Genomic DNA, 57,329 nt, shown 5'->3' on the forward strand with positions numbered 1-57,329 from the left:
AAAATCAATAGTTTTCTTTTTGGCAATAAAGGTTTAGTGGCAAGCCAGAGCCTATACAGAAGGAAATTATTATGTCAAAATTTACACACCAAAACCAAAAAGTCGTCAAAAAACAGGTACATATAGTACGGGCGTTGTTGATCAAATCATTGCGCGGATAGCAACTGCCCCAAGGTCTTGCTTGGTTTAACGACCAGCGCCCCTTGAAGGCATTCCCAAGCTCAGCATTTTGTTCATGGCCTTAACTCCAGCTAAGGCTTCGCCAACCTGGGCGTTGTAGTCTCGCAGCGTCAGGGTCGGGCTTATCAGCTGTTTGTATCGGTACATTGCGGTTTCCGCCAGCGACCTTTTACCGTAGTGATGTTGCTGCTTCCAGTCAGATAAGCTACCTGCTTTAAGTGCATCCACGGCCTCATTGCGAATATGGTCTTTGGACCAGTAGCCCGCATTCGACCTCGGCGGTATCACTGCTTTTATCCCTTTATTTTTAAGTAGCTTGTGGCAGGCTTTGGTGTCATATGCGCCATCGGCAGAGACTTGCTCTATGCGACGACGCAGCGGCTTGAGTAAGGTGCCCAGCACTTCATTGTCGCCGACGCTATCAAGACTGACTTCCGCCGCAATAATGGCATGTGTTTGGGCATCGACGGCCAAATGCAGCTTGCGCCAAACGCGGCGCTTTTCTTTGCCATGCTTACGGATTTTCCATTCGCCTTCGCCAAAGATTTTCAAGCCTGTGGCATCGATAACGACATGGGCAATCGCGCCATGACTCGGCGATCGGTAGGCAATTTTCACGGTTTTAGCTCGCTTGCTGAGGCAGCTATAGTCCGGTGAGGTCAAGGGAACATCCATCAGCTTAAACAAGGAATTAATGAACCCCTCTGTGGCGCGCAACGACAAGCCAAAAACGCTTTTCAGCATCAGAGCGACTTCAATCGCATGGTCAGTAAACTGAAAACCGCGCCCCCGACCACCATGATGCTGATGGCATAACCAGCCCTTAATGGCTGCGTCATCCATCCAAAAGGTCAATGAACCGCGATTGCGCAAACTCTGGTTGTACTCAGGCCAGTTAATGATTTTGTGCTTGGCTTTACCCATGATGATGACTCTGTCAGTCTGTGCTGAAAGATCTGATCACCGGCGCCTGAAATGGTTCAAAAAGATTTAATCAACAACGCCTATAGTACGCTTTAATCTTAAATCCTTTCCAGAAAACGAAGTTCCAACATCTACCGAAATGTTGAATCACTGGGTTAAATGTTTTGAATATGAAGATTGGCAACATTTTATACGACAAATAAATGGTCACCATCCTGAAAAAATTGATTGTGCAATTGTCTGTAATAATAACTTTGAGATATTTGCTAGCAAGCTGAGCGTTGTACTTAAAAAATATCATATAACTCAAATAAAATGGGCCTTGACGGCTTCATTACTAGATGATTTTCAAGTTAATAGCGAGTTGATAAAGAAAGTATTAATGAGATCTGCCCATGAGCTCACAGAAACTGAGTTATCCGAAATGCTCAACAAAAAACTAATTTATGTTGAAAAGCAAAATTCAGATGAACTTAATAATTCTTCGATTGTAAAATATTTTCCAACCGAATTGGGTCTATATAGTGCTGCACTACAGCGTGAAAAAGATATCGGTCGAAAATTAACAGAAATAGAACTGGTCGAATTTGGACTATCAGGCAGCCTATGCAAGTTAAAAAGCATAATAAATAACACAGTGATCATGTGGTAAATTTATGCAAGTAAAATGTAAGTTATTAAATTAAAATAGATTTGACTAAATAGATTTGGCTTAAAAAGCTTGAGTGTATAAACTACATCAAGCTTTTTATTTCACGTTTATTTGATAAGACAAGGCTCTAAATCACCATAACATACTAGCCGATCAAATAGATTGCTAACGACAATAGGTTCGAATTGATAGTTTGAGTCTTTATGCCAACTAATTAATACATCGGGATCATCTTGAGTCTTGCCTTGATCATATAGAGAGTAGTTTAATGTGAGATCAATCACGGTTAAGTCATGTAAGGTTAACCAAGCGTGCAACTTTAACTTCGACAAATCTGGGCCAATATTAACCAAACGCTTAATATCATTCCGAGTAACTTTGAATGAGTCGACATATTCCCCTTTATATCGAACATTGCCAATTGTAAGAAATACTGGTACATCGGGAAAAATATTCCTGTCTTGAGCGTCTTCCAGCAATTGTAAAGCTCTAGATGAATATTCTAAGCATTTGTGAGATGGATTTGTGAATCCATTAATTAAGAAGTAATGCAAAATAAAATTCTTAACGTCTTTATAGTAAATTTCATTTGGAATTTTTTGCATGGACTTATTTAGAAGCTTTCTTAATTCCAAAACAGATAAGCCCTGTGAACTATCAAAGGAATTTCCAAAAGATAAAGCCTTCAAAAATTGACTTTTATAATTGTCTACATATGAGTTTGTAATCATAGTTTAACTTAGTAAGTGAATCCGAATTCTATTTAAAACACAGTGTAAAGTAGTGGATCGAACTGTATTTATCTCATCAATTTAGTAGTAACGGCCTCATAAAAGCAAGTCCAATTTATGGACAATGAAAAGTAAAAAAATAATTATCAACCGAATCCATGCTGCTCCACTAATCGAGCTTAAGCACAGAGTTACTTTTTACTAAGTTCATCAAGTCTATGATTAATTATGTTTAGTTGTAATTCAATTTCTTTATTATTTATATGTCTTGAGAACATTAAACTTTCCAATGAGAAAATAACATAACCTAAAACAAAAAACAACCCAAACTCAAATTTCATAATTATAATTACAGCTGCAAATATCTTTATTGCTGACCATAACACTATGGAAAATTTTTTTCCATTTAATAACCTTTTGATTTTCTGTTCCTGTTCTAAAAACATAGCAATTAAATATCCATATTATCTGTTAGGAGGAAATTACATAGAAAAATTCATAAAGTAGTTCCATTGGCAGAATTAATAGCATCATAAAGTAGCTCGGTTACTCTATCGCTGTAATTCGATCTTTATCCCCAATCCCTGCTCGTTGTAAAGCAATGGCTGCAACTGCTCTGGGGTTGAACCAAACCAGAAATCGACGTTGGGAACATCGACAAACAGCGGCATGCGGTTGTGGTAAGGGGCGCAGCTGGATATAGGGGCTGTGGTTAGGGTTACCAGCTTGGCTCCGGTGGGTTCGTTGATTATCAGTCCGGCCATTAGCAGCGGTTTGTTGTCGGCAGCGCTGAAGAGGTACCTCACCTTTCTGGTTTTTTCATTAGTGCCTTCCTGGCGCCACTCATACCAACCGGAGCAAGGCACCAGGCATCTGTGCTCGGCAAAGGCAAGTTTGAAAGTGGGCTTTTGCATTACCGTTTCGGCTTGTGCGTTGATAAGGATGTTCTTGGCCCAGGCAGGCTTGATGCCCCAAGTAGTATCTAACTGTTTGAGTGAGCCCTGCTGGTGAACGACCGTAGCGACAGCCTGTGTCGGGCGTAAATCCACATTATCGCTGGTATGGAAATCCAACCCCAGGGTCTCACCAACCCACTGGCACAAGGGATCAGCAATTACATTCATCCGGCCACACATTAGTCACGCCCCCGATGTTGTTTCACAGATGAAGCATACGCATACTTTCGAGCCCGCATATACAGGTTTCTATGTGTTGAACTAAGTGCAAGGCAATCTTCTAAGAGTCATGCTACTCACCACTTTTGTCCATTCATACTCAACTCATAACGCATAGCACACTGGAGGTAAAACACGTTAGCGTTTGACGTCCCAGCAGCCGTAGGCTGCGAGTGACACGTAAGGTTATGCTTGATTACTAAAAGAACCTTTAATATCTAAAAATAATACTCTTAAACGTCTTTTGCTTTCCCGTAGACCAATAAGGCTTGTCGCTGCGAGGCCATAGAATGGACCGAAAATTAGCATTATCATATACAGAGGGAGCATTAATACCTGTAGTCTTTCCGGCACTTTTTTGACAAGATAATATAAAAAATCGTGCACAATAATCCACCAACCCAATAGTATTAAAATCACAATCTGATAAACCGAAAGCAAAGCTATGAGAAACATTTCCAAAATGGCATCAAAAAATTGCGAAACTTTCAATTTTTCACCTCAAGCATAACGCTTTGATAATTGGTTGCGCAGCGAAGCGTAGGCAGTCCAGTGGAGGCTAGTTTTTTGTGGCCGGAACGAAATTAAGCAACTTGTTACCAAGTTGAGATTTAACTAAGCAACAAGTCACTTTTAACATGGTCTATATTTGATTTAGAACCGATAATTTTGAAGATAGCTTCAACGAATTCAAATGAAGTCTTGCAAGCCCACTGCGCATATTCTTTTTGATCCCACTTGTGTGGCTTGCCATTATGGTCTTTACCAAAAACTAGTCTGTTAAGGTTAACCCAATAGTCGCCTTGATAAGAACTACCTTTACGCATAAGATCTTTCGATCCGGAGTCCAACCAAGACGCTTTGTAGTGAGTAATATTGTTTCTTAGAGAAATCAGAGCTTTTGCATTTTGACTTTCTGCACTTCCTCTTGAGATGGGCTCAAAACCAGCAGAAACTAAAAATATATCATATTTATCAAGTATGCTTGACCGATCAACAGCTTCTATTTCAGACAGTGTTTTTATCAGCCTTTTACTTTTTTCGCTGATATTTCCCAGCCAATTGTTAGCGTCCTTTTCTGCTTCAGCGAACAGCTCGTTAATTGTTGCCTCTAGAAAAGCTACGGCAGACAATATTGAAGCCCCAACATGAGTACCGATTTCGCTTCTAGATGTCAAGCAATCGCTATTATCGATCCGAGCAGCAAGTCTAGAAAAATGAGCTGCCGACTTCGCATGATGAATAGATAAATATGTGCAAATAAGGATTCCCATACTAATTTCCTCTTATTACCGACGCCCGCATAAATCACCGGACAGCCAAACACCTGACGCATTACCCAGTCAATGCCACTCACGCCAACGTCTACATCTCAGGCCAGCACAACTACGTTTATACCATCGGCTTGCGCATGGAAATCTTCAAATTCGATATGTAAGTTGCTGTAGAGTCGGATATTCATATAAAGTTATTAAGAAAGCAGATCCGATGAGGCTTAACCGAATCCAATCACAATTTATGATCTGAGTGCCACAGTCACTTGTTATATTCATTTTTTAGACACCAAAGTACTTACAACGTCTTTTAGTTCTTTGGCTGTTTCGGCTAAACCTTTACTGTCAGAATCTTTAGCCACTTTCGTCGGCAAGGGGGTTTTATAAATTGCATTAACAGAATCCATTATCAACTGATCTTTATTTTCTTCTTTTTGTAATTGATCGGCATATGAATTTACCGTCAATGCAACCGCAGACTTAAAAGCGTATTCCTCTTGGAAGTTTCGCTCTTTTGTATATTGAGAAATAGTGAATAATAATAAACCTATCGCGGGTAATGCCTTAAGTGAATTAACAAATACGACTTGCCAGCCCAATGCATTTAGATCACCGTTTCCGAACAAGAAAAATATCCATGCAATTGTAGCTAAAGCTGTTACAGGAATGACCCAAGTCCAAAAAGTGATAGAAGATGAAAGCTCGACCTTTCGTTGTTTAAAGGTTTCAAATAATGAAGCGCCAACTTCACGACCAATTAAGTCATCTAAATATTTGTTTCTTTCTTCAAAATGTGAGGTCTTAGAATTAACTAGTTCTAATTTTTCATCAAAAGAACTTTTCAATGAATCAAATGAGGTATTTTGTTTTTCAATCGTTTTTACTTGTTCTTCAAGAGTGTTGTAAATTTTTCTTAATTCATTTTTTGCTTCTTTATAAATCTCTTCGATTTCTTCCTTTCTGGTACCTGAGCTATCTAATAGTGATTGGATTCTTTCTGATAGAGATGTAGCCGTAGAATGTAATTCTGATATTTCTGCATTATGATGTCTAGAGGCGCTCAATAGTGATTCAATTTCACTAAGCTCTTTTTGTTTTACTTTAGTAAATTGAGATAAATCTTCTTTTGTAGACTCCAAACTTTTCAGTTGTTCGTTATATGTACTCAAGGAGCTTTCTAACTGTTTACTAACCAGTTCAATTCTTTCACGTTCAGAATTCAAGCTTTCTTCCGAATGCCTAAAGTATTTTCTTTTTGTTTTTTCCCAAAAACCATTAACTGCTTGATAATGAACCAATCTTGATAAGTGAGTTACAGCATTTAGAAACCTACCAGTTTCACTGTAAGCAATGAAATTAGCTAAGTCTGAGTTTAACTCTCCACCACCAAACTCGTTGTGAAATTGATACTGAAATGGTAGCGACTTTAAGAATGAAGTCTTTAGTTCTTCCCTGAACTGATTGAAGACTTTATTGCTTAGCGATAGGAATTCCTTAAGGGTATATTGTCCAATGCAAACTTCATTTTCATTTGAGTCTGGAAAAGATGCATTCAGCAAACTTGTCATATCAAGTTGAAAATACCGTTCAACATGTCCTTGTACTTGATTTATTTGATTCTGGTTCATATTTCCCTACTACGATGAATGAATATAGAAGAGTCAGGACAGGCATCACACTCTATTTGATGCTGTACCAGCCATCTCTCCTTCGAAGCCGCTTTGGCCTTTGGGCCGAGCCAAACCGTAATACATCTACAAGGCAAGCTACCGCCCCTAGTTTTAGCTACCAGACAGCAGTCGACACCTGATTTCGCACTAAAAATCTCACAACAATCTAAAAACTAACAATGGGTTAGAAAGATTAAGCTATCGCAGGAAGGGATGTGGAACTGTGATGAAAATCGAAAGACGGGTGCATCCCTGCTGCGATTGCTGCCAGTTGCCAAAGGCCGAAGATGTTCGACATTGGAGCCAACCGCCAGCGCTACCAATACGCCTGCTTGAGCGTATTGAATCCAATCCATTGTTTGTTATTGCTTATGCCAATCTATCCCAATCCCACAGCTAAGACAAGGGTACTAATTAGCCACAGTTTGCTTAGCTAAAAGAGTGATTATCTGAGCGATTTTTCATTCCAATTGGGAGCTACAACTTACGGTTTATGCTGCGTTTTTGAAGAATCCAATTTTCTTGGTTTGAGCAGTTGGATTGTTTGTGGGGATTTTTATCGCGAAACAGCTTTGGATCGGACTAGATCCTGATTGTTTGCATGTCAGGGGCCTAACTAATCAGTGAGAACCCAACGGGAATGTAGATGAGTTTAGGGTATGAACCACCTGGCCAAAAAGGCTTGTTTGCGTTAATGCCAGCATCAGCTCATCGGCAAGGACAAGGTGGCAGCTCTCAGGCTTCTTGCGACAAAGCAGCCTGGTGTTCTCTGGCACTTTTTTGAAGTGGCCCGTGACCCAATTCCACCGAGCTAACCATACGAGTACGTGATGTTTGAGGGAATTCAAACCCACGTGACCTTGCGGTCTGCCACCTGAATGCGATTGGCTGCAGCGAAAATGCCGCAGATTAATCCGCTCGGTATGTCACGGAGCAGCGGCGCTTATGCGCCGTTGTTCCGTTTTTGTGTGTGTGAAACTGCTTAAGGGTAAAACAGCGCCGTGAGCTCCTGGCAGTAGACGGTGCGATAGATGATGGCCTTTTGTAGCCGCTCAACCTCGGCTTGGGTAAGTGTATCTACCTTACTGCTACGCCTGACGGCGTTTGAGTTCATCGCTTCGGTGAGCAGCTGCTGATGCAGCCGTTTGATGTCACTCAGGATGTCCATATTGTGGGAAAACAGCATCACCTTTTGGTAAAGCCCTGATTCGAGGCCATTGGCCCACTTTTTAAGGATAGTTTGGCGCTGTTTTTTGGTTTTAAAGGCGTGTTCCATTTCGATAGCGGCCAGGGTGCCAGAGGGCTCCTGCACCAACCCATCAATGTTGCGGGTACTGTTTTCGGGATGCAGGCGGCGAAACTCGGTTTCGCTGATAAAGCGTTGCCACTGGGGACTGAAATCCGTCTCGTGGCGGGTATTCAGCAGCCCTCGCATGATGACAAAGGCGCACATCAAATCGTGCATTACGGTATTTTGGTTAATCCGCTGAGATGGCTCGGACACCGAGCGGTAATGGATAGCAACACCCATCAGCTCCTCTGCCATTCTGGCACCGGAGAAACTTAATACGTATACACGGCCATCCACCGACCGCGGTGTACGTACATCCACCAGTAAGCCTTCGGTAACCAGCTTATTAAGGTGTTCCAGCGCGAGACGCCTGCTGGTGCCATAGAAGACTTCAATCAGGCAGGGACTGATAAGGCCAAAGCGAGCCACCATCTTGATGGTGAGGCTGCGCCTGAATTTACCCGTTTGGCAACGATTACTGCCAACCTGATACGCCATATCGATGTTTAAGAAGGGCCGATATTCGGTCCTGAGCGCTTGATGCTGTGGCTGGTGATTGACCTGGTGATGGCTCTGGTAATTGTTCTGAGGGGCAGCGCTGCTGCCGGAAAGGGGTTGCGCTGGCTTAGCGCCTGAACTGTTTTTCATACATCCTCCCTGATGCGTGCCTTTGACAAGTTCTGCATTAGGTAGGGCGTTGAATGGCAAATTCCGGAGATTTGCTACGGTGACAAAATCGGTATGGGGCAGCGATCGCCATATCGACAACAGCAGCGGGATGCTTCGCACCCCGCGCCGCTATCACGCCCGCTTTGATTGTCGGTATAAAGTACCGCCTTCGGCGGTTTCGGCCTTGGCCTTGCCAATACCTCATATGCTCTGGAGCGCCCGCCACTGCTGATGTCTTGCCATCATCAGCGGCTTACGAACTTCGTTCTGGCGCCCCACAGCATGAAGCGCGCATGTACCGAGCTACGCTCTGTACTACCCGCATTTTTGCCGCGTTTGGTCCGGGGCGATGTAGCCATCGCATTTCCCGTCCCTGCCGCGCCCCTGTTCTGGCGAACGGGGCAAGGTTTAGCTTGTCGTTGTTGCCAACGCCGCCGCTAAATTTTGCTTACGCAAAACCAAAATACGGGTAGTACAGACCAGCTGTACATGCGCGCTGCTACAGCAAGCGGATTCGATGAATCCACTCGCTTACGCGGCGGTTTGCCAGCCTTGCTGGCGCTTTTATCGCACAAAAACGTGCCGTTTTTTGCTGCAAGCACACATGCTGTGCACAGCAAAAGCCATGCTCTCATCCTGGTGGCGGGGGGGAAATAAAGTCAGTTGCTTCTGTGAGACTCTCCCCTGAAAGTCGAAGCGAGTTAAACACCACAGAATTCCCGTATGTAACGTCTTTGGTGGGTGCAAAATTATAGGGTATAGGGGAAAGCGTTGAAGGCCTGTTGCTTTGGGAGATGGGTGATGTGGAGTCTTCATTGGTCGCTGATGGCGGCGGGCTTTTGCATGCGGCCATTTTGTTGGTAGTGGACACTGGCGCTGGCGATGTTATGGTTGCTGGTTCCGCGGTAGATTTGACCTGTGTTTCTACTTCTTCAGCCACTTCAGCATCGGTAACTGTCAATTTCACAAGAGCTGACGCAATTCCCAGCTTCTCACACAACTTGGTTTGCGCTTCAAGGCGGTCTTGTAGGTAATCACTACGGTTATAGGTCCCCTTAACGCCTGGCACAACATGGTTTAATACCTTTTCAATAACGTCACTGGTGGTACCTAAGTCGGCGAGGCGACTGGCACAGGTTCGTCTGAAATCGTGCACTGTGAAGTGCTCAATGCCTGCTGCTTCGAACAAATTAGGCAGTGGTTTGCTTTTTTTCCCCTTGTTTTCTTTGCCAAAGACTTTTGACAAAGCTGCATTTAAGGTGTCTCTGCCTATATGAGCTGTTTTTGAGCCTGATCTGCGGGCTGGGAATAAATAATCACTATTACCACTGCGCTCTTTCACTTCCAGCAGTATTGGCATGAGTGGTTCAGGGATGGCAATTCTGATCGATGTATTGGTTTTGCCGCGACTTTTTGGGAGAGCCCATATTTGCTTTTCCAGATCAAACTCAGTCCACTTGGCTTGTAGCAGCTCATTTTTACGCACCCCCAGAATGAGCAGAAGGATAAACGCCAGATAGTTATCCCATGATACGTGGTCACGTAATATTTCGAGTACCATGGGAATTTCCTCAAAAGACAAATTTCGTTCTCGAGATTCTTCTTTGACACCAATGCTTTTGAGGTTGATACCTGTAGCTACGTTGGTTTCAAGCATGCCCAGTTCTATAGCGTGATCCAGTATTTTTCTTATCAACCGAAGCGCATTGCCGTTTGCAGTCCGCTTATCACCAGCATCAATGCTATTGACCACGTTACGAATCATTTGGCGGGTTATGCAAGAAACTGGCATGTCGCCCAGTGCCTTAACTATATGATTTTTGTATAGGGCTCTTGGTCTATCTGGATGCTTGATGGTCCTGCAGTACCCCTCAAAATGGTCCTGAGCAACACTGTCAAACGTGTCTTTCAGTGCTGCCGCTAGCTTCTTGATCTCAAGCTTGGGGTTTTTACCTTCCTTTACCTGTCTTTGAAGCTCCGCGGCTTGGTTTTTGGCTTCTAACAGAGACATTTGCCCTGGGCCATTGCCGAATTGGCCAAGCACTATTTCGATTCTTTTCCCTGCGACGGTGCCTCGGTAGATGAAGGAGGCATCACCAGACTTTAATGGCTTTATATACAAATTGTCGGCAACACGGTCTTTTTTTTCAGAGCCGCTTTTGGCGATTTTTTTTAACTGCGCGTGGTTCATTGTTGACTCACCTTACCTAGGAATTGGCTTAGCATAAGTCACCAATAAGTCACCGCAAAATTTGGAATAAGCTACGGCTCCTGACACAAACTTTCTGAGATTAAAATAAAAAAAGCCCTTTAATCAAGGGCTTGGTTGGTTGTGAATGCATGTGAAACGTCACTCGACGTTCTGGATCTGTTCGCGCATCTGCTCGATAAGTACTTTCAGCTCCACCGCGGCAGCAGTGATTTCTGTGCTGATGGACTTGGAGGCGAGGGTGTTCGACTCGCGGTTGAATTCCTGCATCATAAAGTCGAGCCGACGGCCTTCGCTGCCACCCTTCTTGAGGATGCGGCGGGCCTCGGTGATGTGCGCCTCGAGGCGGTCCATTTCTTCGGCCACGTCGAGTTTTTGTGCCAGCAGCACCATTTCCTGCTCGATACGGGTGCTGTCGAGCTCACCCTGAATCTCCGCAAGGCGTGACGTGAGCTTTTCACGTTGCCATTCAATCACCTTTGGCATGTGCTCGCGCACAATGGCGATTTGACCTTCCACGGCGCCGAGGCGGCTTTCCAGCATCTCCTTGATGGCATTGCCTTCGCGGCCACGGGCTTCCACAAACTGATCCAGTGCCTTATCGAATGCGCCCAGCAGCTCGGCGCTGATGGCGTCCATGTCCTGCTCGGCGGTGGCAATGACTCCCGGCCAGCGCAAAATGTCGGTCAGGGCGATGTCGCCTTGTCCGGCTTCGGCTTTAAGCCAATTGGCCGCGCCCAAGAGCTGACGGGCGAGGTCTTGGTTGATGTTCAGTTCGGCGCCGGTATCGCTGGCAACGTCATAGCGCAGATTGACTTCGACCTTTCCTCGGCTGAGGCGCTTTCTCAAGCGTTCGCGCAGGGCTGGCTCGAGGCTGCGCAGTTGCTCTGGCAGACGCAGGTAGGTTTCCAGATAGCGCTGATTCACTGAGCGGATTTCAAAAGAGGCGTTGCCCCAGGAGGCTTTATGCTCGATACGGGCATAGGCGGTCATGCTGTGGATCATAGGGATTCCGGCTGATTTTCGGCTAAGTCTGGACGTCATTATAACCACAAGCCAGGCCAGCGTCATGGTCCTGAACGTGAGCAAAATCTGCTAATGGCCGTTTAAAACCCGCAGAGCGTGTCTGAAATCCACCATGGCAACTCGCTCTGCATACCCCTATAATAGGCAGCCAAATTATTGCGAAATTCATACGTCACAGGAATCGCCATGCGTCCAGGTAATCGTACCCCGGCTCAGACCCGCCCCATCAGCATCACCCGTAACTTTACCGCCCACGCCGAAGGCTCTGTGCTGGTAGAGTTTGGCGAAACCAAGGTGCTGTGTACCGCCAGTTTCACCGAGGGTGTACCACGTTTCCTTAAAGGCAGTGGTCAGGGTTGGTTGACTGCCGAATATGGCATGCTGCCACGTTCTACCCATAGCCGTATGGACCGCGAAGCCGCACGTGGCAAACAGTCTGGTCGTACCCAGGAAATCCAGCGCCTGATTGGCCGTGCACTGCGCGCTGCCGTGGATTTGAAGCAACTGGGCGAAAACACCATAGTGGTGGACTGTGACGTTATTCAGGCCGATGGTGGCACCCGCACAGCGGCTATCACAGGTGCCTGTGTGGCACTGGTAGACGCGCTGAACTGGGCCCGCGGTAAGGGCCTGGTGAAAGCCAATCCACTGAAGTTTTTGATTGCCGCCGTGAGTGTGGGCATACACAACGGCGAAGCCATCTGCGATCTCGAATACGTGGAAGACAGTGCCGCCGAGACCGACATGAACGTGGTGATGACCGAAACCGGTAAGATCATCGAAGTTCAGGGTACGGCTGAGGGTGAGCCCTTCACCCACGAAGAGCTGCTCGCCATGCTGGAGCTGGCCAAGCACGGTATCCGTGAAATCATCGATACCCAGAAAGCGGCTCTGAACTGATTATTGCATTGATTTTTTAAAGGCTCCGAGAGGGGCCTTTTTACCACCCTACACCTTGTAAATTGGCGGCTTTGGCTGCCAGACACATGATAGAGGAAAGACAGTGAAAACCTATCAGCGCGAGTTTATTGAGTTTGCTCTCGAGCGTAATGTACTGAGATTCGGTGAGTTTACTCTCAAGTCCGGCCGTAAGAGCCCTTACTTCTTCAACGCCGGTTTGTTCAATACCGGTCGCGATCTGGCCCGTCTGGGTCGTTTTTATGCCGCCGCGCTGGTGGATGCGGGTATCGACTACGATTTGCTGTTTGGCCCGGCTTACAAGGGTATTCCCATTGCCACTACTACGGCGGTAGCGCTGGCCGAACACCACGATATCGACATGCCTTACTGTTTTAACCGTAAAGAGAAAAAAGACCACGGCGAAGGCGGTAACCTGGTGGGCAGCGAGCTCAAGGGTAAGGTGATGCTGGTGGATGACGTGATCACCGCAGGCACTGCCATTCGTGAATCGATGGAAATCATTCAGGCCAATGGTGCCGAACTGGCCGGGGTGTTGATTGCACTGGACCGTCAGGAGAAGGGCAAGGGCGAACTCTCTGCCATTCAGGAAGTGGAGCGTGACTTTGGCTGCGGCATCGTAGCCATCATCAAGCTGGAAGACCTGATTGCCTTCCTCGCCGAGAAGCCAGGCATGGAAGAGGTGCTGAGCTCAGTGCGTACTTACCGCGAGCAATACGGCATCTGAGCCGCTATCATCAGGTAATAAAAAACGCCGCTGATTGCGGCGTTTTTTATTGGGAATACGATCAGGTTTCAGCGAGGCTGATGCAAAAATTCCGCGCGGGTGGCCGGGTTGGACTTAAAGATACCGCCCAGCGCCGTGGTGGTAGTGGAGCTGGTGGCATCCATCACACCGCGGGACTTTACGCAGTAGTGTACGGCATCGATTTTCACTGCCACGTCTTTGGTTTCCAGAAGGGCCTGCAAGGCCACCAGAATTTGCTGGGTCAGGCGTTCCTGTACCTGTGGACGCTGGGCAAAGAAGCGCACAATACGATTGATTTTGGATAGGCCGATGATTTTCTTGCGCGGCAGATAGGCCACGGTGGCGGTGCCATCTATGGTGACCAAATGATGCTCGCAAGTACTGGTCAGGCTGATGTCCTGTACCCGTACCATTTCATCCACGCCCATCTTGTTGTCGATGACGGTGATTTTGGGAAAGTTTTCGTAGTCGAGGCCGGAAAAGATCTCGTCCACATACATTTTTGCGATGCGGCGGGGGGTATCGGCGAGGCTGTCATCGGTCAAATCCAGTGACATTAGGCCAAGAATGGCCCGCATATGCTCTTCGATTCGCTCTTTGCGCTCCTCTCTGGAGAGTCCGCAGGGAACCATGGGTGTTTCCAGTCCCCGCTCCAAGAGCGCGGCCTGAACTTTTTGTGCTGCTTCACTGAGTGCCATGTTTAACCTCCAACCACATCACCGGCGTCTTCGCCGGAGCGCAATATCAGGGCAATTTACTGGGGTATTGCGCGAGTGCGGGAGAATACCGCTATTTGGCGTAAATTCATACCGAAATTGTAGCCGACCCATTAAAAAACCGGGCGTTTGCCCGGCCTTGCCAAGAGCTTGTACCGCTTCCAATACCGGGCCATTGGGTGGCAGGCTGGATTAGCTCTGTAACAGCTGCTTTTGAATAAAGCCCCACTGTTCATCGAAATGTTCGGTGGGCTTTTGTTTGAACTCGCTGCGAATGTACTGGGCGATTCTGCCTTCTGCCACGGCAAGCAGCAGGTTGGCCAGCATGGCTTCGTCGAGCTCGAATCCTTTGCCTTCGCGCAGGGTTTTTTCCCGCAGTATCTGCTTAAGCTGGGTTTCAATCTTGGCAAACAGGACGCCGACACGGCTGCGCAAGCGCTCGTTTTCGCCAAGCAGGGCATCACCGTTCAGTACCCGGGAAATGCCGGGATTGCGCTCGGCAAACAGCAGTAGCAGTTGCAGTACCAGCTGGCAGCGGCGCATGGTGTCTTTCTCGTCGTCCATGATGAGGTTGATGCGCGACAGCAATGAGTCTTCGATAAATTCGATCAGGCCCTCGAACATGCGGGCCTTACTGGGGAAATGGCGATATAACGCCGCTTCTGACACCCCGACTTCGGCGGCCAGTTTGGCGGTGGTAATACGTTGTCCCGGATTGGTTTCCAGCATCTGAGCCAGGCACTGGAGAATATGTTCGCGGCGGCTGATTTTTTCTTTGGCGGCCATTGAGATTCCTTCACACAAAATGCAAACGTTAGCGGGTGCCTGAATGGCCAAAACCACCTTCGCCGCGCATTGAGGTGTCGAACTCGTCCACCAGTTTAAATTCGGCCTGCACCACGGGAACAAACACCAGCTGTGCCAGGCGGTCGCCGATTTGCAGTGTGTAGGGCTCTTTGCCACGGTTCCAGCAGGAGACCATCAACGGGCCCTGATAGTCAGAGTCAATCAGCCCAACCAGGTTGCCCAGCACTATGCCATGTTTGTGGCCCATACCTGAGCGGGGCAGGATCACCGCCGCCAGGCTGGGGTCGGCCACATGCACGGCGATGCCGGTGGGTATGAGCACAGTTTCGCCCGGGGCTATGGTCAGCTCTGTATCCAGCATGGCTCTGAGGTCCATACCGGCACTGCCCGGCGTGGCATAGGCAGGCAAAGGGAATTCTGAGCCAATGCGGGAGTCGAGAATTTTCAGTTCGATCGGTGTTTTCATTTTTTGGTTATTTTTGTCGATATCAGCGAAAGCAGTTGGTATGCCAGAGACAACTTGTCGGTTGCTGGCAAATCCTGGTTGCCCTGGGGCCAAAAGACGCGCAGAGCATTGGTATCTGAGTTAAAACCCTGACCAGGCACGGACACATCGTTGGCCGCGATCATATCGAGATTTTTGCGCTTTAGCTTATCTCGGGCGTAGGTTTCGACATCATGGGTTTCGGCAGCAAATCCCACCGTAAAGGGTCGCGCCTCCAGAGCTGCGACCGTGGCTAAGATATCAGGATTGCGCACCAGCGCAAGCTGCATGGTTTCGCTGCTCTTTTTAATTTTGCCAGCAGCCACATCGGCAACCCGATAGTCGGCTACGGCTGCGCAGCCAATGAAGATGTCTTGCCGGTCAATATCTTGCATCACGGCGGCCAACATCTGCTCTGCTGAGTCCACATTGATGCGGCGCACACCGGCTGGCGTGGGCAAAGAGACAGGACCAGACACCAGAGTGACCTCTGCGCCCATGGCTACGGCGGCTTTGGCAAGTGCAAAGCCCATCTTGCCGGAGCTGTGGTTGGAGATATAGCGTACCGGGTCTATGGCTTCACGGGTCGGGCCGGCAGTCAGCATGAGTTTCAGGCCGTGCAGGGCGGTTGAAATCTGCGCTTTTTCAGCAAAAAACTGCTCTGCCAGAGCGCGGATTTCCAGTGGTTCCAGCATACGGCCTGCACCCACTTCGCCACAGGCCTGGCTGCCGCTGCCGGGGCCCCAAATGTGCATGCCACGTTGTTGCAGCGTACTTAAATTGGCCTGGGTCGCGGGGTTGGCGTACATCTGCTGATTCATGGCCGGGCAAATGACGATGGGCGCCGAGGTGGCAAGGCAGGTGGTGGTAATCAGTTCATCCGCCATGCCAACACTCATGCGGGCAATCAGATTGGCCGTGGCAGGGGCCAGAATAATTAGTTCGGCCCAGCGCGCCAGTTCAATGTGACCCATGGCGGCTTCGGCGGCAGGGTCGAGCAAATCCATGCTGACGGGGTAGCCACTAAGGGCCTGTAACGTCAGGGGGGTGATAAATTCGCAGGCGCTTTGGCTCATGACCACGCGCACATCAGCGCCTTGTTCTTTTAGACGGCGCACCAAATCGGCGCTCTTGTAGGCAGCGATGCCGCCACCAATCCCCAGCAGGATTTTTCGATTATTCAGGCTCACACGCAGATCCCGACTAAAATTAACTGGCGCTAACCATACCATAGACGCCGCCCCAAGAGTGAGCGGCCAAAGTCAAAAACTTAGCATGGAACAGGTTCCCAAAGACGGGACGCGGGAGGCAAAGGATGGCAATTCGGGACTGGCCTGAAGGAGAGGGGCCCCGTGAAAAATTATTGCAACGGGGGGCGGCCCATCTATCGGATGCCGAATTACTGGCAGTGCTGCTGAGAAACGGGGTTTGTGGCCACAATGCAGTTGACCTGGCAAGGCAACTTATCAGTGAATTTGGTGGACTACGACCTTTATTCAGTGCAACTAAGCAGCAGGTGTGTCGACTCCAGGGCTTGGGTCCGGTAAAATACGCCCAGCTTCAGGCTTCTGCTGAGCTTGCCCGGCGACTGGCGGGTGAATCTTTGCAGCGGGGTGCTGTGCTGACAAGTCCGGATTTGACCCGGGATTACCTGAGATTTCAGTTGGCGGACAGGGCCTATGAGGTATTTGCCGTCTTGCTGCTCGACAGCCAACACAGGGTCATCCAGTTTGTCGAATTATTTCGAGGCACCATAGATGCAGCGTCGGTATATCCCCGAGAGCTGGTGTCGCTGGTGTTGGAAAAGCGGGCGGCAGCGGTCATCGTTTGCCACAACCATCCGTCTGGGGTAGCTGAACCCAGCCAAGCCGACAGGCGGATCACTGAAAGATTGAAAAATGCCTTGGCAACCATAGATGTATCCTTATTGGATCACATGGTTGTAGGGGACCGGGAGATAGTCTCCTTTGCCGAGCGAGGGTGGATTGGATGATCTTTACTTGATCTCCCATGGCCTTTCGTGTATAAAATGCGCCCTCTTTGTGCCTCGGGCGACGGCCATACGAGGTACATTAATGCTCGAGCGTTAAAAACTGTTTGGAGAAGATTGACATGTCAAGAGTATGCCAAGTTACTGGCAAGCGACCAATGGTTGGTAACAACCGTTCGCACGCAAAGAACGCGACCCGTCGTCGCTTTTTACCTAACCTGCAGAACCACCGTTTCTGGTTGGAAACTGAAAAGCGCTTCGTACAGCTGCGTGTTTCCACTAAAGGTATGCGTATCATCGATAAGAAAGGTATCGAAGTAGTTGTTGCTGAACTTCGTGCCCGTGGCGAGAAGGTGTAATAGAAAATGGCTAAAGCTAAAGGCAATCGCGAAAAGATCAAGCTGGTTTCAAGCGCTAAAACTGGTCACTTCTACACCACTGACAAGAACAAGCGTAACATGCCAGAAAAGATGGAGATCAAGAAGTTTGATCCTGTGATCCGTCAGCACGTTATCTACAAAGAAGCCAAAATCAAGTAATTTAATTTGCTTGTTACGCTTCTGAAAACCCCGGCCCATGCCGGGGTTTTTTATTGCCTGAGTTTCAGGTAAATCTGTGATTTGTGTGCTTTAATGTACTGGTGTGCATTAAGGCGAACATTTTAGCATTGTTATGCGTTCGCCGTACCGTTTCACTAATATGAAACATGGATTTGGTACAAATAAATGCTTTAAATGTGAATTTAAATTCACTAAAATTGCGCAAGAATTCAACTTGGCGCAGTACCTGCTGCGTCGGTGACTGTGAGGACAATACAGCCCGTGCGAACTACCGAATTGGTTGACGGTTTTCGTCATTCCGCCCCCTATGTGAATGCTCACCGCGGCAAGACTTTTGTGGTCATGCTGGGCGGCGAGGCCATGGTACAACCCCAATTTCGCGCCATCATTAACGATGTGGCGTTGCTGCACAGTTTGGGGATCCGTATCGTGCTGGTTTACGGTGCCAGGCCGCAAATCGATGCGGCGCTTGAGCAACATGGTATAGCGCCTGCGTACCACAATGGGGTACGCATTACCGACGAAGACACCCTTAAGGTGATTAAGCAGGTCGCCGGAGCGCTCCAGTTCGACATTACCGCGCGGCTGTCCATGAGCCTGTCCAATACTCCCATGCAGGGCACGCAGCTGAACGTTGTCAGCGGCAACTTTGTCATTGCCCAGCCGCTGGGTGTGGAAGACGGAGTCGATTTTTGTCTGTCGGGCCGGGTACGCCGTATCGATGTAAGTGGACTTAAACACCAACTCGACAGCCGCGGCATTGTGCTGATGGGGCCTATTGCCGCCTCGGTTACCGGGGAGAGCTTTAACCTGACCGCGGAGGAAGTAGCCACTCAGGTGGCGGTGAAGCTCAAAGCGGACAAGATGATCGGTTTCAGTTCGCAAAACGGCATCCTGGACCGTGACGGCGAAGTTATCGCCGAGCTGATGCCAAATGATGCCCAGAAGATCTTCTCCAAGATGCAGGAAGGCGGTCAGGCCTGCGTGGGGACGCTGGCATTTTTGAAGGCCAGTATCGATGCCTGTCGCAGCGGGGTGCCACGTTGTCACCTGGTGAGCTATCTCGAAGATGGCGCCTTGCTGCAAGAGCTGTTCTCCCGTGATGGCATAGGTACTCAAATAGTGACAGAGAGTGCCGAGCGCCTGCGTCGCGCCTCCATTGCCGATATTGGTGGCATTCTTAACCTGATCCGCCCCATGGAGGAGCAGGGCATTCTGGTGCGCCGCTCCCGCGAGCAGCTCGAAATGGAAATCGAGCAGTTTATGGTAATTGAGCGGGATGGTCTGGTGATAGGATGCGCCGCGCTTTATCCGTTTGAAGAAGACAATGCCGGCGAGTTTGCCTGCCTGGTGGTGCACCCTGATTACCGCGATGCAGACCGAGGCAGCCTGCTTTTGAAAAACATCATAAGTCAAGCTCGGGTAAGGGGTTACGCCCGCCTGTTTGCACTTACCACACGCAGTATCCACTGGTTTCTGGAGCACGGTTTTGAGTTGGTGGAGGTCGAGGCCTTACCGACCAAGAAAAAGCAGCTCTACAACTATCAGCGCCGCTCAAAAATTCTCGCATTGGATTTGCAATAATCCATCCACACGAAACAACCAGCCAAATGGCTGGTTGTTTGTTTATGGGATTTATTCTCTTTGACATTTTATGTCTACGATGCTTGACATATTATGTCTTTTGCGCAACCTTGGGCAGAATCATGATGGGGGAATGGACCGATGACGACGCAAAGTTTTTTACTCACGCCACTGGCGGGCAGCGCCCTCTGGGGGGCTATAGGTTTGCTTGTTGGCGTGATACTGATAGGTTTTTTTGCCAGACGTAAGCCCATGACCAAAACGGCCAGTGCCGTAGCAACAGGCATCATTCTGGCGGTGGTGGGACTGCTGGGGTGGATTTTCATTGGTGCCTTATCACCCGAGGCCCGCCTGGAGCAGGATAAATTGGTGCTCGACTTGCCCGCTTACAGCCGGACTATTCCTGTGTCTTCGTTACGGCTCGACGAAGCCAGAGTCGTGGCCGGATCTGATGCCAATGCGCCCAAACTTGGATTTCGCACCAATGGTGTGGGAATGCCGGGATACAATCTGGGGTGGTTTCGCCTGAAGGGGGATGACGCCAAGGCGCTGGTTTCTGTTACAGGGGACGATCCCTTGCTGATTATCCCGGTGGATGAGGGGTACACCCTGGTACTGAGCACGCCAGACGGAGCTGCGCTGCTGGCAGCCCTGAGTAGTGAAAAGGCTCGCTGATGATGGCGATTGGCGCAGCGAGTCAGCAGCCAGACCCATCAAAGATCGCATCAGGGTCTCGGGGCTGAACCAGAGTCCCAAGACTAAAAAGCCCGGGTTTACATGCCCGGGCTTCTTTGTCTGAGTGCGTTGGTGATTGGGTCGCTCAGCTGCGGCGCCTAAGCATATCCAGGGTGAATACTGCCAGTGCCGTCCAGATAAAGCCGAAGGTGATGCTCTTTTCCATTCCAAAGGGCTCGCCATAGAGGCTTACCGCCAGGATGAACATGATGCTTGGGCCTATGTATTGAAAAAAGCCCAGCATGGATAAGGGAATACGTACAGCCGCGCCGGCAAAACACAGCAGCGGCGCCGTGGTCACTATTCCCGCAGCCATCAGCAGCAGGTTGAGCTGCCAGTCATTGCTGAGCATGCTGTGTTCTGCACTGCCAAGCGTCAGCAACAAATACCCCAGGGCAACAGGCATCAAAATGGCTGTTTCAACCAAAAGCCCGGTTTTGGCATCCACCTTAACCTTCTTCCTAAGCAGCCCATATATGCCAAAAGAACCTGCCAGCGCCAGTGACACCACGGGGATCGAGCCGAAGGATATCACCTGCACCGCTACGCCTATGGTGGCGAGGAACACGGCAAACCACTGTAATGGCCTGAGTCGTTCGCCCAGAAATACCATCCCCAAGAGCACATTAAGCAGGGGATTGATGTAATAACCCAGGCTTGCATCCAGCATATGGTCGTTATTGACCGCCCAGATAAATAACAGCCAATTACCGGCAATCAGTATCGATGTAACCAGCAACACCAACAGCTGTTTGCGGGCTTTCAGCAGTTGGCGCAGCTTGCCAAAGCCACCGATAAACACCATCAGCAATGCCGTAAACACGAACGACCAGATAACCCGATGAAGCAGGATGTCGGTAGCAGAAATCTGCTCCAAAAGCTTGAAATATAAAGGTGCGAAGCCCCACATGGTGTATGCGCCTATGGCGAGCAATATGCCCTTGCGGTATTCGTTATCGGTGTTCATTCAGGCGTTCTCTGGCTTGCTGGTTGGCTATTGCCGGGCCGCGAATTGTACGTGGCCTGCATTGTTGCCTCAAGCGATACAAATAATCCCTGATGGTATTGTCTGGCAAGCTGTAAACACAGGCTGGCAAGCTTTCGTGGCATCCTGATTGGGCGCATGTCGCCAAGTCTTGGGGCGATTGTGACAAGACAGGGGGCGCCACCTTGGTTAGAATGTCCGCCTTGTTTATCTTCCGGCAGTTTCATGGAACAACCAGCATCAGAACATCCCCAGGATCCCCTTAGCCATTGCCTGCAACAGGTGTTTGGTTACCGGGATTTCAGGCCCGGCCAGCGGGAGGTGATGGCGCGGGTGTGTCAGGGTGAAGATTGTCTGGTGATCATGCCCACCGGCGGCGGCAAAAGTCTTTGTTATCAAGTGCCGGCTTTGGTGTTACCTGGGGTGACACTGGTGGTATCGCCGCTCATTTCCCTGATGAAAGATCAGGTCGACAGTCTTATCCAATCCGGTGTCGCTGCAGCGTATCTCAATTCATCCCAGCCCCGTGAGCAGGCCATAGAAGTGCTGCGTCAACTCAGATTCGGTGAGCTTAAACTCCTGTATGTGTCGCCCGAGCGCTTGCTGCAGGGAGATTTTTTAAGCCGTCTGGATGAGTTGCATATCAGTTTGTTCGCCGTGGATGAAGCCCACTGTATCAGCGAGTGGGGCCATGATTTCAGGCCCGAATATTCGGCTTTGGGCCAACTGAAGCAGCGTTTCCCTCACGTGCCTGTGATGGCGTTAACCGCCACAGCGGATGAAGCAACCCGCAGCAGTATCTGTGAACGACTTGGCATACAGCCATTTCAGCATCTTGCCAGTTTTGATAGGCCCAACATCCGCTACACAGTGGCCGAAAAGCTTAATGCAACCAACCAATTACGGCAGTTCATCCAGTCGCAGAAGGGTGCCAGCGGCATTGTGTATTGCAGCAGTCGTCGCCGGGTGGATGAAGTCGCCGAGCGGCTCAGGCAGCAGGGCTTTTACGCCGAGGGTTATCATGCGGGAATGACTCAGGATGAACGTGCGAGCGTGCAGGACAGGTTCCTGAAAGACCAAATCGATGTGGTGGTTGCCACTGTCGCGTTTGGTATGGGCATCAACAAGTCCAACGTACGCTTTGTGGTGCACTACGATATCCCCAAGAGCATTGAGTCCTACTATCAGGAAACCGGCAGAGCCGGTCGGGATGGGCTGGATGCAGAAGCCTTGCTGTTGTTCGATCCAGCTGACATTGGTCGGGTGCGGCATCTGATTGAGCAGCAGGAACCCGGGCCTCAGCAGCAGGTCGAGTTTCACAAGCTGTATTCCATGGCGGCCTTTGCCGAGGCGCAAACCTGCCGCCGTCAGGTGCTGCTGCACTACTTTGGTGAAGCTGCCAACGAGCCCTGCGGCAACTGTGATATCTGTATCGACCCACCCAAACGATACAACGGCACCGAAGATGCGCAAAAGGTGCTTTCCTGTATTTACCGTTTAAATCAACGCTTTGGTGTGAATCATCTTATTGAAGTATTGCGGGGGTCGAAAGCGGCCTCTGTGGTAGACAGAGGCCATGACAAGCTTTCAACCTGGGGGATTGGCAAAGAGAAGAGCACCGAATACTGGCTCAGTGTGACCCGCCAGTTAATTCACCTCGGGCTTGCCAGCCAGGATATTACCCGCGGCTCATCGGTACGCTTGAACAGTGCGGCGAGACCCGTGCTGAAAGGTGAGGTGGCGTTGATGCTTGCCGAGCCACGCCTGACTATCAGTGATGTTCCGCGAAAGCGCACATCCAGTCGAACGCCGCAAAATTACGATCGCAAGTTGTTTGCCCGACTCAAAAATTTGAGACGCACCATAGCAGAAGAGCAGGATGTGCCGCCCTATCTGGTGTTCAACGATGCCACACTCGCAGAGATGGCGTGGATGTTGCCAAAATCAGAGGCTGAGATGTTGGCTGTAAACGGGGTGGGCGAACGTAAGCTGGCGCGGTTTGGCGGTGAGTTTCTCGATGAGATCGCCGCTTACATCAGTGGGGACTAGTTGCCAGAGTGCTGCGGGTCATGCCTCGGGTGGTGGCACGTGTTAGCAGGGTTTCTGAGCTGTCAAATTGGTGCATACTGGCCTGGCCGAGGAGAATTTTGCTGTGTTCCCACGGCGTCAGGGCCGGACTGAGCTGTTGAATAACCAAATCGGCACCCTGATTACTGGTATAGGGCAACAGGATTAATATCTCGTTGTCATTCAGCAGGTAGAGGCTATCTGTTTCCCTCAGTCTGAGTTTCAGCGCCCCAGTCAGTGTTTTTATCTCCTGAGCGTCCAGGGTTTTTACTCCCAGTAACAGAATCGACAATGAATGACCGCCACGTTTGGCGTGCTGCATTGCCTGCTCCAGCAATTGGATAGGTGACTGGGGTGCATAGTCCTCCGCGGGGCGACTTCGGCTGCTGAACTGTCTGATCATTTGCCAGAGTACCAATGCCAGCAGCAAGGAGATCATCGCCAACATCAGGCTGTAAACCCAGCTTAAATTACTCTGCCCTGGAAAGGGCGACAAAGGATTCATTTCTGCTCCGGCATTTACGGAGCGTTGCCCCAGCCGGGCATTGAACTGCTGCATTCGGGTTTGATTGCTGAGCTGATTGGCTTTGACCGTTGCCTGCAAACTTTTGTCCATCAAGTAAAAAGCCTTATCGAACTCACCCTGAGACTCATGGAACCTGGCCAGTTTCAGCTGGTACTGTGCCTGCTCAGGATATAGCTGCAGCTGCTGTGCGGTGGCGATGGCCTGCGACATCAACCTTAATGCCGCGGGGTGGTTTTGTTTGGCAAACTCTACCTGAGCCAGCAGTTCCTGAGCCCTCATGGCATGTCGCTGATTTTGTTGCTGGATGAAGGTATTTAACGCGATGTTAAGCAAGTCTTCGGCTTTGTCAGGGCGACCCCGGGTCAACTCAACTGCCGCGATGCGACTGTAGCCAAGCGCCAGCTCGAGCGGACTGCTCAGCTCTGGCAGTAATTTTCTTGCCTGGGTCAGATAGTCTGCGCCATCCCCGTCTTTGCCTGAAGCGATAGCAATCTCGGCAGCATCGAGTAGCAATTCCAAACGAACCTTACCCTTGCTTTCTATGTGTTCCAGCCCGAGGTGATTGTAATAGTTGGCTTGATCCAGGTCGCCCGTGGCAAACATCAGCTGCCCCATGGCGCCATAGATCAGGGCTTTGGGCGGCCATATCCAGTTTTGTTGCTGGTTTTGTATGCCTTCATAAGCATCCAGCGCCACACGCAGGTCTTCAATGGCTGAGGCGTAGTTCTGCGCTTCGGTATCCAGCTTGCCCCTCAATCTCAGGGCCAGTATCAATGCCTGCGGTTGTTGGTAGCGCCTTGCAAGGGTTACGGCGGTATCCAGCTGAGGCAGCGCCACTTGCATGTTGTTGTAACGGCTGTAAGCGTCGGCCTGGCACCCGATAAAGTAAGGTCTGGCATATTCTGCGCCCAGCCGCTTGGCGGTGGCCTCGCCCATTTGAGCCAGATTGATGGCAGCCTCGTTGTCACCCTGCTGTAGCAGCAGTTCGCATTTGAGCAGTTTGAGGCGCAGGCGGTTTAGTTCGGTAGGTGGGGTGCGTCTGAATTCCTCTTCCTGCAGCGCGATTTGGGATTTGGCTTCGGCCGGATACTGAAAGACCAGCGTACCGATTTCATCCATTGGCTCCCGGGCGAGCACCGCCAGTGGCAAAAGCCACAGCAGCATGCTGCAAATCCGGTGATGAAATCCCATAGTTCTCCAGGAGGTAGGTACCTTCAAAGGGCAGTCAGTATAGCAATTTTGCCGTGAGTTGTGCATAAAGCTGACAAAACCTGACCAGGCGAGGCATTCAATGTTATATCCCACCTCGCTGATGTTTTGGAGAATTTTCAGGCGCAGTTGGGTTCAAAAAGCCCATAAAACCGAAAGTACGCCGGGCTTAATGTACAGATGATGAAAAATTTGGGGGTTGACACTCTTGAGAGAGCAAGTTACATATTAGCGACCCGCTTGGTTTTTATTCAGCATAATTATTTTGTTTCTATGAATAGAATTGTTGCACTAATCAACCTCCTTCTTCTTACTCTCGCAGTCCCTGCGCGGAGGAATTAGTGTCGCACGCTCGCTAGCCAAGCAAAGCCTTCACAAAACCCCGCGCCAACCACGCGGGGTTTTTTGTTTTCAAACACATGAGATGTACAACGAGAGCCGAATCGGTTCCATGGAGAATGGGAATGTCAGACAGAGTCATCATTTTTGATACTACCCTGAGAGACGGAGAGCAGGCGTTGGCTGCGAGTCTTTCGGTAAAAGAAAAATTGCAGGTGGCTCTGGCCCTTGAGCGTTTGGGTGTGGATGTGATGGAGGTGGGCTTCCCGGTTTCTTCTCCCGGCGATTTTGAGTCTGTGCAAACCATCGCCCGTCACATCAAAAACAGCCGAGTCTGTGCCCTGTCGCGCGCATTGGAAAAGGACATAGACGCCGCGGCGCAGGCCTTGTCAGTAGCCGAACAGTTCCGAATTCACACTTTTATTTCCACCTCCAATATCCACGTTGAAAGCAAGCTCAAGCGCTCATTTGATCAGGTGTTGGACATGGCCGTTGGCGCCGTGAAATACGCCCGTCGTTTTACCGATGACGTGGAGTTCTCCTGTGAAGATGCCGGCCGTACGCCGATTGATAATCTGTGCCGTATGGTAGAAGCGGCGATCAACGCCGGTGCACGCACCATCAATATTCCCGACACCGTGGGTTACACGGTACCAAGCGAGTTTGGTGGCATTATCCAAACCCTGTTTAACCGGGTACCCAATATCGACCAGGCGGTGATCTCGGTACACTGCCACGACGACCTGGGCCTGTCGGTGGCCAACTCCATCGCCGCAGTGCAGGCAGGTGCACGCCAGATTGAATGTACGGTGAACGGTATTGGTGAGCGTGCCGGCAACTGCTCGCTGGAAGAAATCGCCATGATTTTGGCGACCCGCAAAGACATGCTGGGTCTGCACACCAACATCAATGCCCGTGAAATCCATCGCACCTCATCCTTGGTCAGCCAGCTGTGCAACATGCCCATTCAGCCCAACAAGGCCATTGTTGGCTCCAATGCCTTTACCCACTCATCCGGCATCCACCAGGACGGCATGTTAAAGGCCCAAAACACCTATGAAATCATGACGCCAGAAAGCATTGGCCTCAATCGTAACAACCTGAATATGACGTCGCGATCCGGCCGCCACGTGATTAAGCATCGTATGGAAGAAATGGGTTACAGCCCGGGCGACTACGACATGGATACCCTGTACGCCGCTTTCCTGAAGCTGGCCGACAAAAAGGGCCAGGTGTTTGACTATGATTTGGAGGCACTGGCCTTTATGGAGGCTCAGGCTGAGGATGACGATCATTATATGATGGAGCAATTGGTGGTGCAGTCTGACTCCACCGAAGGCAAGGCCACCGCCACGGTTCGTATGCGCGTAGGGGATGACATCATCACCGAGGCCGCCACCGGAAACGGCCCTGTGGATGCCGCCTATAACGCCATCGCCCGCGCGACCCATCGCACCATCAATATCAGCAGCTACAAGCTTGGTGCCAAGGGCGAAGGACAGAATGCCCTTGGACAGGTAGACATTACCGCCCGCTACGATGACCGTAACTTCCACGGTGTGGGTTTGGCCACCGACGTGGTAGAGGCCTCGGCTCAGGCGCTGGTGCACGTGATGAATCTGACCTGGCGCGCCGACAAGGTGGCCTATTGCAAACAGCAGATGCAGCAAACCCGTGAGCTCGGCGGCGTTTAATGCCGCACTTTCATCGGCCGCTAGCGCATTAATTTATCAGCGAATTCAATTAAAAAAAGTGTCAGGGAGTAGAGCAAAGCATGAGTTATCAGATAGCCGTATTGGCCGGTGACGGCATTGGCCCCGAGGTGATGGCAGAGGCGCGTAAGGTGCTGGCCGAGGTAGAGGCGCGTTTTAACCTCGATATCGAATACAGCGAATACGATGTGGGCGGTATTGCCATCGACAACCACGGCTGCCCGCTGCCGGACGCTACCCTGAAGGGCTGCGAAGCATCCGATGCCATCCTGTTTGGCTCTGTGGGCGGCCCCAAGTGGGAGCATTTGCCCCCCAACGAGCAGCCGGAGCGCGGCGCCTTGCTGCCACTGCGCGGTCACTTCGAACTCTTCTGTAACCTGCGTCCTGCCAAGCTGCACACTGGCCTTGAGCATATGTCGCCACTGCGCGCCGACATCTCCTCCCAGGGGTTTGATGTGCTGTGCGTGCGAGAGCTTACCGGTGGCATCTACTTTGGCAAGCCAAAGGGCCGTCAGGGCGAGGGCGAAGAGGAAGAAGCCTTCGATACCATGCGTTACAGCCGTCGCGAAATCCGCCGTATTGCCAAAATCGCCTTCGAAGCTGCCCGCGGTCGTCGCGGCAAGGTGACCTCAGTGGATAAGGCCAACGTGCTGGCCTGCTCTGTGTTGTGGCGCGAAGTGGTGGAAGAAGTGGCCAAAGACTTCCCCGATGTCACCCTGGAACACATCTATATCGATAACGCCACCATGCAGCTGCTGCGTCGTCCGTTCGATTTCGACGTGATGCTCTGCTCAAACCTGTTTGGCGATATTCTGTCTGACGAAATCGCCATGCTCACCGGCTCCATGGGCCTGTTGTCATCCGCTTCCATGAACGGCTCCGGCTTTGGCCTCTATGAGCCAGCCGGTGGCAGCGCGCCTGATATCGCCGGTAAAGGCATTGCCAATCCGATCGCCCAAATCCTCTCTGCTGCGCTGATGCTGCGTCACAGCCTCAAGCAGGAAGACGCCGCCGCCTGTATCGAGCGTGCCGTGGGCAAGGCACTGGAAGCCGGTTTCCTCACCGGTGAGCTGCTCACTGCCAGTGAGCGCCATAAGGCCAAATCAACCAAAGAAATGGGCGACTTTATCGCCAACGCTATCCGGGAAGGTGTGTGATGGGAAAGACTCTGTATGAAAAAGTGTGGGACGCCCACCTGGTGGCCGAGCCCGCCGGTGAAGCGCCCATCATCTACGTAGACCGCCATCTGGTGCACGAGGTCACTTCGCCTCAGGCATTCAGCGGCCTGAAGATGGCTGGCCGCAAGCTGCGGGCGGTGGAAAAAACCTTCGCCACCATGGATCACAACACCTCCACCAAGAGCGCAAGCCTGACGGCCTTAAGCCCCATGGCCCGCACTCAGGTTGAGACCCTGGCCGACAACTGCCGCGACTTCAATGTGCGTCTTTATGATATTCATCATCCCAATCAAGGCATTGTGCACGTGATGGGCCCAGAGCTTGGCATTACCCTGCCAGGCACTGTGATTGTATGCGGCGACTCCCACACCGCGACCCACGGCGCTTTTGGTGCGCTCGCCTTCGGTATCGGCACCTCGGAAGTAGAGCACGTGCTGGCCACCCAGACACTGCGTCAGCTTAAAGCCAAGACCATGAAAATCGAGGTGCGCGGCAAGGTGGCTGAAGGCATCACCGCCAAGGACATAGTGCTGGCGATTATTGGCAAAATCGGCATGGATGGCGGCACAGGTTATGTGGTGGAATTCTGCGGTGAGGCCATCCGTGACCTCTCCATGGAAGGCCGCATGACCCTGTGTAACATGGCCATCGAAATGGGGGCCAAGGCTGGTATGGTGGCCCCCGATGAAACGACGTTTGCTTATCTTGAGGGCCGTGAGTTTGCCCCCAAGGGCAATGCCTGGCAGCAGGCGCTGGCCGACTGGCGTGAGCTGCACACCGATGCTGATGCTGTGTTCGATGCCGAAGTGGTACTGGACGCCGCATCCATTGCGCCGCAGCTGACCTGGGGCACCAATCCGGGCCAGGTGGTGGCCATCGATGGCGTAGTGCCAAACCCCGCCGATGAAACCAATCCCGTGGTGCGTACCAGCATGGAGAAGGCGCTGGCCTATGTGGATCTGACGCCGGGCACACCCATGACCGACATCGCCATCAACAAGGTGTTTATCGGCTCCTGCACCAACTCCCGTATCGAGGATTTGCGCGCTGCGGCTGCCCAGGCCAAGGGTCGTAAGGTGGCCAGTGGCGTGACCGCCATCGTGGTACCGGGCTCAGGGCAGGTAAAACTGCAGGCAGAGGCCGAAGGGCTGGATAAAATCTTCCTTGAGGCTGGCTTTGAGTGGCGCCTGCCGGGCTGCTCCATGTGTCTGGCGATGAACGACGACAGACTGGAAGCGGGCGATCGCTGCGCCTCCACCAGCAACCGCAACTTTGAAGGACGCCAGGGGCGCGGCAGCCGCACCCATCTGGTGAGCCCTGCCATGGCCGCTGCGGCCGCGGTTGCCGGTCACTTTGTCGATATTCGCGTTCACAGACCCCTGGAGGATTAATCATGCAGGCTTTTACTACCCACACGGGGCTGGCGGTGGCCATCGATTCGGCCAACATAGACACGGATCAGATTATCCCCAAGCAGTTCCTGTCCAAGGTGACAAAGGACGGCTTTGGCATTCATCTGTTCCACGACTGGCGTTATCTGGATGACGCCGGCGATACCCCAAATCCTGAGTTCAATCTCAACAAGCCAAGGTATAAGGGCGCCACTATTTTGCTGGCGCAGGAAAACTTTGGCTGTGGCTCCAGCCGGGAGCACGCCCCCTGGGCGCTGGCGGACTTTGGCCTGCGCGCCATTATCGCCCCCACCTTTGCCGACATCTTCTATGGCAACGCCATCAACAACGGCCTGCTGCCGGTACGTCTGCCGGAAGCGGCAGTGCGACAGCTGATGGATGAAGTAGAAGCAAACGAAGGCGCCGAGGTGACAGTGGATCTGGAAAACCTCAAGGTGGTCTCCCCCTCTGGCGCCGAGTTCAGCTTCACCCTGGCTGAGTCTGCACGCCAGAATCTGCTTAAGGGCCTGGATGCCATCGGTCTGACCCTGGCCCACGAAGCCGCCATCAGCGACTACGAGTCGCGCATTCCTGCCTGGCGGCGTTGATCTTAGGCGGTTGGATTTCAGCGTACAGCTGTAGCAGCCGGTTAGACATACGGCCATTTGCGACCTTTAAAGGGGGCAAGTGGCCGTTTTTTATTGTGGGCCTTTTAATTTAAGTTATTAATAAATATGGGATTGTAATTATGCTTGGTTCGCTTGAATTGACTGATTTTATATAGCCAGTGATTTATGCTGAAATTTGCCGCTGTTTTTGACTTACGAGTGTTTCTCTGTGACTTGCCGGATAATGCCTTATAAAACAATGTAATAAAGTTATTTGCTTTCCTTTTTTTAATCCTGCTTTGCGAACATATCCCTGTTTATTTGTGCTGCCTTTCCGTTTAAAGCTGTGATCCCGGTCATTTTCTCACTCCGCCACTTTGATTATCGCAGTTGAATCTGCTGTTTTGCGGCTTTTGGTTGCAAAGATCGTCTGTATGAATACACTGCCATGCACTTGTTTCGAGTGAATGCTCTATTTGCCGAACGCAAAACGAATAACATCAACAGAGAACAGTAATGAAAAAGAGTGTACTGACTTTTGCCGTATCAGCGGCTCTTATGGGGATTGCGACTCAGGTTAACGCTGCCGGCTTCCAGCTGGCCGAATACTCTGCCACCGGTCTTGGCCGTGCCTTTGCCGGTGAAGCGGCCATGGCCGACAACGCCGCTGCTCAAGCCCGTAACCCAGCCATGCTGGCTTACCTGAGCGGTCGTCAGGTGTCTGGTGGTGCCATCTATGTGGCCACCGAAGTGGACGTCACCGGCGATGTGCACATTGCATCTCCTGTACTGGGTCCACAGGGCGTGACTCTGAACGCCGACGCCTATGACGTTGCTGACAGCGCCGTGGTGCCTAACTTCTATTACTCAAGCCAAATCAACGACAGCTGGACCTGGGGTCTGGCGGTTAACTCCAACTACGGTCTGGCCACCGAACTTCCTGCGACCCACGCCGCTTCTTTGTTTGGCAGCGAAACCGCAGTGACCACCGTTGAGTTCAACCCCAACATCGCTTATCGCCTGAACGATGCCGTTACCCTGGGCGCCGGTGTTCGCGTGGTCTACGGTGAAGGCAGCATTGGTGCTTCGACCCCTTACTGGGTGGGTGCCATCAAGGCCAATCCTAACCTGCCAGCACAAATTGCCGCCCGTCTGCCTGAGCCAGGTACTGTGCTTAAGACCATGGAAGGCGACGATGTGGGCTATGGCTGGCAAATCGGCGGTAGCTGGCAGCCATCTGAACATCACAGATTCGGTCTGGCCTATCACAGCAGCGTAGAACTGGAGCTGTCCGGCAAGGCCTCTGGTCTGCTGTACACCGGTGGTCAGAATCTGGATATCGAAGGTTATCTGCCACTGGAACTGCCTGCGTTTGCTGAGTTGTCTTCTTTCCATCAGCTGAGCGACGATGTGGCACTGCACGCCAGCCTCAACTGGACCCAGTGGAGCGTGTTCGACCGTCTGGTGGCTTACTTCCCCGGCGAGACCAAGCCAGTCGGCGGTATTGAGTCCGATCTGGTGAAAGAAGAGAACTTTAAAGACAACTGGCGCTTTGCCATTGGCTCAACCTGGAATGTGAATAAAGACTGGACCGTACGCAGCGGCTTTGCCGTTGACCGCACTGCGGTGGAGGATGAGTTCCGTACCACCACCATCCCTGACTCTGACCGTTTGTGGTTCAGTGTGGGTGCCGGTTACCGTGCCAGCGAAAACCTGACCGTGGATATGGCCATCACCCATATCCGTGCCCACGGTCATGCGCCTATCAATGAACATCAGGATCTGGCCGGTTTGGCCATGGTGAGCTTTGACGGCGAAGCCGGTGGCAGCGTGTGGCTGGCCGGCGTGCAGTTAAGCTATAAGATGTAATAGCGTGTTTTAAAGAAAGCCCCGCTCATGCGGGGCTTTTGCTTGCGCCAATATCTTGTATAGTGTTGCTTTTGTGACAGTGTGTTTACGCTGCATACAGGCCAATTCCGCACAACAAGAGGTGTTCGATGAAACCCGCTTTTCTGCTCGCTGCTCTGCTTTCGTTTCCTGCCGCTGCACAGGCCTCTCCCGAAGCTGTAGTGCGCGAGTTTCTGGCAGCCTTTAATCAACAGAATGTGGCCCAGATGCTGGCCCAAACCAATCAAGCCGTATATTGGAACTACATTAAAGGCCAAAAGGTGGATACCAAGGCCGAGAGCCAAACAGAATTTGGCGCGGCACTTCAGGACTATTTTGAGTCACTGCCCGGCGCACACGCTGAAATACTGTCGCTGACCGTGTCAGGCAGTTACGTGAGCATTCTTGAGCAAGTCAGCTGGAATCTTGACGGTGAAATCAACAGTCAGTGTTCTATAGGTGTGTATGAGCTGGTGGGCGAGAAAATTTCTTCTATTTGGTATTACCCAGCCCATGGTTGTGAGCCCAGAGACCCTGTGATGGAAGACGCGCCGGAAGTATCAACACTAGAATAAAAGGACTGCTGAGTGGACAAACAGTATGTGGTGGCGCTGGATCAGGGGACAACCAGCTCCCGCGCCATTGTTTTTGACAGGGATGCCAACCTGGTGGCTGTGTCGCAGCGCGAGTTCGCCCAAATCTATCCCAAGGGCGGCTGGGTAGAGCACGACCCCATGGAGATCTGGGCCTCCCAGAGCTCGACCCTGATTGAAGTCCTGGCCCGTGCCGGTATTCACAGCGACGAAGTGGCGGCCATTGGCATCACCAATCAGCGGGAAACCACTATCATCTGGGACAAGAGAACAGGCAAACCAGTGTGCAACGCCATCGTATGGCAGTGCCGCCGCAGCGCCACCATCTGTGAGGCGCTTAAAGCTGAAGGCCTCGAACCCGTATTTCGTGATAAAACAGGCCTCTTGCTCGACCCTTATTTTTCCGGCACCAAAATCAAATGGATTCTGGACAATGTGCCCGGCGTGCGTGAGCGTGCCGAGGCGGGCGAATTGCTGTTTGGTACCGTGGACACCTGGCTGGTGTGGAAACTTACCGAAGGCAAGGTGCATGTGACCGACCCCACCAATGCCTCCCGCACCCTGATGTACAACATTCACAGTGGTGAATGGGATGATGAGTTGCTTAAGGCGCTCGGTATTCCCCGCAGTTTGCTGCCAAAGGTGAAACCTTCCCAGGCGGTGTATGGCACCACCCGAATTGCCGGTGAAGGCACCGAGATCCCCGTGGCCGGTATGGCGGGGGACCAGCAGGCGGCGCTCTTTGGCCAGCTGTGTGTCGAACCCGGCATGGCCAAAAATACCTACGGTACCGGCTGCTTTTTGCTGATGAACACAGGTAAGCAGGCGGTGAAATCTGAGCATGGCCTGCTGACCACCATTGCCGTAGGCGCCGATGGCGGCATCAGCTATGCCCTGGAAGGGGCGGTGTTTATGGGCGGCGCCACCATTCAATGGTTACGTGACGAGCTGGGGCTTATCCGCGATGCCAGCGACACCGAGTATTTTGCCTCCAAGGTGGACGACACCAATGGCGTGTATCTGGTGCCGGCGTTTGTGGGGTTAGGTGCACCTTACTGGGATCCGGATGCCCGAGGCACTCTGGTGGGACTCACCCGGGGCGCCAACCGCAACCACATCATCCGGGCGGCGCTGGAGTCCATTGCCTACCAGAGCCGTGATTTACTGGATGCCATGAGTAAAGACAGCGGCGTGGCGCTGAAACAGCTCAAGGTGGATGGCGGCGCGGTGGCCAATGATTTTCTGATGCAATTTCAGGCAGATATCTCTGGCGTTGAGGTGCTGCGCCCGGCACTTACCGAAACCACCGCCATGGGGGCGGCCTTTCTTGGCGGCCTCGCCGTTGGTTTCTGGTCCTGTGTGGATGAAATCCGCCATAAAAGCGGTATAGACAGGCGCTTTGTGCCACTGATGGATGATAAAGAAAGGGCGACTCTTTATAAGGGCTGGCAGGACGCTGTGAGTCGCAGCCTGAGCCACTGATTTTAAAACGCCATTAGCCCGCGGCTAAACCTCAATATCGATATGGCTACCGGTGCGGCGGGCGCGCCGCTCTACCGCTGGCTTGTTGACACTTTCTCTGGGTTTGGGTTGGCCGTTGGTTTCGTCACCTTTTCCCTGTTGGTGAGCAATGTCCGGCGGTAGCTGAGACTGAGGGGCCTCATGGCTATCCTTGTCGATAGCCGTGTCGTTATCCAACTCTTTTACCCTGCGGCGTCGTTCCATGGTTGCCTTCACCGGTCTTGCCAACATGGCATAGATGCTGTCCAATCCGCTCATTCTCGCCTCCTGTGCTTCCTGCACTGGTTATCGGCATATGCTGCCTAATATTTAGACATTTTCGCCGCCGACAGGTTCGGTGGTCTGGCACTGCTTATGCCAATAACGCTCCTGGGCTTTGTTAGCGAGTCTCACCCGGCCACTATAAGCGCCATGCTGGCAAGCAAGACGATGCCCCTGGTCCACTCTTTTACCAAGGCGCTTGATATCCGCTTCGGTGGCCGTGGGTGGCGTGTCAATAAATACCAGGGTGCAAAGGCCGCAGCTGCCACCGCCGCCGCATTGAGTCGGCAATAGCGGGCTATCGGCATTAATGGTTTCAAGGAGTGAAGGGCCAGCACAGAACTGACCCAGTACGTTGCCCTGAGTATCCAGTACGCTGAGGTGTTGCGGATTGTTTTTGGCGCCGGCTTTTCGAAAACGATAAAACCCAGCCTGCCAACGCTGCCACACTACCATGCTGCCCGTGAGTACCATCAGCAGTGTCAATATCGCAAACAGGCGGATCCCGAGATGGTTAAAAGCAATGCCGTTACCCGGCGCATAGTCCATAAAATGCAGCATCAGCAGCAGCTCTTTAAGGTCAGAGCCTATGTCTTTATGGGCCAGGAGTTTGCCACTCTCTGCATCGACCAGCACCCGGGTGTTTCTGTCGGTTTGGGCTTCAAACAGCGCGACCTTGGCCGAGCCGGGAAAACCAATCGTATCACCTGATAGGTACTGTAGCTTGGGTGTGAGCGCTACGTTGATGCTGGCAGCAGCAATTTCCCGGAGCTTGGTATCATCCAGTGCCAGCGTCTCTAGCGTATCAGCCCAAAGGCTCATGCTCTGCTCGCCAAACTGTAAGCGATAAACCGGTCTTGATAGCAGGCTGTCGAGGCGAATGTCAGTGATTGCGGCGGGCAGCGCAAGCCGCTCTGGATTAAAGTGAAGCACTTCGCCACTTGGTTCATGCATCTCTTTGACACGGTGGCGATTTGAGTCCAGATAGTCTTCATCAATCAGGCTCAGAGTCAGGCCAGAACCCAGCCACAACAGCATTTGCAAACCACACACGGCCGCAAGGTAAAGGTGCCACTTTAGCCAGTTCATGCCGTGGCCTCCGGTTTGTTGCTCTCAGGTGCGGGCCTTAAATTGCGCCACGCCAGCACTGCACCTGTGAGGGCCAGTAACAACGACAGCAGCGAGACAATGCGGAGCAGATTGTTGTGGATGTTTTCGCGCTCGGCGTAATCCATGATGTGCAGCATCCACAGAAAATCAAACAAGCGCCAGCCATCATATCGCTTCCCTACCAGTTCGCCGGTATTGGCCGAGAAATAGAGGCTGGGTGACAGAGGCGCATCAAAATCCACTCGGTAAAGAGGTAAAAGCCGTGGGCTCATTTCCGCAGGGGCTTGCTCCTCATAGAGGCTCACTTTGGCGATGGGGTCGTTGCTTGTATATACAAGCTGAGCCCGCGCCCTGATGTCCGCTTCATTTGGTGGTGTCAGCGGCTCGCCTGTGGTGGCGTGAATGGCTTTGGCCGTTCCGGCATCTTTAAAGAAGTACACAGGGCCTTGCGCTGTTTGCTTCAGGCGTATGTGCATGGCATCGGGATAGTCGGCTTTTACACTGGCAAAGGTCAGCCATACCTGGGCATGATCAATAGGGAGCACGGGTTCGGCAACCAGATGATCGCCGTGAATATCGTCAATATCCGTCAATACCATATAGGCGCCGCTGATGGACCAGAGCAACATCTGTATTCCTATCAGCGGGGCCAATAACCGGTGCCAGCGTCTAACTTGTGTGATCGATGCCATGAAAAGGAGTTAATCAGTCGAAGGTGTCACGCATCTTCACAGATTTGGGTGCGCCAGTTCAAGGTTGAAAGTCCACCTTTTGTTTGTAAAAAGGGACAGCACCCCACCATCCGGGGAAGATTATCAAAAATTCACTGGCATTTAATGTGTGTTTTTTCCACTGTTTAGCAAATTTTTGCCACTTTTCTCCACGCGAACAACCAAGTTTGAACTTCGCGCGAGGCCGCTTGCCGTCTGGATTTATCGCAATTTTGCGCCCTTGACATAGGTTGCGCACTGTCCCTACACTTAGCAATTGTGGGAAATTGTGGATCTTTGTGGATCGAGCAACCTCAACTGGGGAAATAGACGACAGTGTTCAAAGGGGCCAGTGCAATCAATCTTGATGCCAAAGGACGGATCGCGATTCCAACGCGATACCGCGACCCCCTGCTGTCTGCTCATCAGGGCAAGCTGGTCATCACGGTGGACATTCAGGCCAGTTGCCTGCTTATCTATCCGGCCGATGAGTGGAGCCTGATTGAAGCCAAATTGCTGAAGCTTTCCGATACCCAGCCCACAGAACGTGCGCTTAAGCGGATGTTGCTGGGCTATGCCCATGAGATAGAAATGGACAGCAATGGCAGATTGCTGTTACCGCCCCCTTTGCGTCATTACGCTCAGCTGGATAAGAAAGCCATGCTGGTGGGGCAACTGAACAAGTTTGAGTTGTGGGACGAAGCCCAATGGCAGGCACAGATCCAGAGTGCGCAGGATGTTATCCGCAGCGAGGATCTGGCAGCCAATGAGCGTCTTGCTGATTTTTCACTCTGATGAGTGAACACAAGGATATAAGAAGAACGCGATGAGCCAGGATTTTGCCCATTTATCCGTACTGCTTGCCGAGACCGTTGACGGGCTCAATATTCGCGCAGACGGCATTTACATCGACGGTACCTTTGGCCGTGGCGGGCATTCCCGTGAAGTCTTGTCGCGTCTGGGGTCTGAGGGACGCCTGATTGCCATCGACCGGGATCCCCAAGCCATCAAGGCGGCTGAGCAGTTTGCCAGTGACAGCCGGTTTCAGATAGTACACGGCGGCTTTGGTCAACTGGCCACTTACGTGGAAGAGCTTGGCCTCGTTGGCAAGATTGATGGTGTGCTGCTGGATCTGGGGGTTTCCTCTCCTCAATTGGATGATGCCGAACGGGGTTTCAGCTTTTTGCGCGACGGTCCATTGGATATGCGCATGGACAATTCCCAGGGTGAGACGGCAGCCCAATGGTTGGCCCGGGCCGAAATTGAAGACATGGCCTGGGTGTTTAAAACCTATGGGGAAGAGCGTAACGCACGCCACATTGCCCGCTGTATTGCAGCCGATCGGGAAAAAACGCCCTTTACCCGTACCAAACAACTGGCTGATCTGATAGCCAGAGTCGCGAAAAGTAAAGAGCGTAACAAACACCCGGCAACCCGCGTTTTCCAGGCGATTCGAATTTACATCAACAGCGAGCTTGAGCAGATAGATCAGGCGCTGGAAGGGGCTCTCAAGGTGCTCGCTCCCCATGGCCGTTTATCCATTATCAGTTTTCACTCGCTGGAAGACCGTATCGTGAAGCGCTTTATCCGTCGTCACAGCCAGGGTGAAGAGTTACCCCATGGTTTGCCGGTGACCGAGGCTCAGCTGAATAAGTCCCGTACCCTGATCCCCGTGGGGAAAGCCATGAAGCCGTCGGACGATGAAATTGAACAAAATGCCAGGGCGCGCAGCTCGGTACTGAGAGTGGCTGAGCGCCTGCCATTCTGAGGAGTTGCCGATGAGTAAGCCGCTGAGTTTGCCACGTATCGTGCTGATGGATCTGTGGCATCACAAATGGACGTTTTTACTCGCGCTCTGTGTGATGTTGAATGGTGTTGCAGTTGTATATACAAGCCATGTCAGCCGCAAACTGACCTCAGAAGAAGCGCAGCTGATGCAGGAGCGGGATCGGCTGAACATTGAATGGCGAAATCTGTTGCTTGAAGAGCAATCGCTGGCAGAACACAGCAGGATCACAAGGATAGCGACTAAGGAACTGAATATGGTCAGACCCCTTCCCAATGAAGAAGTGGTAGTGAGAGTGCCATGAGTAAGCAGGCAAAACGCAACCAGAAAGCACAACCCATCCCATGGCGTCTGTACGTTGTGGTTGGTTTTGTGTGTCTGCTGTTTACCAGTCTGGTTGGCCGCGCCGCTTATATTCAGTTGATTGAACCTGACAAACTGCGCCGTGAAAGCGACATGCGCACCTTGCGCACCAGCAGTAGTGATGTGCAGCGGGGGCTTATCACCGACCGCAACGGCGAAATGCTGGCGGTGAGTGTGCCTGTGCAGGCGGTATACGCCGATCCTAAAGAAGTCCACGATAAAGACGGTTTTGCCGATATGCGCCGTTGGCAGGCTCTGGCAGACGTGCTCCATGAAAAGCCCGATGCGCTGGTATCCAGGGTCAGAGATAACCCCAACAAACGCTTTACCTACCTCAAACGGCAAATTACCCCCGCAGTGGCCGAGTACATTCGTCAGCTCAAAATGCCCGGTGTTTATCTCAAACCCGAGTCACGCCGCTATTATCCGGCCGGGGAGATCACTGCCCAGTTGATTGGGGTGACCAATATCGATGACGTGGGTATTGAGGGTATTGAGAGCACCTACAACAACTGGCTGACAGGCACCCCCGCCAAACAGAAAGTGCGCAAGTCCCGCGATGGCCATGTGGTTGAGCGCCTGGACATAGTACAGGAAGGTGAGAGCCCCAACGATCTGGTGCTCAGCATCGATCAGCGTATTCAGCAGTTGGCATACCGTGAACTGAAGCGCGCCACCGAAATGCATCAGGCGACCTCGGGATCTGTGGTGGTTATCGATGTGCTGACCGGCGAAGTGCTGGCGATGGCCAACACCCCCTCCTATAACCCCAACAGCCGCGATGACTGGCAAAGCTTCAAAATGCGTAACCGTGCCGTGACTGACACTTTTGAGCCCGGCTCAACGGTGAAGCCCTTTGTTGTGGCGGCAGCGCTGGAGTCCGGCACTGTCAAGGCATCAGACATTATTCCCACATCGCCGGGCTGGATGCGGCTGGGCGGCCGCCAGGTGCGTGACGCCAACAATTACGGCGATATGTCGCTGACTAAAATTCTGGTGAAGTCCAGCAACATGGGCGTCGCCAAGTTATCCCTGGGGATGCCGGTGGAGCAGCTGCTTGGCACCTACTACTCCATCGGCCTGGGTAATTATTCGGGTATTGGCTTGCCGGGCGAAAGTGCGGGTCTTATTCAGGAAAAACACCGTTGGTCTGATTTTGAGCGGGCAACCCTGGCCTTTGGCTATGGGCTCACTACCACCACGCTGCAGCTGGCGCGCATGTATGCGACCCTGGGTAACGGTGGTGTGCTCTATCCCGCGTCCATTCTGAAGTTAAAACAGAAACCAGAAGGTCAGCAGGTATTGTCTCCCAAGGTCGCGAGCAACGTGATGAACATGTTGGTGGGGGTAACTGAACAAGGCGGTACGGCGCGAAAGGCCCATATCGAAGGTTATCCGGTGGCGGGTAAAACAGGCACCAGCCGTAAAGCGGTAGCTGGCGGTTACGGTGATGATTACCTGGCCACTTTTGCCGGAGTCGCCCCGGTCAATAACCCGCGTCTCGCCATTGCGGTGGTCATCAACGAACCCAAGGGTGACAGATATTATGGCGGCGATGTGTCGGCGCCAGTGTTTTCAAAGGTGATGGCCGGCGCACTGCAAATGCTGAACGTTGAGCCCATCAGTACCCGCGAGCAAGTGCAGCTGGCGGCAAATTTGCGGGAGGCCGAATGATGCTGCTGAAGGATTTATTGGCCCCCTGGTTTCATTACAGCGGAATCGAATCGGTTACTGCCCCTGTGATAGACAGCCGCCAGCTGACGGCTGGTGGTTTGTTCATTGCGGTGCCGGGTTATAAAACCGATGGTCGGTCCTATCTGGATGCGGCTTTTGCCAAGGGGGCTGCTGCGGCGCTGGTTCACACAGACGATCCGGATGAGCATGGCAAGGTCAGCTATGAACCCGGATTGTGTATCGCCTTTTTCCAGCTGAACCGCCAGGTATCGGCGGTGGCGCGGCAGTATTACGCCCTCACAAGGGGCAAGCTTAAGGTGGTGGGAGTTACCGGCACCAATGGCAAGACCTCGGTCAGCCAGCTAATTGCCCAACTTACGGAACTTGTGGGGGATAAAGCTGCTGTGATGGGCACCCTCGGCAATGGCCTTTGGGGGCAGTTGCAGGATGTGGGCAATACCACGGCCGATGCAGTACGGGTGATGGCCGATCTCTACGGCTTTGAGCAACAGGGCGCCCGGGTATGCGCCATGGAAGTTTCCAGCCATGGTCTGGTTCAGGGCCGGGTAGAAGCCGTACCTTTCGAGGTGGCCGTCTTTACCAATCTCAGCCGGGATCATCTGGATTATCACGGCGATATGGATACCTATGCCGCCGCCAAGCGCCGTCTCTTTGCGTTTGGCAGCCTCAATGCCCGTGTCATCAACCTCGATGATGCGATTGGTGAACAGTGGTTTGAGGGTATGGGCTCGGCCACAGGTTTTAGCTGTTTGGGGCATCCCAAGGCGGCATGGCGCTTTGAGAACGCCCATTTTCACCATGCGGGTTTCTCCGCCACCCTGGTGTGGCCGGGTGGGCAGATGCCCCTTGAATGCCGCTTATTGGGTGCATTTAACCTCTCCAATCTGCTCGCGGCCCTGTGCGCCATGGCGCAGCTGGGTTATGAGGTGCCACAGTTGGTTGCCGCTGCTGCCAGGCTCGAAGCCGTGCCTGGGCGCATGGAGTGCTTCCCCCGCAAAGATGGCGTTGCGCTTGTTGTTGATTACGCCCACACCCCCGATGCCATTGAGCAGGCGCTCAAGGCGGCCCGTCATCACTGTGAAGGTGCACTTTGGATTGTATTTGGCTGTGGCGGCGACAGAGACAAGGGCAAGCGTCCGCTGATGGCCGCAGCGGCAGAAGCCTTTGCCGATAGCCTGGTACTGACGTCTGACAATGCCCGCAGCGAAGATCCCGAAGCAATTCTCGAAGATATGAAGGCGGGCCTTGCTGCCCCCGAACGCGCCCTGTGCATGGTCGACAGGGTTGCGGCCATACGTCACGCGGTGTCGATGGCAAAGTCTGGCGATCTTATCCTGCTTGCCGGTAAGGGGCATGAAACCTATCAGGAAATCGCGGGTGTTAAACATGAATACGATGAGCGAGCCCTGGCGCGCACATTAAGTGAGGAAAGTCTGTGATCCCTCTGAGTCTGACACAATTGGCATCGGCCACCCATGGGCGTCTTTGCGGCCAAGATGTCGTCGTGTCTCACCTTGACAGCGACAGCCGCAAAATGACGGCGGGCAGCCTGTTTGTGGCACTGAAAGGTGAGCGCTTCGATGGCCATGAGTTTGCTGAAGCAGCCGTTGCAGCCGGGGCCGCTGCGCTTTTGGTTGAGCGTGAGCTGCCGCTGTCGCTGCCGCAACTGGTGGTTGCCGATACACAAAAAGCCATGGGTCAGATTGGTGCCCTGGTGCGCGACAGGGTTAACCCCGTGTGTGTGGCTCTGACCGGCTCAAACGGAAAGACCAGCGTGAAGGAGATGGTAGCCACTGTGCTGTCTCAGCAGCACTCTGTGCTCTTTACCGCAGGGAACTTTAATAATGAAATCGGTGTACCTCTGACCCTGCTGCGTCTGGAACAGGGCCATGAGTATGGTGTGTTTGAGCTGGGGGCAAACCATAAGGGCGAGATTGATTACACATCGTCGCTGGTTCGCCCCTCGGTGTCGCTGGTTAACAATGTGGGCAGTGCCCACCTTGAGGGCTTTGGCTCAGAGGCCGGTGTTGCCGAGGCGAAATCCGAAATCTATCTGCATCTTGCCGGGGACGGTGTGGGGATAGTGAATCTCGACGACCGCTATGCAGGCACCATGCTCGCCAAACTCAAGGGCAAGCGGGTGTTGACCTTTGGTTTGGGCGCCGGAGCCGATATCACCGCCCGGGAAGTGACTGCCGATGCCTTTGGCAGATACAGCTTTTACCTCTGCTATGGCGGAGACCATGTGGCCGTCAGTCTGCCCCTGGCGGGTAAGCATCAGGTATCCAATGCCTTGGCAACGTCTGCCATCTGTATCGCGCTGGGTATACCCCTGCAAGAGATAGCGGCCGGTTTGGCCAAACTGGCACCGGTGAAAGGGCGTATGATGCCGCGCCAGCTTGGACGTCTGCTCCTGGTGGATGACAGCTACAATGCCAATCCCAATTCTGTAGGGGCTGCCATCGACTGGCTGAAAGAAATTTCTACAAACAGGATTCTGGTACTGGGCGATTTGGGGGAATTAGGCGACAATGCTGCCCTTTTGCACTTTGAGTTGGGGCAGAAGGCCAAAGATGCGGGTCTCGATCACCTCTTCTGTCTAGGCAACTTAAGTCGTCATGCCAGCCAGGCCTTTGGCAGTAAGCATTTCGAAGAGCTGGAAGCTCTGATGAGTGAATTGATTAACTATATCAATGGGGTAGAGGGAGATGTGACCCTGTTGGTGAAAGGCTCTCGCAGCGCCGCCATGGAGCGGGTTGTCGAGGGCTTAACGGCCGCCCATGGGCGCGGGGAGCTGAAATAAATGCTGGTTTATCTGGCCGAATATCTGACCCAGTTTTACTCCGGGTTTAACGTGTTTTCCTATGTGACCTTCAGAGCCATTCTGGCGCTGCTGACGGCACTCATGTTCAGCCTCTGGTGGGGCCCAAAACTGATTGAACGTCTGCAGGTGCTGCAGATTGGTCAGGTGGTGCGCAACGATGGTCCAGAGTCCCATTTCAGCAAGCGTGGCACCCCAACCATGGGGGGCTTGTTGATTTTGGCCGGCATCTTTATCGGCGTACTGCTGTGGGGTGACCTGGGTAGCCGCTACGTGTGGGTCATGCTGTTTGTGCTGGGCTCCTTTGGCCTGATTGGCTTTATCGACGACTACCGCAAGGTGGTGCGTAAAGACCCCAAGGGGCTGATTGCCCGCTGGAAATACATTTTCCAGTCGCTGGCGGCACTCGTGGTGGCTTTTTATCTGTTTTACTCGACCAAGCATCCGGGTGAGACCCAGTTGGTGGTGCCTTTCTTTAAGGACATTCTTCCGCAGCTTGGCCTGATGTTTATTGTGCTGACCTACTTCACCATTGTTGGCGCCAGTAACGCCGTGAACCTCACCGATGGTCTGGACGGCCTGGCCATTATGCCAACCGTCATGGTGGCAGCGGCCTTTGCGCTGATTGCCTACCTGTCGGGCCACGTACAGTTTGCCAACTACCTGCATATTCCCTATTTGCCGGGTTCGGGCGAGCTGGTGATTGTCTGTACCGCCATAGTTGGCGCAGGCCTCGGCTTTTTGTGGTTCAACACCTATCCCGCACAGGTCTTTATGGGTGACGTGGGCTCGCTGTCGTTGGGCGCTGCGCTCGGCACCATAGCCGTGCTGGTACGTCAGGAAATCCTGCTGGTGATCATGGGCGGTGTGTTTGTGATGGAAACCCTGTCGGTGATTTTGCAGGTGGGTTCTTACAAGCTGCGCGGCCAGCGGATTTTCCGCATGGCACCTATCCACCACCACTATGAGCTCAAAGGCTGGCCGGAGCCCCGGGTGATTGTCCGTTTCTGGATCATCTCTCTGTTCCTGGTGTTGTTGGGTCTGGCCACGCTGAAGCTGAGGTAATTATGGGTCTGCCATTGGATAAGCCACATACACACGTCGTTCTGGGCCTTGGGGCCACAGGACTGTCGGTGGTGCGCTTTCTGGCACGTAAAGGCATAGTGCCGCTGGTGATGGACAGCCGTCGCCAGCCGCCGGGCATGGATGTGCTCAGTGCTGAGTTCCCCGACGTGCCATTGGTAACCGGTGGTTTTGACTGCCGCTATCTGGTGCAGGCTCAGAGCATCATTATCAGTCCGGGCATTGCCGTGGATACCCCAGAGGTCCGTGCTGCCATGGACATGGGCATTGAAGTGATTGGCGATGTGGAGCTCTTTGCCCGCGAAATTCAGGACATGGCGCCCTGTGTGCTGGCCATTACAGGTTCCAACGGCAAGTCAACAGTGACCACTTTGGTGGGGGAAATGGCCAGGGCAGACAACAAGGCCGTGGCCGTTGGCGGCAACATTGGCGTGCCCGCGCTGGAGCTGCTTGGTAAAGGTGCCGAGCTCTTTGTCCTTGAGCTGTCGAGCTTCCAGCTGGAAACCACCCACAGTCTTCATTGCATTGCAGGCACCTGCCTGAACATCAGTGAAGACCACATGGACAGGTACACGGACCTTGAAGCCTATCGTCAGGCCAAGCTGAGGCTTTATCCGCAAAGTAAGCTCAGCGTATACAACCGCGACGACGCGGCGACCATGCCCGACGAACCACGCAACACGGTCAGCTTCGGGCTGGGTGTACCCGAGCTTGATGACTGGGGGCTGATGGACGGCAAGATTTACCATGGCGCCAGTGAAATTATGAATTTATTGGATGTGGCGCTGATTGGCAGCCATAACCATGCCAACCTGCTGGCCGCCATGGCGCTGTGCGAGGCGGCGGGCATCTCCCGCGAGGCCATGGTAAAGGTGGCCAAGGAGTTTACCGGGCTCAGTCATCGCTGCGAATTGGTGGCAAGCCACGACAGCATTGCCTGGGTAAACGACTCCAAAGCCACTAACGTGGGCGCCACAGTCGCGGCGCTCAATGGCCTTGCTGACCATCTGGGTGACATCATCCTGATTGCCGGTGGCGATGGTAAAGGCGCCGATTTTGAACCCCTGCGGGGCGCTTTGGATGCCGTGACCCACCTGATTACTCTGGGCCGTGACGGTGACAAGATTGCCGCGCTGAAAGAAGGCGCCATTAAGGTGGCATCCATGGCAGAAGCGGTAGAAAAGGCAAAAGCCCTGGCAAATCCCGGTGACATAGTGCTCTTGTCGCCTGCCTGCGCCAGCCTGGACATGTACACCAACTTTATGGCCCGTGGGGATGATTTCCGGGCCAATGTGGAGCGGGTCTATGGCAACTGACAGCAAACAGCTGACCCTGTTTGAGCGTGGTGGTCATTTCTGGAGCGGCTGGCTTAGCGGACGCAATGCGCCCGGCAACCAGCTGTACGACCGTGCGCTGCTGTCTGTTGTGTTGGGTTTGATGGCCTTTGGTTTTGTGATGGTGATGTCGGCCTCCATGCCGGAAGCCCAGAGTCTCAAGGACGATCCTTTCCACTTTATGTACCGCCATGTGTTCTATTTGGTGGGTTGCGTGGCGATAGCCGCAGTGGTGCTTAACATCCCCATGGCAAGCTGGCAAAAGTACAGCCCCTTGCTGCTGTTGGGGGTTTTTGTACTCCTCATTGCAGTGCTGGTGGTGGGCACAACCGTGAATGGTGCAAGGCGCTGGCTCAGCGTGGGCCCCATCCGTATCCAGGTGGCCGAAATGGCCAAACTGGTGTTTGCCATTTATCTGTCGGGGTATCTGGTGCGCCGGCTGCAGGAAGTGCGGGAGAACGCCAAGGGATTTTACAAGCCCATCGCCGTGTTTGCTCTTTATGCCCTGCTGATCCTGGCACAGCCGGATCTGGGCACAGTGGTGGTGCTCTTCGTAGGTACAGTTGGCTTGCTGTTTCTTGCAGGGGCTAGGCTGCTCGACTTCTTTATGTTGATTTTTGCCGGCGTGATGGCCTTCGTCGCACTGGTTGTGCTTGAGCCTTACCGTGTCGCCCGGGTGACATCTTTCCTTAACCCCTGGGAAGATCCCTTCGGCAGCGGTTATCAGCTCACTCAGTCTCTGATGGCCTATGGCCGCGGCGACTGGCTGGGGCAGGGGCTGGGGAACAGTATCCAGAAATTGGAATATCTGCCCGAGGCCCATACCGACTTTATCTTTGCCGTGATTGGTGAAGAGCTGGGCTTTATCGGCATTGTGATGGTGCTGCTGGCACTGATGTTTGTGGCGCTGCGCGCCATACGTCTGGGCAACGAGTGTTTGGGGCTTGAACGTGCCTTTGAAGGGTATCTGGCTTATTCCATCGGGATTTGGATCTGTTTCCAGACCGTGGTGAATGTGGGCGCCAGTATCGGCATGTTGCCCACCAAGGGGCTGACGTTGCCCTTTATCAGTTATGGCGGCTCCAGCTTGTGGGTAATGACCTCGGCCGTGTGTATTTTGCTTCGCATCGATTATGAAAAACGCCTGAGTCAGATTCAGGCCGTACAGGGGAGACTCTAGATGGGCCCACAGACAGGCAAAAGACTCTTGGTGATGGCCGGTGGTACCGGTGGTCACGTCTTTCCTGCGCTGGCCGTCGCCAGGCGTCTCGCCAGTGAAGGTTGGCAAATCCGATGGCTCGGCACGGCCGACCGCATGGAGGCGCGTTTGGTGCCTCAGCATGGATTCGATATCGACTTTATCGACATTCAGGGCGTGCGTGGCAATGGTTTGCTGCGTAAGCTCGCTGCGCCCTTCAAGGTGCTGCGTTCTGTGATGCAGGCGAGAAAGGTGATCCGCCAGTTCAAGCCGGATGTGGTGCTTGGCATGGGCGGCTTTGCCAGTGGCCCGGGCGGTGTTGCTGCAAAGCTTAGCGGCATTCCTCTGGTGCTCCATGAGCAAAATGCGATTCCGGGTATGACCAACCTTCTGTTATCCCGTATTGCGACCCGGGTGCTTTGTGCTTTTGAGGGCGCCTTTGGCACTCTGGGCACGACCGTGGGCAATCCCATCCGGGAAGAGTTGGTGGCACTGGGGGAAAAGCCCCGTGAGGCACGTACCGAAGCGCTGAAAATCCTGGTGGTGGGTGGCAGTTTGGGGGCCAAGGTGTTTAACGACCTGATGCCTTCCGTGACCGCCCGTATCGCCCAGCTTCAGCCCGTGACAGTATGGCACCAGACAGGGAAGAACAATCTGGCGGCGGTGCAGGCCGAATATCAGCAGCAGGGCCAGGACGGCGGCGTCAAGATTGCTGAATTTATTGATGATATGGAAGCGGCCTATCGTTGGGCCGATGTGGTGCTGTGCCGGGCTGGCGCCTTGACCGTATCTGAGCTCGCCGCCGTGGGATTGCCCAGTATTCTGGTGCCTTACCCCCATGCGGTGGACGATCACCAAACCATGAATGCCCGGGTATTGGTGGATGCCGGCGCGGCCTTTTTGGTGCCCCAGCCCATTGCCACCACAGAGCTTTTGGCCGACAAGCTGCAGCTGCTTGCCGGAGACAGAGATGAATTGACCCGTATGGGCGAAAGGGCCAGGGCGGCGGCCGTGCTGGATGCCACCGAACGTGTGGCAGAGGTTTGCCGCGAGCTGGCGAAATAAAGGTTAGTTATGACACAGACAGAGAAGTACAGACAGCTTCGTACCATGATCCCCGAAATGCGCCGCGTGCGTCGTATCCACTTTGTTGGTATCGGCGGCGCCGGTATGGGCGGGATTGCCGAAGTGCTGGTAAACGAAGGCTATCAGGTCAGCGGGTCGGACATCGCCGACAATGCCGTGACAGAACGTCTGGGAAGTCTGGGTGCCCGTATTTTCATTGGCCATGGCGCCGATAACGTCAGCGGTGTGGATGTGGTCGTGGTATCGACTGCTATCAAGCAGGACAACCCTGAAATTGCCGCTGCCAAAGAGAAGCGTATTCCCATCGTTCGCCGCGCAGAGATGCTTGCCGAGCTGATGCGTTATCGCCATGGCGTGGCGGTTGCCGGTACCCACGGCAAAACCACCACCACCAGTTTGATTGCCAGTATCTATGGTCAGGCCGAGCGAGACCCGACGTTTGTAATTGGTGGACTGCTTAACAGTGCCGGTACCAATGCCCGCCTGGGCTCAAGCCGTTATCTGATTGCCGAAGCCGACGAGAGTGATGCGAGCTTCCTGCACCTGCAGCCCATGGTTACCGTGGTCACCAACATCGAAGCCGACCACATGGACACCTACGGCGGTGACTTTGAAAAGCTGAAATCCACCTTCGTGGACTTTATGCACAATTTGCCGTTTTACGGTGTGGCCGTGGTCTGTGTGGACGATCCTGTGGTGCGCGAGCTTATCCCGCGTATTGGCCGTCAGGTGGTGACTTACGGTTTCAGCGACGATGCCGACGTACAGGCGCTGAATTTCGTTCAGGAAGGTCACAGCTGCCGCTTTACCGTGCGCCGCAAGGGCAAGGATGACCTGTCACTGAAGGTGAATCTGCCCGGACAGCACAATGTGCTTAACTCCCTGGCTGCCATTGCCGTGGCCACCGAGGATGACATTGAAGATGAGGCCATCGTTAAGGCGCTGGCCGATTTCCAGGGTATAGGACGCCGTTTCCAGCATCTGGGTAAGTTTGCGACTCCCAACGGTGAGGTCATGTTGGTGGACGACTACGGCCATCATCCCAGCGAAGTACTTGCGACCATTAAAGCCGCCCGAGCCGGTTGGCCGGATAAGCGCCTGGTGATGGCCTATCAGCCCCACAGGTACACCCGTACACGCGACCTGTATGAGGACTTCGTCGAAGTGCTGTCTCAGGTCGATAAGCTGGTGCTGCTGGAAGTGTATGCCGCCGGCGAAACGCCAATCCCGGGCGCCGATGGCCGCGCTTTGTGCCGCTCGATTCGTCAACGTGGCCAGCTGGAACCAATTTTTGTGGCAAGCCCCGAGCAGCTGACGTCAGTGCTGCCGGACGTGTTGGCCGATGGCGATCTGCTGCTGTGCCAGGGCGCGGGCAACATTGGTGCCCTGTCCCGGGAGTTGGCGGCTACCGGGCTTGGATTTGCCAAGGTGGAAAACAACTGAATGCTGTTGAAAATTTCATCAGTTAAGTGGTTGTTCTCTTTGGCCTTTGACCTGGGATCCCGGGTCTATATAATGGCCGGTTATTCTGTGGCTTGGCGCTGAGGAGCTAGCGTTGGCAAGAGACAGAAAAACGCCGAAGCGCAGGGCGCCGCCGGAAAAGCGGCCCAGAGGCCCGGAGCTTCGCCAGCGCATAACCCGGTTTTGGACAGGACTCTGTTCGCTGAATTGGTATCTCATTACTGGCTTTAGTTTTTTTATGCTGGTACTGGGCGGACTCGGGTACAGCGGATATCGGCTCCATGGGCTTTTGAACAACGCAGAGGCCCTGCCCATAGAGGCCCTGGTCATCAAGGGTGACCGGGTTTACACCACGGAAGAAGAAATCCGTGGTGCCATGGAAAAACTGATGGCGCGAAGCTTTTTCAGCGCCGATGTGATGGAAATACAGCAGGCGATTGAAGCCCTGCCCTGGGTATACAAGGCATCGGTACGCCGGATGTGGCCGGCGCGTATCAAGGTGTACCTGCAGGAACAGCAGGCAGCGGCCCGCTGGAACGGCATGGATTGGGTGAACGAACAGGGCGAGGTGTTCAGTGCTCCTGAGCAGCAGGGGTTGACAGACCTGCCCAGGTTGTCCGGCCCTGAGAATATGTCGGCAGAGGTGCTTACCTCTTACCGGCAGATAGCGGAACTGCTGCAGATTAATGGCTATGGGCTTGAGAGCCTGAGCCTGAGCCCAAGACATGCGTGGATTGCCGTGCTTGATAATGGCATCACCCTGGAACTTGGGCGGGAAGACAAGATGGCGAGGGTACAGCGCTTTATCAATGTGTACCCCACGCTGGCCAAGCAGCCAAAGGCCGTCGCCAGAGTGGATTTGCGCTACGACACAGGATTGGCCGTAGGCTGGGATGAGACAAAACAAGAGAGTCGCTAACTGATGACCAAGAACCAGGATAGAAATCTGATAGTCGGATTGGACATAGGTACCGCCAAGGTCGCTGCGATCATCGGCGAAGTCATGCCTGACGGAGAGATCAGCATTGTGGGTCTTGGCAACCATCCCTCCCGGGGCATGGACAAGGGCGGGGTGAACGACCTCGACTCTATCGTGCGCAGCGTGCAGCGGGCACTGGACCAGGCGGAATTGATGGCCGATTGTCAGGTGTCGTCTGTGTATATGTCGATTTCCGGCAAACACATCGCCTGTCAGAACGAGCGCGGCATGGTGTCCATCAACGATGAAGAAGTGACTCAGGAAGACGTGGACAACGTCATCCACACGGCCCGCTCGGTGAAGATCCCCACAGAGCGCCGCATCCTGCATGTGTTGCCGCAGGAATACGCCATCGATGTACAGGAAGGGATCCGCAGCCCCATCGGCATGTCCGGCATGCGCATGGAGGCCAAGGTGCATATCGTCACCTGTGCCAACGACATGGCGAAGAATATTACCAAGAGCGTTGAGCGCTGCGGCCTCAAGGTGGATGACCTGGTGTTTTCCGGTATCGCCTCGGCCGATGCAGTGCTGACCAATGATGAAAAAGATCTGGGCGTGTGTCTGGTGGATATCGGCGGTGGTACCACCGACATTACCGTCTACACCAACGGCGCCCTGCGTCACTGCGCCGTAGTACCTGTGGCCGGTAACCAGGTAACCAACGATATCGCCAAAATTTTCAGGACGCCGCTGTCACATGCCGAGCAAATCAAGGTGCAATACGCCAGTGCGCGCAGTGCCATGGTCAGCCGCGAAGACAGCATCGAAGTGCCCTCTGTGGGGGGGCGTCCGTCGCGCACCATGTCTCGCCATACCCTGGCAGAAGTGGTGGAGCCAAGATATCAGGAGCTGTTTGAGCTGGTACTTAAAGAGCTTCGCAGCGCTCGACTGGAAGATCAGATTGCCGCAGGCATAGTGCTCACAGGTGGTACCGCTTCAATCGAAGGTGCTGTCGATGTGGCCGAAGCTGTGTTCGGCATGCCGGTAAGGGTGGCGTCGCCCATGCCGGTCAAAGGTTTATACGAATATGTGGATCAGCCCATTTACTCCACCGGGGTGGGGCTGCTTCACTATGGCGCGCGTCGGGTGCTCGAGCGGCAATACGAGCGTCCGCAGCGTCAAGGGGTCACCAGTGTCTGGAATCGGGTTCAGAGCTGGTTTAAGGGTGAATTTTAACTAACGCAGGCAAACGGAGATTCAGACCATGTTTGAGATCATGGATACTCATTCTGACGAGGCGGTGATTAAAGTCATCGGCGTCGGTGGCGGCGGTGGCAACGCCGTTGAACATATGGTGAAGCACAATATTGAAGGTGTTGAGTTCGTGGCAACCAACACTGACGCTCAGGCGCTGCGCAAGTCAGCCGCTGGTCAAACGATCCAACTGGGTCGAGATGTGACCAAGGGCCTGGGCGCCGGCGCCAATCCTGAGGTGGGCCGTGCTGCCGCCGAGGAAGACAAAGAAAGCATCCGCGCTGCCATCAAGGGCTCGGACATGATCTTTATCGCTGCCGGTATGGGCGGTGGTACAGGTACCGGTGCTGCGCCAGTGGTGGCTGAAGTGGCCCGCGAAGAAGGCATTCTGACAGTGGCCGTGGTGACCAAGCCATTCCCCTTCGAAGGCAAGAAGCGTATGGCCTATGCCGAGCAGGGTATTGCCGAGCTTGCCAAGCACGTGGACTCCCTTATCACCATCCCCAACGAGAAGCTGCTCAAGGTATTGGGTCGTGGCACCTCGCTGCTGGACGCCTTCGCGGCCGCCAACAACGTGCTCTTGGGCGCTGTGCAGGGTATTGCCGAGCTCATCACCCGTCCAGGTTTGATTAACGTCGACTTTGCGGACGTGAAAACCGTTATGTCTGAAATGGGTAACGCCATGATGGGTACCGGTGTTGCCCGTGGTGAAGACCGCGCCGAAGAGGCTGCCGAAGCCGCTGTCGCCAGCCCACTGCTGGAAGACATCGATCTTGCCGGTGCCCGTGGCGTGCTGGTGAACATCACCGCCGGTATGGACATGACCATCGAAGAGTTCGAAACCGTGGGTAACCACGTGAAGGCCTACGCTTCAGACAACGCCACTGTGGTAGTGGGTGCCGTTATAGACCCAGAGATGAGCGATGAACTGCGTGTGACCGTGGTTGCCACCGGTATCGGCGCCGATAAGAAGCCTGATATCCAGCTGGTGCCCAAGGTTCAGCCTCGTCCTGAGCCAGTGGTTGTAGAGCCTAAGGTTGAAGCCTTTGTGGCCGAAGAGCCTGTATATCAGACTCAGCCTGCCGCACCAAAAGGCAATGCTGTACCATCAGCAGCACCACAGGTAGCGACTGCACCGAAGAACGAGCTTGATTACCTGGATATTCCGGCTTTTCTGCGCAAGCAGGCTGACTGAGTTAAAAAACCGGTACAGACAGCAAAGTGGCAAAGTAGCTTATTTTTTGTGAAATGCCTGACTTGTGGTAGCATGTCTGACCAGCCGCACTCATTGGCTGTCGTTTTCGACTGCCTGAGTGACAGTGATTTGTTGAATGCAAAACGGGTAACTGAATGATTTTTCAAAGAACAGTTAAAGAAATGGTTAAGACCACCGGTGTTGGATTGCACTCCGGTAACAAGGTCACCCTTACCATTAAACCCGCGCCAATCAATACAGGGATAGTACTGATGCGTACCGACCTGAACCCCGCCGTGGCCATTCCAGCCAAGGCGAATATGGTTCGGGAAACGACCATGTGTACCGCTCTGGTAAATGATGAAGGCGTTCGCATTTCGACTATCGAGCACCTGTTTGCCGCCCTGGCAGGTCTTGGCATTGATAATGCCGTTATCGAAGTGGACGCGCCCGAAATCCCGATCATGGATGGCAGCGCCAGCCCCTTCGTATTCCTGCTGCAGAGTGCCGGTATTCAGGAGCAGTCAGCGCCCAAGAAATATCTGCGTATCAAGCGCACCGTACGTGTGGAAGACGGCGACAAGTGGGCGGAAATCCGTCCGTTTCAGGGCTTTAGAGTCAACTTTGCCATTGACTTCAATCACCCTGAGATTGCCCGCAGCCAGCAGCATATGGTGATGGACTTTTCTTCTACTGCCTTTGTGAAAGATATCAGCCGTGCCCGTACTTTCGGGTTTATGCGCGATATTGAGTATCTGCGTGCCAACAACCTGGCACTGGGTGGCAGCATGGAAAATGCCGTAGTGCTTGATGAATACCGCGTCCTCAACCCCGATGGCCTGCGTTATGAGGACGAGTTCGTTAAGCACAAGATCCTGGATGCATTTGGCGATCTCTATGTCGCCGGTCATGCCATCATAGGTGAGTTTTGTGCCTATAAGACCGGCCATGCCCTGAACAATCAATTGGTCAGGGCAGTGCTTGCCGCTCAGGATGCCTGGGAATTGGTGAGCTTTGACAAAGAAGCTGACGCACCTGTCAGTTTTGCCATGCCCGGCAATGCAGTATTTGCCTGAGCATGATAAGTTAACTTCATGACTGCCTGTGACGGCTGGCCAATGCAGCCAGCCGTTTCAGTTTCTGGCCCAGACTGCCTTCGGTATGTTCTGCCAGCGCTTCGAGATGTGCAGCTGCTGTTTCACTGAGTTGATTGGTGTTCACTGTGGCTTTTGGCCGATAGTGTGCCAGCGCCGGGTTGACTTTAACGTCAATAGCGGTGAGCATTGGGAGCGTTTCGGCCTGCAGTTGTTTCAGTAGCATAGGCTTTTGAAAATTGATGCGGGCGGCCCATGCGGCCGTTGCCGTTTCTATAACGAGAGTACCGTGGCGGAGATTGGCTACCTTGAGTTGCTCCGCGACCGGACCTGATACCATCTGTTTCACGACTTGATCCAGATTGTTGAGCAGCTCCGCCTTTTCGGCGATATCCGGCAGTGTGCCGGTCGTGTGCATGAGCGCAGCGAGGTCCTGAGGTAACTTTTTCATTCAATAAGAAGATGGCTGATTGAAGCTATGAGTGTAACAGTTTTTATTCAAGGCCGCAGCGGTGTTACCCGTTGGCAGCCCGGTAAACGATGGTTGCTGCTTCCGGTATTGTTGCTGGCCACAGGCGCAGGTCTGTATCAGCACAACAGTGCCCGTTTTGAAAGCCAGCAGGCCAGTGTCGACAACGAACGCCAGGCGCGTGAAAGCCAAAAGCGCGAAGTGCTTGAGCTGAAAAATGCGACCGAATCCCAACTCGCAACCCTGACCGCCTACGTTGGCCGCATGCAGGCGAAGATTACCCGCCTGGAAGCCCTGGGTCAGCAGGTTGCTCAAAATTACAAGCTTGAAGATCAATTCGACTTCTCCGCCGAAGCTGGCGTAGGGGGCTCGAGCGATCTCGGCTCTGCTATCGAACTCAACCAGCTTATTGAAGACATGAATAAGCTGGCACTCAGAATTGATAACAATGACGCTCAGCTGGCACTACTTGAAACCGTGGCAGCCAATCTCCATATAGATGAAGAACGTTATGTATCAGGGCGCCCTGTCAGCAAAGGCTATCTCTCGTCGCCCTACGGTTTACGCAATGACCCTTTCACCGGCCGAAGAACCATGCATAAAGGCATCGACTTCGCCGGCACAGAGGGGGCCGATGTTATCGCCACCGCCGGTGGTGTAGTGACATGGGCCGGAGACATGTTCGGTTATGGCCAACTGGTGGAGGTAGATCATGGAAATGGTCTGCGTACCCGCTACGGCCACAATAAAACTTTGTCAGTAGCTGTAGGTGATGTAGTCGCCAAGGGTGAAAAAATTGCCACCATGGGCAGCACCGGTCGTTCTACCGGTCCCCATGTTCACTATGAAGTGTTGCGGTCGGGTCAGCAGATTGACCCACAGAAATATGTCTACCGCAAGGCAGGTTAACAACTTTGGCTGTGAGACTCGTCCAGGGACTTGGCCTTCATTGAGATAAGTAATCAGATGTTTGGTAATTTACTGACAAAAATTTTTGGTAGCCGCAACGACCGTACCCTTAAACAGTTGGGGAAAGTCGTAGTAAAAATTAACGCATTGGAAGCTGAATACGAGAAGCTCTCCGATGAGGAACTCAAGGCCAAAACGGCCGAGTTCAAGGCTCGCCTCGAAAAGGGCGAAACTCTCAATGATTTGATGGCAGAAGCCTTTGCCACTGTACGTGAAGCGTCCAAGCGTGTTTTCGAGATGCGCCACTTCGATGTACAGATGATGGGCGGTATGGTGCTTGACAGCAACCGCATCGCCGAGATGCGCACCGGTGAAGGTAAAACCCTGACCGCGACTCTGCCTGCCTACCTCAATGCCCTGACCGGCAAGGGTGTTCACGTGATTACCGTGAACGACTACCTGGCTCGCCGTGACGCCGAGAACAACCGTCCTCTGTTTGAATTCCTCGGTATGTCTGTGGGTGTCAACGTGGCTGGCCTGAGCCACGCCGATAAAAAGGCCGCCTACGATGCCGATATCACCTACGGCACCAACAACGAATTTGGTTTTGACTACCTGCGCGACAACATGGCGTTTTCGCCAAACGATCGCGTGCAGCGTCCGCTGCACTATGCCCTGATTGACGAAGTCGACTCCATCCTCATCGATGAAGCCCGTACGCCGCTGATTATCTCCGGCGCCGCAGAAGACAGCTCCGAACTTTACATGCGGGTCAATAAACTGATCCCAAGCCTTATCCGTCAGGAGAAGGAAGACAGCGAAGAGTTCGTGGGTGAGGGTGACTACTCTATTGATGAGAAGGCCCGTCAGGTGCACATGACCGAGCGCGGCCAGGAAAAGGTTGAGCAACTGCTCACCGAGGCTGGCCTGCTTGCAGAAGGTGACTCCCTGTATTCTGCTGCCAATATTTCACTGTTGCACCATGTTAATGCAGCGCTGCGTGCCCATACCCTGTTTGAAAAGGATGTGGACTATGTGGTGCAAAACAATGAAGTGGTGATTGTGGATGAGCACACCGGCCGTACCATGCCGGGGCGTCGCTGGTCCGAGGGTCTGCATCAGGCCGTTGAAGCCAAAGAAGGCGTGCGCATCCAGAACGAAAACCAGACCCTGGCGTCGATCACCTTCCAGAACTACTTCCGTCTGTACGAGAAGCTGGCCGGTATGACAGGTACTGCTGACACCGAAGCCTTCGAGTTCCAGCATATTTATGGTCTGGACACCGTTGTGGTACCAACCAACCGCCCCATGGTGCGTAAAGATATGCCTGATCTGGTATACCTCACAGCCCGTGAGAAATACCAGGCCATCATCGCCGACATTAAAGATTGTCGTGAGCGCGGCCAGCCAGTACTGGTGGGTACCGTATCTATCGAACAGTCAGAACTGCTGTCCCGTTTGCTGAACCAGGAAAAAATTCCCCATCAGGTATTGAACGCCAAGTTCCACGAGAAAGAAGCGGAAATCGTGGCTCAGGCGGGGCGTAGCGGCGCCGTTACCGTGGCCACCAACATGGCCGGTCGTGGTACTGATATCGTGTTGGGTGGTAACTGGAAGTCAGAAATTGAAGCCCTCGAAAACCCAAGTGAAGCCGACATCGCCAAGATCCGCGCCGATTGGGAAATTCGCCATAATGCCGTGGTAGAAGCCGGTGGTCTGCACATTCTGGGTACCGAGCGTCACGAATCCCGTCGTATCGACAATCAGCTTCGCGGTCGTTCGGGTCGTCAGGGCGATCCGGGTTCTTCCCGCTTCTACCTGTCTATGGAAGACAACCTGATGCGCATCTTCGCTTCTGAGCGTGTCGCCAACATGATGAAGAAGCTGGGTATGGAAGAAGGCGAAGCGATTGAGCACCCATGGGTGACGCGCGCCATTGAAAACGCCCAGCGTAAAGTAGAAGCCCGCAACTTCGATATCCGTAAGCAGCTGCTGGAATTCGATGACGTGGCTAACGACCAGCGTCAGGTGGTATACGCCCAGCGTAATGAGCTGATGGACGCTGACAGCATCGAAGATACCATCAGGAACATTCAGGCCGATGTGGTTGATGGAGTCATCAGTCAATACATTCCACCTCAGTCTGTCGAAGAGCTGTGGGATGTGCCTGGTCTGGAAAACCGCCTGGCCAAAGAGTTTGGACTCAAGTTACCAGTACA

The 57,329-nt window shown here is 53.0% G+C and carries 53 protein-coding genes (1 of these 53 only partly in view); 34 read left to right on the forward strand and 19 right to left on the reverse strand.

What is annotated here, in order from left to right:
* Positions 1 to 186: 186 nt before the first annotated feature.
* Positions 187 to 1,104 carry an IS5 family transposase gene (locus JQC75_RS01450; protein ID WP_203323908.1) on the reverse strand — a complete coding sequence of 306 codons (918 nt, stop codon included), beginning with the start codon at positions 1,102 to 1,104 and terminating at the stop codon, positions 187 to 189.
* Positions 1,105 to 1,243: 139 nt separating this feature from the next.
* Between JQC75_RS01450 and JQC75_RS01455 the strand changes: the two genes are divergently transcribed.
* Positions 1,244 to 1,756 carry a hypothetical protein gene (locus JQC75_RS01455; protein ID WP_203325753.1) on the forward strand — a complete coding sequence of 171 codons (513 nt, stop codon included), beginning with the start codon at positions 1,244 to 1,246 and terminating at the stop codon, positions 1,754 to 1,756.
* Positions 1,757 to 1,863: 107 nt separating this feature from the next.
* On the opposite strand, the gene JQC75_RS01460 is transcribed toward JQC75_RS01455, so the two are convergent.
* The 5 genes from JQC75_RS01460 to JQC75_RS01480 form a co-directional block, all read right to left on the reverse strand.
* On the reverse strand, positions 1,864 to 2,487 hold the full coding sequence (locus tag JQC75_RS01460) for a hypothetical protein (RefSeq protein WP_203325754.1): 624 nt from the start codon (positions 2,485 to 2,487) through the stop codon (positions 1,864 to 1,866).
* Positions 2,488 to 3,038: 551 nt separating this feature from the next.
* Positions 3,039 to 3,611, reverse strand: a complete 573-nt coding sequence (locus tag JQC75_RS01465; protein WP_239002059.1) for an SOS response-associated peptidase — start codon at positions 3,609 to 3,611, stop codon at positions 3,039 to 3,041.
* Positions 3,612 to 3,848: 237 nt separating this feature from the next.
* A complete protein-coding gene (locus JQC75_RS01470) occupies positions 3,849 to 4,154 on the reverse strand; it encodes a hypothetical protein (RefSeq protein WP_203325756.1) in 306 nt (101 codons plus the stop codon).
* 119 nt (positions 4,155 to 4,273) lie between these two features.
* The gene (locus tag JQC75_RS01475; protein ID WP_203325757.1) at positions 4,274 to 4,936 is read right to left on the reverse strand and encodes a hypothetical protein; all 663 of its coding nucleotides are present in this window, start codon (positions 4,934 to 4,936) and stop codon (positions 4,274 to 4,276) included.
* 275 nt (positions 4,937 to 5,211) lie between these two features.
* Complete coding sequence (locus JQC75_RS01480; RefSeq protein ID WP_203325758.1) at positions 5,212 to 6,564, reverse strand: synaptonemal complex protein 1; 1,353 nt, start codon at positions 6,562 to 6,564, stop codon at positions 5,212 to 5,214.
* A 268-nt stretch (positions 6,565 to 6,832) separates the two neighbouring features.
* On the opposite strand from JQC75_RS01480, the gene JQC75_RS01485 reads away from it, so the two are divergent.
* On the forward strand, positions 6,833 to 7,006 hold the full coding sequence (locus JQC75_RS01485; RefSeq protein ID WP_203325759.1) for a hypothetical protein: 174 nt from the start codon (positions 6,833 to 6,835) through the stop codon (positions 7,004 to 7,006).
* 582 nt (positions 7,007 to 7,588) lie between these two features.
* On the opposite strand, the gene JQC75_RS01490 is transcribed toward JQC75_RS01485, so the two are convergent.
* From JQC75_RS01490 to JQC75_RS01500, 3 genes are all read right to left on the reverse strand, one after another.
* A complete protein-coding gene (locus JQC75_RS01490; protein WP_239002060.1) occupies positions 7,589 to 8,545 on the reverse strand; it encodes a hypothetical protein in 957 nt (318 codons plus the stop codon).
* A gap of 652 nt (positions 8,546 to 9,197) precedes the next feature.
* Complete coding sequence (locus JQC75_RS01495) at positions 9,198 to 10,757, reverse strand: tyrosine-type recombinase/integrase (protein ID WP_203325760.1); 1,560 nt, start codon at positions 10,755 to 10,757, stop codon at positions 9,198 to 9,200.
* Between the two features lie 159 nt (positions 10,758 to 10,916).
* Positions 10,917 to 11,780 (reverse strand): YicC/YloC family endoribonuclease, encoded by an 864-nt coding sequence (locus tag JQC75_RS01500; protein ID WP_203325761.1) that lies wholly within the window; start codon positions 11,778 to 11,780, stop codon positions 10,917 to 10,919.
* A 207-nt stretch (positions 11,781 to 11,987) separates the two neighbouring features.
* Here JQC75_RS01500 and rph point away from each other — a divergent pair, with 207 nt between their 5' ends.
* Together rph and pyrE are read left to right on the forward strand one after the other, a co-directional pair.
* Positions 11,988 to 12,701 carry a ribonuclease PH gene (rph, locus tag JQC75_RS01505; RefSeq protein WP_203325762.1) on the forward strand — a complete coding sequence of 238 codons (714 nt, stop codon included), beginning with the start codon at positions 11,988 to 11,990 and terminating at the stop codon, positions 12,699 to 12,701.
* Positions 12,702 to 12,804: 103 nt separating this feature from the next.
* Positions 12,805 to 13,446, forward strand: a complete 642-nt coding sequence (gene pyrE, locus JQC75_RS01510) for an orotate phosphoribosyltransferase (RefSeq protein ID WP_203325763.1) — start codon at positions 12,805 to 12,807, stop codon at positions 13,444 to 13,446.
* A 68-nt stretch (positions 13,447 to 13,514) separates the two neighbouring features.
* On the opposite strand, the gene folE is transcribed toward pyrE, so the two are convergent.
* The 4 genes from folE to coaBC form a co-directional block, all read right to left on the reverse strand.
* Positions 13,515 to 14,165: a GTP cyclohydrolase I FolE gene (gene folE / locus JQC75_RS01515; RefSeq protein WP_203325764.1), complete on the reverse strand. Its 651-nt coding sequence runs from the start codon at positions 14,163 to 14,165 to the stop codon at positions 13,515 to 13,517.
* Between the two features lie 210 nt (positions 14,166 to 14,375).
* The gene (gene slmA, locus JQC75_RS01520) at positions 14,376 to 14,969 is read right to left on the reverse strand and encodes a nucleoid occlusion factor SlmA (RefSeq protein WP_203325765.1); all 594 of its coding nucleotides are present in this window, start codon (positions 14,967 to 14,969) and stop codon (positions 14,376 to 14,378) included.
* A gap of 28 nt (positions 14,970 to 14,997) precedes the next feature.
* Entirely contained in the window at positions 14,998 to 15,456 is a 459-nt protein-coding gene (gene dut, locus JQC75_RS01525) for a dUTP diphosphatase (protein ID WP_203325766.1), read from the reverse strand.
* On the reverse strand, positions 15,453 to 16,706 hold the full coding sequence (gene coaBC, locus JQC75_RS01530; protein ID WP_283165837.1) for a bifunctional phosphopantothenoylcysteine decarboxylase/phosphopantothenate--cysteine ligase CoaBC: 1,254 nt from the start codon (positions 16,704 to 16,706) through the stop codon (positions 15,453 to 15,455). Before coaBC ends, dut begins: the two co-directional genes overlap by 4 nt.
* Before the next feature lie 83 nt (positions 16,707 to 16,789).
* Here coaBC and radC point away from each other — a divergent pair, with 83 nt between their 5' ends.
* From radC to JQC75_RS01555, 5 genes are all read left to right on the forward strand, one after another.
* Positions 16,790 to 17,467: a RadC family protein gene (gene radC, locus JQC75_RS01535; RefSeq protein WP_203325768.1), complete on the forward strand. Its 678-nt coding sequence runs from the start codon at positions 16,790 to 16,792 to the stop codon at positions 17,465 to 17,467.
* 119 nt (positions 17,468 to 17,586) lie between these two features.
* Entirely contained in the window at positions 17,587 to 17,823 is a 237-nt protein-coding gene (gene rpmB, locus JQC75_RS01540; RefSeq protein ID WP_011758449.1) for a 50S ribosomal protein L28, read from the forward strand.
* A 6-nt stretch (positions 17,824 to 17,829) separates the two neighbouring features.
* Positions 17,830 to 18,003 (forward strand): 50S ribosomal protein L33, encoded by a 174-nt coding sequence (gene rpmG, locus JQC75_RS01545; protein WP_011758450.1) that lies wholly within the window; start codon positions 17,830 to 17,832, stop codon positions 18,001 to 18,003.
* A gap of 282 nt (positions 18,004 to 18,285) precedes the next feature.
* Positions 18,286 to 19,608: an amino-acid N-acetyltransferase gene (gene argA / locus JQC75_RS01550; protein ID WP_203325769.1), complete on the forward strand. Its 1,323-nt coding sequence runs from the start codon at positions 18,286 to 18,288 to the stop codon at positions 19,606 to 19,608.
* 141 nt (positions 19,609 to 19,749) lie between these two features.
* Positions 19,750 to 20,283: a type VII secretion protein EccB gene (locus tag JQC75_RS01555; RefSeq protein ID WP_203325770.1), complete on the forward strand. Its 534-nt coding sequence runs from the start codon at positions 19,750 to 19,752 to the stop codon at positions 20,281 to 20,283.
* 145 nt (positions 20,284 to 20,428) lie between these two features.
* Here JQC75_RS01555 and rarD read toward each other — a convergent pair whose 3' ends face one another.
* Complete coding sequence (gene rarD, locus JQC75_RS01560) at positions 20,429 to 21,310, reverse strand: EamA family transporter RarD (protein ID WP_203325771.1); 882 nt, start codon at positions 21,308 to 21,310, stop codon at positions 20,429 to 20,431.
* Between the two features lie 243 nt (positions 21,311 to 21,553).
* On the opposite strand from rarD, the gene recQ reads away from it, so the two are divergent.
* Entirely contained in the window at positions 21,554 to 23,377 is a 1,824-nt protein-coding gene (gene recQ / locus JQC75_RS01565; protein ID WP_203325772.1) for a DNA helicase RecQ, read from the forward strand.
* Here the strand turns inward: recQ and JQC75_RS01570 are convergent.
* Entirely contained in the window at positions 23,364 to 25,112 is a 1,749-nt protein-coding gene (locus tag JQC75_RS01570) for a hypothetical protein (RefSeq protein ID WP_203325773.1), read from the reverse strand. The genes recQ and JQC75_RS01570 overlap by 14 nt on opposite strands.
* A 482-nt stretch (positions 25,113 to 25,594) precedes the next feature.
* Here JQC75_RS01570 and leuA point away from each other — a divergent pair, with 482 nt between their 5' ends.
* The 7 genes from leuA to glpK all read left to right on the forward strand — a co-directional run bounded on the left by leuA (position 25,595) and on the right by glpK (position 34,320).
* Positions 25,595 to 27,163: a 2-isopropylmalate synthase gene (gene leuA, locus JQC75_RS01575; protein WP_203325774.1), complete on the forward strand. Its 1,569-nt coding sequence runs from the start codon at positions 25,595 to 25,597 to the stop codon at positions 27,161 to 27,163.
* Between the two features lie 80 nt (positions 27,164 to 27,243).
* Positions 27,244 to 28,338, forward strand: a complete 1,095-nt coding sequence (gene leuB / locus JQC75_RS01580; RefSeq protein ID WP_203325775.1) for a 3-isopropylmalate dehydrogenase — start codon at positions 27,244 to 27,246, stop codon at positions 28,336 to 28,338.
* Positions 28,338 to 29,750, forward strand: a complete 1,413-nt coding sequence (gene leuC, locus JQC75_RS01585) for a 3-isopropylmalate dehydratase large subunit (protein WP_203325776.1) — start codon at positions 28,338 to 28,340, stop codon at positions 29,748 to 29,750. Before leuB ends, leuC begins: the two co-directional genes overlap by 1 nt.
* 2 nt (positions 29,751 to 29,752) lie before the next feature.
* Positions 29,753 to 30,358: a 3-isopropylmalate dehydratase small subunit gene (leuD, locus tag JQC75_RS01590; protein WP_203325777.1), complete on the forward strand. Its 606-nt coding sequence runs from the start codon at positions 29,753 to 29,755 to the stop codon at positions 30,356 to 30,358.
* A 516-nt stretch (positions 30,359 to 30,874) separates the two neighbouring features.
* Complete coding sequence (locus tag JQC75_RS01595) at positions 30,875 to 32,227, forward strand: outer membrane protein transport protein (protein ID WP_203325778.1); 1,353 nt, start codon at positions 30,875 to 30,877, stop codon at positions 32,225 to 32,227.
* A gap of 128 nt (positions 32,228 to 32,355) precedes the next feature.
* A complete protein-coding gene (locus JQC75_RS01600; protein ID WP_203325779.1) occupies positions 32,356 to 32,820 on the forward strand; it encodes a nuclear transport factor 2 family protein in 465 nt (154 codons plus the stop codon).
* Positions 32,821 to 32,832: 12 nt separating this feature from the next.
* Complete coding sequence (gene glpK / locus JQC75_RS01605; protein ID WP_203325780.1) at positions 32,833 to 34,320, forward strand: glycerol kinase GlpK; 1,488 nt, start codon at positions 32,833 to 32,835, stop codon at positions 34,318 to 34,320.
* 24 nt (positions 34,321 to 34,344) lie between these two features.
* On the opposite strand, the gene JQC75_RS01610 is transcribed toward glpK, so the two are convergent.
* The 3 genes from JQC75_RS01610 to JQC75_RS01620 are packed head-to-tail and all read right to left on the reverse strand — an operon-like array spanning position 34,345 to position 36,359.
* Complete coding sequence (locus tag JQC75_RS01610; protein ID WP_203325781.1) at positions 34,345 to 34,617, reverse strand: hypothetical protein; 273 nt, start codon at positions 34,615 to 34,617, stop codon at positions 34,345 to 34,347.
* 51 nt (positions 34,618 to 34,668) lie between these two features.
* Positions 34,669 to 35,709, reverse strand: coding sequence for a PepSY domain-containing protein (locus tag JQC75_RS01615; RefSeq protein ID WP_203325782.1), 1,041 nt, complete (start codon positions 35,707 to 35,709; stop codon positions 34,669 to 34,671).
* Positions 35,706 to 36,359, reverse strand: a complete 654-nt coding sequence (locus JQC75_RS01620; RefSeq protein ID WP_239002061.1) for a PepSY domain-containing protein — start codon at positions 36,357 to 36,359, stop codon at positions 35,706 to 35,708. The genes JQC75_RS01615 and JQC75_RS01620 overlap by 4 nt, the downstream gene beginning before the upstream one ends.
* A gap of 417 nt (positions 36,360 to 36,776) precedes the next feature.
* On the opposite strand from JQC75_RS01620, the gene mraZ reads away from it, so the two are divergent.
* The 15 genes from mraZ (at position 36,777) to lpxC (ending at position 53,714) form a co-directional block, all read left to right on the forward strand.
* Positions 36,777 to 37,235: a division/cell wall cluster transcriptional repressor MraZ gene (gene mraZ / locus JQC75_RS01625; RefSeq protein ID WP_203325784.1), complete on the forward strand. Its 459-nt coding sequence runs from the start codon at positions 36,777 to 36,779 to the stop codon at positions 37,233 to 37,235.
* Positions 37,236 to 37,266: 31 nt separating this feature from the next.
* Positions 37,267 to 38,208, forward strand: coding sequence for a 16S rRNA (cytosine(1402)-N(4))-methyltransferase RsmH (rsmH, locus tag JQC75_RS01630; protein WP_203325785.1), 942 nt, complete (start codon positions 37,267 to 37,269; stop codon positions 38,206 to 38,208).
* 10 nt (positions 38,209 to 38,218) lie between these two features.
* Positions 38,219 to 38,530 carry a cell division protein FtsL gene (ftsL, locus tag JQC75_RS01635; protein ID WP_203325786.1) on the forward strand — a complete coding sequence of 104 codons (312 nt, stop codon included), beginning with the start codon at positions 38,219 to 38,221 and terminating at the stop codon, positions 38,528 to 38,530.
* Entirely contained in the window at positions 38,527 to 40,263 is a 1,737-nt protein-coding gene (locus JQC75_RS01640) for a penicillin-binding transpeptidase domain-containing protein (RefSeq protein ID WP_203325787.1), read from the forward strand. Before ftsL ends, JQC75_RS01640 begins: the two co-directional genes overlap by 4 nt.
* Positions 40,260 to 41,723, forward strand: a complete 1,464-nt coding sequence (gene murE, locus JQC75_RS01645; RefSeq protein ID WP_203325788.1) for a UDP-N-acetylmuramoyl-L-alanyl-D-glutamate--2,6-diaminopimelate ligase — start codon at positions 40,260 to 40,262, stop codon at positions 41,721 to 41,723. Before JQC75_RS01640 ends, murE begins: the two co-directional genes overlap by 4 nt.
* Positions 41,720 to 43,087, forward strand: a complete 1,368-nt coding sequence (locus JQC75_RS01650) for a UDP-N-acetylmuramoyl-tripeptide--D-alanyl-D-alanine ligase (RefSeq protein ID WP_203325789.1) — start codon at positions 41,720 to 41,722, stop codon at positions 43,085 to 43,087. Before murE ends, JQC75_RS01650 begins: the two co-directional genes overlap by 4 nt.
* Positions 43,088 to 44,170, forward strand: coding sequence for a phospho-N-acetylmuramoyl-pentapeptide-transferase (gene mraY / locus JQC75_RS01655; protein WP_203325790.1), 1,083 nt, complete (start codon positions 43,088 to 43,090; stop codon positions 44,168 to 44,170).
* A 2-nt stretch (positions 44,171 to 44,172) separates the two neighbouring features.
* On the forward strand, positions 44,173 to 45,504 hold the full coding sequence (murD, locus tag JQC75_RS01660; RefSeq protein ID WP_380797854.1) for a UDP-N-acetylmuramoyl-L-alanine--D-glutamate ligase: 1,332 nt from the start codon (positions 44,173 to 44,175) through the stop codon (positions 45,502 to 45,504).
* On the forward strand, positions 45,494 to 46,702 hold the full coding sequence (gene ftsW, locus JQC75_RS01665; RefSeq protein WP_203325791.1) for a cell division protein FtsW: 1,209 nt from the start codon (positions 45,494 to 45,496) through the stop codon (positions 46,700 to 46,702). The genes murD and ftsW overlap by 11 nt, the downstream gene beginning before the upstream one ends.
* Complete coding sequence (murG, locus tag JQC75_RS01670; protein WP_203325792.1) at positions 46,703 to 47,785, forward strand: undecaprenyldiphospho-muramoylpentapeptide beta-N-acetylglucosaminyltransferase; 1,083 nt, start codon at positions 46,703 to 46,705, stop codon at positions 47,783 to 47,785.
* A 9-nt stretch (positions 47,786 to 47,794) separates the two neighbouring features.
* Positions 47,795 to 49,249 carry a UDP-N-acetylmuramate--L-alanine ligase gene (murC, locus tag JQC75_RS01675; protein ID WP_203325793.1) on the forward strand — a complete coding sequence of 485 codons (1,455 nt, stop codon included), beginning with the start codon at positions 47,795 to 47,797 and terminating at the stop codon, positions 49,247 to 49,249.
* Between the two features lie 256 nt (positions 49,250 to 49,505).
* Entirely contained in the window at positions 49,506 to 50,186 is a 681-nt protein-coding gene (locus tag JQC75_RS01680) for a cell division protein FtsQ/DivIB (RefSeq protein ID WP_239002062.1), read from the forward strand.
* A 3-nt stretch (positions 50,187 to 50,189) separates the two neighbouring features.
* Positions 50,190 to 51,425 carry a cell division protein FtsA gene (ftsA, locus tag JQC75_RS01685; RefSeq protein ID WP_011758478.1) on the forward strand — a complete coding sequence of 412 codons (1,236 nt, stop codon included), beginning with the start codon at positions 50,190 to 50,192 and terminating at the stop codon, positions 51,423 to 51,425.
* Between the two features lie 28 nt (positions 51,426 to 51,453).
* The gene (ftsZ, locus tag JQC75_RS01690; protein WP_011758479.1) at positions 51,454 to 52,638 is read left to right on the forward strand and encodes a cell division protein FtsZ; all 1,185 of its coding nucleotides are present in this window, start codon (positions 51,454 to 51,456) and stop codon (positions 52,636 to 52,638) included.
* Between the two features lie 155 nt (positions 52,639 to 52,793).
* Positions 52,794 to 53,714, forward strand: a complete 921-nt coding sequence (gene lpxC / locus JQC75_RS01695; RefSeq protein WP_011758480.1) for a UDP-3-O-acyl-N-acetylglucosamine deacetylase — start codon at positions 52,794 to 52,796, stop codon at positions 53,712 to 53,714.
* 16 nt (positions 53,715 to 53,730) lie between these two features.
* Here the strand turns inward: lpxC and JQC75_RS01700 are convergent, their stop codons facing one another.
* Complete coding sequence (locus JQC75_RS01700; protein ID WP_011758481.1) at positions 53,731 to 54,183, reverse strand: DUF721 domain-containing protein; 453 nt, start codon at positions 54,181 to 54,183, stop codon at positions 53,731 to 53,733.
* Between the two features lie 27 nt (positions 54,184 to 54,210).
* Here JQC75_RS01700 and JQC75_RS01705 point away from each other — a divergent pair, with 27 nt between their 5' ends.
* Both JQC75_RS01705 and secA read left to right on the forward strand, forming a co-directional pair.
* Entirely contained in the window at positions 54,211 to 55,110 is a 900-nt protein-coding gene (locus JQC75_RS01705; RefSeq protein WP_203325794.1) for a M23 family metallopeptidase, read from the forward strand.
* A gap of 57 nt (positions 55,111 to 55,167) precedes the next feature.
* Positions 55,168 to 57,329 carry the 5' portion of a preprotein translocase subunit SecA gene (secA, locus tag JQC75_RS01710; RefSeq protein ID WP_203325795.1) on the forward strand. It continues 565 nt past the right edge of the window, so the window shows 2,162 of its 2,727 coding nt (coding positions 1-2,162); the start codon lies at positions 55,168 to 55,170; its stop codon lies off the right edge, out of view.

The sequence above is a fragment of the Shewanella litorisediminis genome, from assembly GCF_016834455.1.
GTDB lineage: Bacteria > Pseudomonadota > Gammaproteobacteria > Enterobacterales > Shewanellaceae > Shewanella > Shewanella litorisediminis.

Excerpts from the sequence above, each read along its gene's own strand:
- JQC75_RS01450 (WP_203323908.1), bottom strand. The coding sequence starts at position 1,104 with ATGGGTAAAGCCAAGCACAAAATCATTAACTGGCCTGAGTACAACCAG.
- JQC75_RS01455 (WP_203325753.1), top strand. The coding sequence starts at position 1,244 with ATGTTGAATCACTGGGTTAAATGTTTTGAATATGAAGATTGGCAACAT.
- JQC75_RS01460 (WP_203325754.1), bottom strand. The coding sequence starts at position 2,487 with ATGATTACAAACTCATATGTAGACAATTATAAAAGTCAATTTTTGAAG.
- JQC75_RS01465 (WP_239002059.1), bottom strand. The coding sequence starts at position 3,611 with ATGAATGTAATTGCTGATCCCTTGTGCCAGTGGGTTGGTGAGACCCTG.
- JQC75_RS01475 (WP_203325757.1), bottom strand. The coding sequence starts at position 4,936 with ATGGGAATCCTTATTTGCACATATTTATCTATTCATCATGCGAAGTCG.
- JQC75_RS01480 (WP_203325758.1), bottom strand. The coding sequence starts at position 6,564 with ATGAACCAGAATCAAATAAATCAAGTACAAGGACATGTTGAACGGTAT.
- JQC75_RS01485 (WP_203325759.1), top strand. The coding sequence starts at position 6,833 with ATGAAAATCGAAAGACGGGTGCATCCCTGCTGCGATTGCTGCCAGTTG.
- JQC75_RS01490 (WP_239002060.1), bottom strand. The coding sequence starts at position 8,545 with ATGAAAAACAGTTCAGGCGCTAAGCCAGCGCAACCCCTTTCCGGCAGC.
- JQC75_RS01495 (WP_203325760.1), bottom strand. The coding sequence starts at position 10,757 with ATGAACCACGCGCAGTTAAAAAAAATCGCCAAAAGCGGCTCTGAAAAA.
- JQC75_RS01500 (WP_203325761.1), bottom strand. The coding sequence starts at position 11,780 with ATGATCCACAGCATGACCGCCTATGCCCGTATCGAGCATAAAGCCTCC.
- rph (WP_203325762.1), top strand. The coding sequence starts at position 11,988 with ATGCGTCCAGGTAATCGTACCCCGGCTCAGACCCGCCCCATCAGCATC.
- folE (WP_203325764.1), bottom strand. The coding sequence starts at position 14,165 with ATGGCACTCAGTGAAGCAGCACAAAAAGTTCAGGCCGCGCTCTTGGAG.
- slmA (WP_203325765.1), bottom strand. The coding sequence starts at position 14,969 with ATGGCCGCCAAAGAAAAAATCAGCCGCCGCGAACATATTCTCCAGTGC.
- dut (WP_203325766.1), bottom strand. The coding sequence starts at position 15,456 with ATGAAAACACCGATCGAACTGAAAATTCTCGACTCCCGCATTGGCTCA.
- coaBC (WP_283165837.1), bottom strand. The coding sequence starts at position 16,706 with ATGGTATGGTTAGCGCCAGTTAATTTTAGTCGGGATCTGCGTGTGAGC.
- radC (WP_203325768.1), top strand. The coding sequence starts at position 16,790 with ATGGCAATTCGGGACTGGCCTGAAGGAGAGGGGCCCCGTGAAAAATTA.
- rpmB (WP_011758449.1), top strand. The coding sequence starts at position 17,587 with ATGTCAAGAGTATGCCAAGTTACTGGCAAGCGACCAATGGTTGGTAAC.
- rpmG (WP_011758450.1), top strand. The coding sequence starts at position 17,830 with ATGGCTAAAGCTAAAGGCAATCGCGAAAAGATCAAGCTGGTTTCAAGC.
- JQC75_RS01555 (WP_203325770.1), top strand. The coding sequence starts at position 19,750 with ATGACGACGCAAAGTTTTTTACTCACGCCACTGGCGGGCAGCGCCCTC.
- rarD (WP_203325771.1), bottom strand. The coding sequence starts at position 21,310 with ATGAACACCGATAACGAATACCGCAAGGGCATATTGCTCGCCATAGGC.
- recQ (WP_203325772.1), top strand. The coding sequence starts at position 21,554 with ATGGAACAACCAGCATCAGAACATCCCCAGGATCCCCTTAGCCATTGC.
- JQC75_RS01570 (WP_203325773.1), bottom strand. The coding sequence starts at position 25,112 with ATGGGATTTCATCACCGGATTTGCAGCATGCTGCTGTGGCTTTTGCCA.
- leuA (WP_203325774.1), top strand. The coding sequence starts at position 25,595 with ATGTCAGACAGAGTCATCATTTTTGATACTACCCTGAGAGACGGAGAG.
- leuB (WP_203325775.1), top strand. The coding sequence starts at position 27,244 with ATGAGTTATCAGATAGCCGTATTGGCCGGTGACGGCATTGGCCCCGAG.
- leuC (WP_203325776.1), top strand. The coding sequence starts at position 28,338 with ATGGGAAAGACTCTGTATGAAAAAGTGTGGGACGCCCACCTGGTGGCC.
- leuD (WP_203325777.1), top strand. The coding sequence starts at position 29,753 with ATGCAGGCTTTTACTACCCACACGGGGCTGGCGGTGGCCATCGATTCG.
- JQC75_RS01595 (WP_203325778.1), top strand. The coding sequence starts at position 30,875 with ATGAAAAAGAGTGTACTGACTTTTGCCGTATCAGCGGCTCTTATGGGG.
- JQC75_RS01600 (WP_203325779.1), top strand. The coding sequence starts at position 32,356 with ATGAAACCCGCTTTTCTGCTCGCTGCTCTGCTTTCGTTTCCTGCCGCT.
- JQC75_RS01610 (WP_203325781.1), bottom strand. The coding sequence starts at position 34,617 with ATGAGCGGATTGGACAGCATCTATGCCATGTTGGCAAGACCGGTGAAG.
- JQC75_RS01615 (WP_203325782.1), bottom strand. The coding sequence starts at position 35,709 with ATGAACTGGCTAAAGTGGCACCTTTACCTTGCGGCCGTGTGTGGTTTG.
- JQC75_RS01620 (WP_239002061.1), bottom strand. The coding sequence starts at position 36,359 with ATGTTGCTCTGGTCCATCAGCGGCGCCTATATGGTATTGACGGATATT.
- rsmH (WP_203325785.1), top strand. The coding sequence starts at position 37,267 with ATGAGCCAGGATTTTGCCCATTTATCCGTACTGCTTGCCGAGACCGTT.
- ftsL (WP_203325786.1), top strand. The coding sequence starts at position 38,219 with ATGAGTAAGCCGCTGAGTTTGCCACGTATCGTGCTGATGGATCTGTGG.
- JQC75_RS01640 (WP_203325787.1), top strand. The coding sequence starts at position 38,527 with ATGAGTAAGCAGGCAAAACGCAACCAGAAAGCACAACCCATCCCATGG.
- murE (WP_203325788.1), top strand. The coding sequence starts at position 40,260 with ATGATGCTGCTGAAGGATTTATTGGCCCCCTGGTTTCATTACAGCGGA.
- mraY (WP_203325790.1), top strand. The coding sequence starts at position 43,088 with ATGCTGGTTTATCTGGCCGAATATCTGACCCAGTTTTACTCCGGGTTT.
- murD (WP_380797854.1), top strand. The coding sequence starts at position 44,173 with ATGGGTCTGCCATTGGATAAGCCACATACACACGTCGTTCTGGGCCTT.
- ftsW (WP_203325791.1), top strand. The coding sequence starts at position 45,494 with ATGGCAACTGACAGCAAACAGCTGACCCTGTTTGAGCGTGGTGGTCAT.
- murG (WP_203325792.1), top strand. The coding sequence starts at position 46,703 with ATGGGCCCACAGACAGGCAAAAGACTCTTGGTGATGGCCGGTGGTACC.
- murC (WP_203325793.1), top strand. The coding sequence starts at position 47,795 with ATGACACAGACAGAGAAGTACAGACAGCTTCGTACCATGATCCCCGAA.
- JQC75_RS01680 (WP_239002062.1), top strand. The coding sequence starts at position 49,506 with ATGCTGGTACTGGGCGGACTCGGGTACAGCGGATATCGGCTCCATGGG.
- ftsA (WP_011758478.1), top strand. The coding sequence starts at position 50,190 with ATGACCAAGAACCAGGATAGAAATCTGATAGTCGGATTGGACATAGGT.
- ftsZ (WP_011758479.1), top strand. The coding sequence starts at position 51,454 with ATGTTTGAGATCATGGATACTCATTCTGACGAGGCGGTGATTAAAGTC.
- lpxC (WP_011758480.1), top strand. The coding sequence starts at position 52,794 with ATGATTTTTCAAAGAACAGTTAAAGAAATGGTTAAGACCACCGGTGTT.
- JQC75_RS01700 (WP_011758481.1), bottom strand. The coding sequence starts at position 54,183 with ATGAAAAAGTTACCTCAGGACCTCGCTGCGCTCATGCACACGACCGGC.
- JQC75_RS01705 (WP_203325794.1), top strand. The coding sequence starts at position 54,211 with ATGAGTGTAACAGTTTTTATTCAAGGCCGCAGCGGTGTTACCCGTTGG.